This is a genomic window from Methanobrevibacter sp. AbM4, from assembly GCF_000404165.1.
Taxonomy (GTDB): Archaea; Methanobacteriota; Methanobacteria; order Methanobacteriales; family Methanobacteriaceae; genus Methanarmilla; species Methanarmilla boviskoreani.
Genome location: NC_021355.1, coordinates 1,579,900 through 1,637,570 on the forward strand (window position 1 = coordinate 1,579,900; position 57,671 = coordinate 1,637,570).

The following is a 57,671-nucleotide window of genomic DNA, read 5'->3' on the forward strand; positions in this document are numbered from 1 at the left end:
GATTCTGAGGACAAATCTAGTGAGGAATCAAAGACAAAAAGTACTGGAGTATCTACAAAAAGAGGGATGGTTTTAAATAAAAACCATTTCTCAGATGCTGCTTTAGTTATAAGAGATAATTTTTATGTTGTTTTTGTAGAATGTGAGACCTCCGGAAATGTGGGATTTTTAGCAAGGACCATGGCAAATTTTGGACTTAAAAATCTTGTATTGATCAATCCCTGTAAACTTAAAGATGATGCATATTACCAGTCCATGCATGCAAGAAACATTGTGGAAAGTGCCGAGATTTATGATACCCTAGACCATTTTCTTGAATCCAAGGGCATTGACTTTATAATAGGCACTACAGGTTCACCTGGGGGCAGTTACAATCTTTCAAGAATACCTATAATGCCGGAGGAACTTGCTGAAAAGATCAATCCCAATAATAAAATCGCAATTCTATTCGGAAGGGAAGGTGACGGCCTAACAAACAATGAGATTGATAAATGTGATATTGTTGTATCCATCCCAACAGATCCGTCATATCCTGTAATGAATATCACCCATGCAGCTGCAATAATCTTCTATGAAATTTTTAAACATAAGAATACCTTTAATAAGGAAGGTTTAGATGAAAGTACCCATGTTGAAAAGGAGCACCTTCTTGAAAACATGAGGGAATTAGTTGATTGTTTAAGTATTCCGGAACACAAGAAAAAAACAGGTTACAAAACATTTAAAAATATTGTAAATCGTGCATTTATAACAGGTAGAGAAGCCCATACTTTAATGGGCATATTGAGACATACAAAACTAGATATATTATATAAAAAAGAATGAGAATTCTTATTCATTTTTACTATTTTTTAAAACAAATTTTATATTAAATTTTCAAACCAATTTAAAAATCCCTGTATTAATCCTGCTATTTTTAAAATAAAAATTATTAGGTTTTCAAAACAAATCCCTACAGGATATTCAAAATTCCTTATATTAATATAATATAAAATAAATATTATTAATGTATAAAAAATATACTAAATTTTATAAAATAAATTTTGTTTAGAGGACTATTTATGGCTATATTAAGTGATAAAGACCTTAAAAAGTGTATAGATGATGGAAAAATAGTTATTGACCCATTAACTGATGAAAAACAAATACAACCATCCTCAATTGATATGAGAATTGGTGATGAGTTTAAAGTTTTTAGAGTTATTCGCAAACCCTTTATTGATCCTAAAGATGATGATGACATTGCGTCATATATGGAATCATTAACTGTTGAAGATGGAGAGGCATTTATAATACACCCCAATGAATTTGCACTTGCGACTACATACGAATATGTAAAGGTTCCAGACGACTTAGTTGCACGTGTTGAGGGACGTTCCTCAATGGGAAGACTCGGGGTTACCATGCATGTAACTGCCGGATATATCGACCCTGGATTTGAGGGAAAGATCACTTTAGAAATATCAAACATTGGTGCTATGCCAGTTGCGTTATATCCTGGTCAAAGGGTATGTCAACTTGTTTTTGAAACTATGACCACACCTGCCGATAAACCATATGGCCACCCAGATAGAAATAGTAAGTATATGTGTCAAAAAAGTCCTGAAAGTAGTCGTATTAAAGATGACTATGAATTAAATAAATAAAATTTATTATTTTTTATTAAAAATATTTTCCAATTAAACCGGAAGAATATTTTAAACCAACAACTATTTTATAAAGCTTAATTTTTAAAAATATTAAATTATTATTGGAGATAATCTATGAATCATGATAAGATGTCAAATATTAGTGCAAAAAGAGGTTTCTTATGGCCTTCTTTTGAAATTTACTCAGGAGTTTCCGGATTTACTGATTACGGACCTCTTGGTGCAACACTTAAAAACAACATTATGCAGAAATGGAGAAGACAATATGTTGTAGGTGAGGGATTCACAGAAATCGAGGGACCTACCGTAATGCCGAAAGAAGTTTTAAAAGCTTCAGGACATGTTGATAACTTTACAGATCCGATGTGTAAATGTGAAGACTGCGGAGAGGTTTACAGAGCAGACCATATTATTGAAGAAAACATTGGCATAGATGTGGAAAGCCTACCTAATGAGGAACTAGATAAAATCGTAGAGGAAAACAATATTCGCTGCAGTGAATGTGGTGGTAAGCTTTCAAAAATCTGGGATTACAACCTAATGTTTAAAACCCAGATTGGTGCAAAAGGAAATAAAGTTGGATATATGAGACCTGAAACTGCACAAGGCATTTTCATTTTATTCAAAAGATTATCCAGATATTTTGGAGGAAAATTACCGTTTGGAGTAGTTCAACTTGGTAAATCATACAGAAATGAGATTTCCCCAAGACAGGGAGTAATAAGACTTAGGGAATTCACCCAGGCAGAGGCAGAGATCTTCCTAAATCCAGAGGATAAAACACATCCCAAATTTAATCAGATTAAGGACATTGAATTTAGATTATCCTCTCAGGATGTGCAATTGAATAATAAGGACGAAATTATCGTAACAGCACAGGAAGCATTAGATGAAGGCATAATTTCAAGCGAAATGCTTATCTATCAGTTATATCTTGCAAGAAAATTCCTAGAAGAAATCGGCATACCTGAGGATGCGTTGAGATTTAGACAACATTTACCTGGAGAAATGGCTCACTATGCACTTGATTGTTGGGATGTGGAATGTAAAACCGATAAATATGGATGGGTTGAAATCATTGGAATAGCGGATAGGGGGGATTATGATTTATCCTCACATACCAAAGAAAGTAATGAGGAATTGAATGTCTATATCCCATATGATAAACCTAAACATGTTAAAAAAACCATTATTAAACCAAATATGGCTAAATTTGGACCTTCATTTAAACAAGACAGTCCTAAAGTAAAAACCTATCTTGAAAACCTTAATGATGATGAGATTAATGAGGTTAAAAAAGCTTTAGAGGATGACGGTAAATATATAGTTAAATTGGATAAAGATCTAGAACTTCTTCCGGAACATGTTGAATTTAAAGAAGTTGAGGAGGAGGTCAAAGGTGAGAAGATTACACCCCATGTAATTGAGCCTTCCTTTGGAATTGACCGTATATTATACTGTACATTATTACATTCATTTACCGAAAGTGAAAACAAAGACTACTTCAAATTCCAAAAAGAAATAGCTCCAATTCAAATAAGCGTATTCCCACTTTTAAACAAAAACGAATTACCTAAAATTGGAACAGAAATCACTGAAACCTTAAGAAATGAAGGATTTAATGTGGACTACAGCACAGCAGGATCCATTGGAAAAAGGTATGCAAAGGCAGATGAAATAGGAGTACCTATTGCAATAACTATTGATTTCGATTCAATAGAAGATAAAGCCGTAACCGTAAGATATAGAGATAGTGAAAAACAAGATAGAATTCCTATTTCCAATTTAAATGAATTTATTCAAAACTATTTCAATGAATAAATCATTTACCTTTTATTTTTTTTAAAAAGCAGCTATTTTTAATATATTTTTAAAATAAAAATATAAATCTAATTTTAACCATTAAATACCTACCCAATAATTAATCTCTATTTTTAACATATTCTTAAAATTAAAACCTCAACCATATATCTAAAAAACCAATTAATCTGATTTAAAACAAGATTAAAAATTTAATATTAGGTATACATTAAATAAAAAAAGCAATAGAAATTTAAAAATGAAAAAAAGAAGGAATATTTGATTTTAAAATATTTAATAAATATTTGTTTTAATTAGATATCTAAAAACTCTAATGCAAATATCCCATAATCAATTAGAACATGTACAATATATGCAACAAATAAATTTTTAGTTCTTAAGTAGGAATAAGCTAAGAATATTGAACCGAAACCTACACCAATTAAAGCATAGAATACATTACCATATGTAGTAATATGCACAAAACCGAAGACCAATAAACTAATGATAGTTGCAATAATTACACTTAAATTACGTTTATCTGAACCTTTGTAACATAGATATAAAGATGCAATAAATGGAATAAATCTTAGTACCTCTTCCCAGACTAATTGGGGAAATACCCATAGAAAATCCCAGATAGTATAATTTAGCCAAGAATTATCTGCTCCAACAAGACCCAGATAACTAAGCAAGAAGGACAATAATATTCCAAGGAGGAGATCTCCCGCTACACAAAATATAATTACCCAAATATCATTAATTTCAGGTTTTTTAAATATTTCCCTCCAATGACCTTTAAATGCATATAGGGGAACTATAATACTACTGAAAAATAGAATTAGTGTAGATAATTCTTCCCCACCAAACAATGAAAAGGAACATAATACTATTATTACAGATTCAATTACAAGTAGTGCCCATTTAGTATTAGATAATCTTGGATTATCCTTAAAGAAAGGAAATTCAGTATTTTTCCTTTCCCATCCAATATCTTTTATCTTCAATAAAAACATAAATCACCATTAAAAATCATGAATTAAATATTAACAACTAACTTTAAGAAAATAACAGATTTCAAAATAGATTAGAAAATCATGATAAACTTATAAAAAAAATATCCCAAAAATAGATCTTGATTATTTGAAACTTAAATTAAGAATTAATAATTAATATTTAATTTATGAATTATTTTACACTGTAATTTATTTTTTACATTATATAAAAATATATGTATAGACAAAATAGTATTGTGATACTATGGGGGCAAATGTATTTGTTACAGGCTTAATATTAATTTTACTTATTTCATGGATAATAACCTCAATTGTTGATGATAGAAGTGGCTTGACATGTTGTTGTGGAATATTTTTAATACTGATTTTAGGAGCCATTTCAACATCACCTTAAGGATTATTTTAAATACAGAAATCTTATTTTTAATTTTATATACTAATTTAAAATGATAAAGATATAAAAATAAAATTAAATAAAAGTATAAATGGTGAATTAAATGACTGAAGGGGTAGTATTTAATAACACGACCTATGAAATATCTAGCTTAATTAGTGAGGTAGATACTGGAATTATAGCACTTCCAGATTTACAAAGACCATTTGTATGGAAAAACCAGCAAATTAGAGATTTAATTGATTCCTTATACAAGGGATTACCTACTGGATTAATAATATTATGGAAGATTGGGGGACCTAATGAAAAGGTTAAACCAATTGGAGCAGATAAATCCACTACACCAAATCGACTCGTTATTGATGGACAACAAAGATTAACCTCATTATATACAATATTTACCGGAAAACCAGTAATTGATAAAAAATATCAAAAAAGAACACCGAAAATAGCATTTAATCCCATAACTGGAGAGCTTGAAGTTTTAAACAAAGCAAAACAAGGGGACCCCGAATGGATAAATAATATTACCGATATTTTTAATGGAAGTTTACTTAATATTATAAGAGAATATGAAAATAATCTTCATGAAAATAAACCAGAAATAGAATTTAATGAGGAAGAAATAGAAAAAAATATTGAAAAAATAAAAAATATTAACCATTATCCATTCTCAGTACTTGAACTATCTCAAAATTTAGATCCTGAAGAAGTTTCTGAGATATTTGTTAGAATCAATAGTAAAGGAAAACCATTAAACCAATCTGACTTTATTTTAACATTAATGTCTATTTATTGGGATGAAGGGCGTAAATCCTTAGAAAAATTTACAAAAGAATGTAAAAAACCAAATATTGAAGAAAAATCACCTTTTAATACCATAAAAGCTACTCCAGAATTAGAACAGTTATTAAGACCAATAATTGCATTTTCATTCTTAAGAGGTCGTTTAAAATATGCTTATTCCATTTTAAAAGGTAGAGATTTAGAAAATAAAATTACCACTGAAGAGGAACGTGAAAAAAACTTCAACATATTTAAACAATCACAAGAAAAGGTTTTAAACCTTACAAATTGGCATGATTATTGCAATTTAATAGAATCATTAGGTTTCATTAATTATGATAAACTTATTAGTTCAAAATTTGGATTCTATGCAATATATGGTATTTATTTAATTGGTAAATATAAATTCAATATAGAAAATAAAAAATTAAATAGAATTATAGGTAAATGGTTTGTATTCTCACAGTTAACACAAAGATACTCATTTTCACCGGAAACAAGATATGAACAGGATTTATCAAGATTTAGAAATAAATATAATGATTTTACAAAGATATTAAATGACATAATGAATAATGAATTAACCGAAGATTTTTGGAATATAACATTACCAGAAAAATTAGAGTCATCAACTAACAATTATGCCGGAAATGTTTATACTGCTTCTAAAATATATGATAAGGATAATATTCTATTCTCAAAATTTATTCTAAAAGATCATTTAAATCCATTAACAAAATCTACTAAAAAATCTATTGACGTACACCATATTTTCCCTAAGAATTATCTTAAAAAAAATGGAATTGATGATAAAAAAGATTATAATCAACAAGCAAATATGATTTATATAGAATATAAAGACAATATAAAAATTAGTGACAATGCTCCTAAAGAATATTGGCCAATGATGGTTAATAGTTTAAATGATTATGAGAGAAATGATTTAATTTCAAATTATAATGAAAAATATGATTTACCTAAAGAGTTTTGGAATATGGATTACTTTGAATTTTTAAAAGAACGTAGAAAACTTATGGCTAAATCTATAAAAAATTATTTCAATAAATTATAAAATTTAAAATAATAAATATTATAAATTTTAATTTATAATTAAATTAATGATTACATTTTTTAAATTTTATTTTTAAGAACTTTTATAAAGGATATACTTGATATTTACCATTATAATCTTTTAATCATGATTTTAATATAAAATTCAATAGTATATTCATTATTAACTATTTCTATAAGAATTAAATTCTATAATTTTTAAGGGGTTTACTTAATGAACAAGTTATATCCTTTAATTTTTCTGCTAGATTTTTTCTTTTTAATGTTTTTTCAATTAATAAGGAACACATTATGACCTTCTACTTTCCATATAAATTCCATCCTTAAAACTTATAATTCCAGTTAAGACATAAGCAACATTAACTATTTTTAAATTGAATTTATAAAAAAGAATACAAAAATAAATGAATTGATTATCAAAGAAGTAAAAAGGATTAAAATCAAAATTAACAAGAATAATTTTAGAATATAAAAAATAGTAAGATAAAAAATAAATAAAAAATTAAAATCTAAAATTAAAAGAAATATAAAAAAATTATTTAAAATAAATAATTTTCTTTAACTAACCTAACAATTTCTTTTGCTTCCCCTGCTTGATCAGATGGTACTTTAAATGATAAAGGAGCACTATATGCTGCACCTTCAGCGGTAACAGTAGTGTTACCATCCACACCTATTTTAATATCCACATCAAAATCAAGGGTACCTGCAGTTTCAAAAGATATTGTCTTAATTGTTTTTTTAGGGAAGAATTTAACTTCAACCTTTTTACCACTTAATCCTTGAACATCAACATCATATATCCCATAATTTGTAAGAACGATTTGATCCCTTAAAAACTGAAATGACTGAATAATTTCCTCATCATCAAAGAAAAACTCGGACACATAATCTGCATCCATATCAACACTAGCATGTCCTGCTAACTTATCAAATAAAGCCATAATTACACCTATAAATTAATTTTAAAAAAAAATGAAGTTGTTTTAAAATAAATAGTCCTATAACTATCTAAAAAAAAGATTTATAAATCACCAATAAATCCAGCATATGCATCCGCTGCAAAGACTAGTCCAATAAGTCCAGCAACATAAGTACCGATAGAACCTAATGCATAAGCAAGAATAATATCAACGATAACTACTGCAATAAATACAAACAACCAATTTTTTCCTCTGCCTAATAAATATTGTCCTATCCCAGGTAAAAATAGGGATATAATAGCTGCAACAATCTTGTTTTCCATAATAATACCTCTAACTGTTAATAATTGAATCCATAATTTTTTAAAAATTTTGAAACTTTCAATTTTTTTTTCAAATCAATACACAACATATGGAAAAACTATTTTAATCAAAATGAATTAAAGGAATAATTTAAAATCAAATCATCATAACCAACAAATCACTTTAATTAAAAAAATGTTTAAACACATATTGTAATTTATTTATACATTTTTATTAACGTATACAATATAATTAAATTTTATAATATAAATAAGTTATCGTTTTAACTATACAAAAATCAGAAACAAATTATATTAGCAAATATACATATTTCATAAAAACAATTAAAAAATTATATAAATTACATTTATTTTTATTTAAATAAAATGTACAAAGTAAAAAAAGAAGAAATATTAAAATTTTTTTAATTAAGTAAAAATATACAGTTTTTAATGTTTTAAATATTAATTAAAAATTTTTTAATAAAATATAATTTAGGGGTCTGAAATTTTTACATTTGGGAAAGTTTTTGTAGGGCTGTTTTTGACATATCGCATTGTTGTATGAGGAGTGTTCCTAACAATACATAAAGAAAATAGTGTTTTTTCTACAGATTTCGGTGTGAATTTGTGTATTTTTCTCATTTCTAATGAATTTTACAATACTTTAAACTAATCTTCTATTTTTCCACGTATTGGTTTATATTTCCTCCAATTGACAAGTTTATTTAATAATTCTTTTTTTAATCTTTTGAATATAGTTTTAGAGTTTTGTTTCTTCTTATTATTACTAAAAACGTCTAATGGATAGCTTAATTTGTCGTCGAATTTTTGTTTTGTGAAAAATTTTTTTGGAAAAATGAAAGGAACTATTTTGTATTTGTTAATTCCTATTTGGTAGTTTTTAAAGCTGTAATAGCCTTTATCGAATATTAACACATCTCTTTTTCTTATTAATCTTCTTCTATGCAATTCTTCTAAAATTTCTTCAAAAAGTTTTGAATCATTCGGGGCACCAGAATGTAATAAAATTGCAACAGGAGTTAATGAATCGTAATCAAGTACAAATGTAGCTTTAAATCCAATATAATGGCCTTTTGAAGAAGAATAACTCCATTTTAAATTCATTTTTGCAAGTTTTTCTTTACTCTGTCTTCTACGATTGAAATTGAAATCTAAGTCTATTGGTGTGGCATCTACAATAAAAGTCTTTTTTCCCCTTCTTTTGTAGTTTCCAAAGTGTTTTAAAATGCTATTTACTGAATTGGCGTATTCCTTGATTGAAATTTTTTTGCAAGTAATCATAGATTTCTTGAGCTTCTAAAACTTGATCCATTTTGAAAAATTTTATGAGTTTATTTCTGCTTTTAAGATTTTTCACAACAAATTCTGTCGGTAAATCAAAAAACATACATATAAATTATGTTTTAATGACTGTTCTTAGTTTTTTAGTATTTTTAAATCCATTTGAGATGAATATTTGCTGTGATCTTCTAGAATCGATAATTTTAAACATTTTGTTTAACATAACATAATTCGGGTCGTTTTTATCTAAATTTAAATTGTGCATCATACATATCGTCAAATATATATTTATTGCACCTATTATTTAAATTTATTGATTTAAACGGCCTTTTTTTTATTTAAAACTAATTTTAAAAATGTATTATTAAAAATAAAAAATAAATCACACTTAAAATATAAAAAACAAGCAAAAATAAACCATAAAAAAAATAAAAAAAAATTCAGGCCCCTAAATATAATTTTATTGAAAAATATATAAACATCATCTTTGTTTAAAAAATTCTAAAATTTCTAACTATAATCCATTAAAAATAAGATTTAATTATCAATTCATATAGGCACCATTATGGCATTATACTAAAAGTAAATACAAGAATCCAAATTATAATTTAATTAAAAAAAAAAATAAAAAAAGAACAAATAGCCCAATATTACTTAAAGAAGCTATAAACTTGAAAGTGCAAACAGTCTTTTAGAGAATATCACAAAGAATGGAATAATTAAAAAATTTACAATAAATGAGACTATTCCATTACTAGAAATATCAACAAAGATAAATCTATATATTAAAAATTCTGATAGAACAATGAAAGAATAAACCATTACCAAGTTATATATTCCAATTTTATCAAGCAAATCCAATATCTCCCTAAAAGCAAATCCACTTTTAAAATTGCCATGGTGATGTGCCAAATTAAGAAGACCGCCCAACATTGTTAAATAGATAAGGCCTACAAAAAACAAACCCATTGCCCTAACAAAGAAATCATATTTATAAAATTCTAATTCAAAACAAAAGAACAATATAACTCCAATTATTATCATGTAAAAAAGAACAACAAGTTCATCTTTTAATCCATGCCGAATTAGCTCCAAATAATTAGCGAAAATGGGTGGCTTTTCAGATCCGTCTACTGTCTCCTCAAGAATCTTACAAGAGTAACCGGATTCAATCAAGGAAAAAGCAAATAAAATGACAATAAAAATTAACCCACTTAAGTTTTGAATGTCACTACTTTTAAAAACAGTATCTTCCAAATATGAAATAATATAAAGAAAAACACCCAAAATAAAAATAGCTTTCCAATCAGAAACAGCATATCTAAGACTATTCTTAAATAAATCTATAAACCTATCCATAAATCATCATTTTTTAAAAATAAATTTCACAATACAATAAATTAAAAATTCAAACAATAAAAAGATTCTATAATAATATATCCCATCATCAATATACAGATATTACTCCCCATTAATCAGCGAAGGAATTATAGTATATATAATAATCATCTAATAAATTGAATAGCTCTTCCTTAGTATTAACCTTAAATAATTTTAATAATGTTTCACGGCTTTTAGGAAAACGTTTGATATAATGTGACACAGGATTTCTAATCTTTCTGATAGCCAAATTCTCATCCTTATTTTCAAGGAAAAGATTAACATGTTCTTTTATAACATTGATTTTCTCTTTAACACTTACGTCCTTAGGTTCCATTCCACTATCCAAGTAATCAACACATTCCCTAATTAACCAGGGGTTTCCAAGTGCTCCCCTACCAATCATTATAGCATCGCAATCTGTTTCATCAATCATTCTCTTAGCATCATAGCATGACTTAATATCACCATTACCAATAACAGGTATGGACAATTCATCTTTTACATCTTTAATTATAGACCAGTCTGCTTTGCCAGCATATCCTTGAGCCCTTGTACGTGGATGGACAGTAACTGCAGATGCACCTGCATCCTCAACAATTTTAGCTATTTCAACTGCATTAATATTATTTTCATCCCAACCACTTCTTATCTTTACAGTAACCGGAATATCAACCATTTCCACAACTGTTTTAACTATGTCATATGCCCTTTCAGGATCTCTAAGTAATGAACTTCCTGAATTAGAGGTAATTGCAACCTTTTTAACAGGACATCCCATATTAATATCAATGATTTCGGGATTTACATTTTCACATACATATTCTGATGCTATCCTAAATGATTCTGGATCTGGTCCAAAGAGTTGTACAGAGATAGGCCTTTCATAGTCAGTCATATATAACATTTCATGGGTCCTATGATTTGCATATTTAATTGCAATTGTGGAAATCATTTCAGTTCCTATAAGTCCACAGCCCATTGATTTAACAATAGATCTAAATGCAAAATCACATTCGCCAGACATGGGAGCTAGTACAACCTGATTATCCAATTCAAGATTAGAGATTTTCCACTTCATAAAACCACATAAGTTTTTTCTAAACCAATATTAGTTAAATTAAAATCACTTTTAAAATTTAAAGGATTTTATTAAATTAATATAACTATAAATTTTAATAAATTTATCTAAAACATCCATTATTAATTCAATTCTTTTTATGAGATTTTTTAAATTATTTTTTCCTTAACTTAATTTTAATCTCATAAGATTACTTTAAAAACAGTATTCCCACCAAAGTTATCTATTATATCTGTCTTTTTCCCTTTTTAAAATATATAGGATACTTTATTGATTTTAGTATTTAATTTTTATTTAAACAAAAAATAATATAAAACATGATTTTATTAGATGATAACCTACCTAAAATAAATATAATTATAAATAGTATTGAATTATTTAAAAAAATTTAAAATTTAAATAGATATAAAACAAAAATTAAATTAACAGAACAAAAGGGGGGAATAATATGAATAAGAAACGTATAATAGGAATTTTAATAATTCTTATTGTTATAGTTGCAGCTGTAGGGTTATACCTATTCTACAATAACGATGTGGAATACAATAATGTCCAGTTAAGTGACACATGTAGCATAGAGATGCCTGTATCAAACAATATAACCAATAAAACCATTGAAAATATGACTGCATTAAACGATACAGAACATAAAGTTTCCATTCTTTACTACAATAGTTATGATTCCGGACTTGCAGAATCTGTTGCTAAGGCCGTGGTTTATGACACATATTTTGAATCCTACAAAACCGGAGCAATCGACATTACACAGAACGAATCACAATATGTAAATAAAGCAAATAATGATTCTATCTGGTATAATAAAGAGGATAATTATTATATGGCTTCTGTAGGAAATTCAACTACACATGATAACTTATTAGTAATTTCTGAAAATAAGGATATCATTGAACATATCCTAGGCAGCATTAGATATGTTAAAAATAATAATATGGAAAATACGAATTAATTGGTTTCTGATTTTAGAAACCTTTTAATTTTTATGAAAAATAATAATTTATCTAGCAAATATGTAATTTAATAGATAAGAATCAAATAAGAAGGTATTCGATGAAAAATATAAATGTTTTAGATCATCCATTAATAACCCATAAACTTAGTATATTAAGAAGTGTTAATACAGGAACAAAAGAATTCCGGGAACTGATTACAGAGATTTCCACACTCCTAGTATATGAAGCAACCCGTGATGCAGAATTAGAGAAAATCACAATAGAAACACCTTTATATAAAATGGAAACTGCCATGCTAAATGAGGATAATTATGCAATTGTGCCAATACTTAGAGCAGGAATGGGCATGTTGGAGGGAGTGATAAATGTTATTCCCAATGCAAAAGTAGGTCATATAGGTCTTTATCGTGACGGGGAAACACTAAAACCAGTGAAATATTATTATAAGATGCCGAAAGGAATATCAGAAAGGGAAGTTATAATTATAGATCCAATGCTTGCAACTGGGGGAAGTTCATCAGCAGCCATTAGTATGCTTAAAGAAGATGGAGTAAGTAAGATTAAACTTTTATGTATTGTTGCAGCACCTAAAGGAATTGAAACAATCAATTCAAATCATCCGGATGTTGAAATATTTTGTGCTGCAATAGATAAGGATTTAAATGATAAGGGATACATTCTTCCAGGTCTTGGAGACGCCGGTGATAGAATCTATGGTACAAAATAAAAAAAAAATTCTTTTTAAAATCATTTTATATATAAATTATTTATCAATTACCTATTTTTTCTAATTTTAAAACAAAACGATTACCTTAAGGTAACTAAACTATTTTTATATCTAAAACTATTAATTAAAATTTATAAAATTTTAAGAGGCCATTATGAATAAAGAAGAGAAAGTAGATTTTCTACTAAATGAATTAATATCACAGTTAGATGAAAAGATAGATATTCCCAAAGATTATCAAAGTAAAAGATTACTTTTAAGATCTTTAATGAATATTCGTCTACCAGGACCAATATCCAAGGAATTTCTAGAAGTTCAAGACGAGTTATTAAGTTATGAAACAAATTCTAAAAACTTAATTAGCTCAGATGAAATTAAAGAAACCAAAAGAAATCCCAAAATAGGAATATTTCATGGAGACATTACAGTTTTAAAAGTCGATGCAATTGTAAACGCATGTAATTCAAAACTTCTCGGATGTTTTATTCCACTTCACAGCTGTATTGACAATATAATACACTCTGCAGCAGGAATACAATTAAGATATGACTGTAACAAGATCATGGTAAAACAGGGCCATGATGAAAAGAATGGACAAGCAAAAATAACCAAAGGATACAACTTACCTGCAAAATATGTCATTCATACCGTTGGACCTGCTTTAGCACCAGGTGCAAAACCAAACAACAAACAGAAGGAAGAGTTGAAATCATGTTACACCAATTCTTTAAAGGTTGCAGATGAATATAATCTAAAAACAATTGCATTTCCAAACATTTCAACAGGAGTGTTTAATTTTCCAAAAGAAGATGCGGCAAAACTTGCATATGAAGCTGTATCTACCTATCTGAAAAATAATCCAAAAACTGGCATTGAAAAGGTAATCTTTGATGTTTTTGAGGACGAACAACTAAGAATCTATACAGAACTACTTGAAGATTGAATTCAAGAAATTCGATAGATTAAATGAGGAAAAGAAATTCGATTTATTAAAAAATACCAAACTAATATAAAAATATTAAAAGGAGCTAAAATGTTTAACAACTACAATAAAAATATTAAAAAAGCATATGACGCAATTTCCGATGCAGAAAATATAGTCATAGGTGTAGGATCCGGATTATCTGCAGCAGGAGGATTAAACTATGGAAGTCAGGAATTTTTTAAAGAACATTATCCACAATATGCCAGATTAGGCTATAAAACTATTGGGGACATTATGGGAAAATTCTGGATGAATATAGATAAAGAGAATGCGTGTAAATACTGGGGATTCTGGTCTCACCACATTAACGAAATAAGGTACAAAACACCAGCAACGGAACCATATCTCAATTTATATAAATTAGTTAAAGATAAGAACTATTACATTATATCAACAAATGTGGATTATCAACTTGAAAAAGCAGGATTTTCACAGGACAAAATATTTGAACCTCAGGGACAATATTCCCAGTTCCAATGTATCATCCCTTGCTCTAACGAGGTTTACTACAATGAGAAATACATCAAATCAATGGTAAAAAATAAAGTAGATGACTATACCATTAGTAGTGATGATATCCCCTATTGTCCTAATTGTGGAGAATTTTTAATCCAAAACCTTAGATGTGATAATAGGTTTGTTGAAGAACCTAATTATAAAAACTATAACAATTACGTGGAATTTATTAAGGATTCATTAGATAAAAACACGGTATTATTAGAATTAGGTGTGGGATATAATACACCGACTATAATTAGATTCCCATTCGAACAATACTCCTACAGATATTTAAATATGACATTAATTAGAATGAATCTGGGGGATGCACGCATTCCAAGTGAAATAAATAAAAGAATATCAATTGACAATGATTTAAATAAATCGTTAAAGGACATTGTTGATTTAATATAATTCTTATTTTTCAATTTTTAAAAATACTATTTTTTCATACCTTAACAGATTGAAGAATACAGAATCCAAACTAAAACATTTTAAAGTTAAGTTTAAATTCTTTAATTTAAAAATAAGTTAGATAAAACTCATTTCTACACTTAAAACAATACTCAAATATTAATTATACCGTCTTTTTTTAAAGATTCTCATAAATTCAGATCATCAAAAAGGAAAAAACAATTGTTTTTTTAAGGTAACCTTACAGTTACATTACCTGATGGTTACAAAAACCATTTATAAGTAATTATACAAATAAGAAATTGTAAATCATGTATAAAAGAGATAATAATTAACCTATAACTCTATGATTAATGTTTTAAACAACATAAGTTACCAAAAAGTAACAAAAACTCTTTATATATGGCATTACAAATAACAAACTGTAAAACATATGTAAAAGACAAAACAGGTAACACACAAATACTAAATAATGTAAAAAAAACATTACAAGTTACCAAAAAGTTACAAAAATTCTTTATATATGTTTAATTATACAATTAAATGCAAATAAAAGAAATTAAGATTAAACAAAAAATATTTTATTTAATATTAAATGTTTAAGATCAAAGATTTAAGATAAAAGGATGTGAATCATTATGTTAAAATTTTTAGAAGAAAACCCACTTGTATACATAGCAACTAAAGGATTAGACGGAGAAGCAAAAGTAAGACCAATACTCTACTACTTCCAAGAAAACAACAAACCATACTTCTGCACAGCAAACACAAAACCAGTATACAAAGAATTACAAGCAGATCCAAAATTCGAAATTACAACAGCAACCCCAGAATATGAATGGTTAAGAGTAAGCGGAGAAGTAGAATTCATAGACGACCTTGAATTAAAACAGAAAGTAATCGACTCAAACGAACTTGTGAAAACATTATACCAAACAGCAGACAACCCAACATTCGAAGTATTCACCTTCTCAGGAAAAGCAACAATAGCAGACTTCTCAGGAAACCCACCAAGACACTACGAAATATAAAATAGAAAAAATTTAAAATTTAAAGAAGAAATTAATAGCAAACTACTAATTTCTTAAAATAAAACTTTTTTTAATATATTTTAACCAATAATAAAATAATCTACTAGTTTTAATATTTTTTAACTGATTTAATTTAATAGAAAACCATTCATTATTATACCTATTAAACAATAGAATCATTTAACTGGTTTAGCCAATAATAAAACCACTTTACCATTTTAAATTATTGATAAACACTCCATTCAAACTAATAAAACTATTTTACTATTTTAAATTATTGATAAACACCTCATCCAATGGTTTTGAATTATCCAAACAATGCTTGAATAGTTTACGGGCCCACCTAATATTTTCTACAGATTTACCATACATCATGTTCCCAATATCACAGTTTAAATTAAAATCAAAAAGATTTAATGACATGAAATTATTTCCGATATTTAAAAAGAAGTTGAAGTCACTTTCCGGAATATAAATATTCACATCATCTGATTCCATTAATAGTTTCAGAAAATCCCTGTAATTTAATAATAACTCTTCTAAGATTTCGTTGTTAATAATTAGATTAAGTTTAAAATCAGAAGAGGATTTTACAAAATCACACAGTATTTTAATATGTTCTGGCGAACAGATAGAAAGTATTGAATCAAGTTTATCAGAATTCAAGACAAGTTCCTCATATATTCTAAAGGATTTATCAGGATATAAATTATCATATTTTTGTAGTTTAGAATCTTTTAAAAGATATAGATCATTAAAAAGATTTAAGGGAATTTGTTCTATCCTATGATTATCCCAAAAAAGATCCATATCCCTATTAGGCCAACAATCTAAAAAATTTATAAAGTTTACAGCCACAATTTTACCCTCAGATGATAGAACATAGAGCCCATCCTTGTTTATCCTTATCATCTGATTATCCTCTAAAAACTTTAAAGCATTAGAAACAGATGAGCCAAAACCGTGTTTTTTCAAATCATTCATTGTTTTAGATCCTTCAATAATATCCAGAAATATTAATGATTTAATATGAGATCTTAATATTTTATTTAATTTAATGTTTAAATCAAAGTTAAAATTAGTCATATTATCACTTTAAAACATCTAATGTAAAACCAATATCATTCAGCCAATGAGCCGTATTTTATTCCACCCTTTTCAAAACAATTATTAAAAACAGATTTAGCCCATTTTAAAGACAAATCATTGTTAGATATGATTACATTATTCTTATCAACTATTCCTGTTTCATGGAATAAATTGAAAGCCATCATAAAATCATTTACAAAAAGGTTTAAATGAATCTTATCGGAGGTCGCAAGAAAGTAAAATCTTTTATCCATGAAGGCTTTGTTAATAAGATCCCTATCAAAACTATCTATAAATTTAACCCTAATCTCTTGGGGGATAATCAGTTTTACGGGAATATGTTCACTCAATAATTCGGAAATTATCTCAACATATCTTAGATTAAGTTCTGAGAATATAAAATAGAGAAACTTACTGTTTTTCATATTATCAATTAATAGTTTATCTATTGCAAAAACATCTTTTCTGGATATTTGCATTAATTTAGAATCTTTTAGATAGTTAAAACTTAAGATATTGTCTATTGAAAAATCATCCACAATATGATTCGCTAAAATATACTGATAATTATCTGCAATATTAAAAATATCCGTTAGTTTAAAGAGTAGCTGCAACTTAATCTTTCCACTTGCGCCAACATAATAATAGGATTTATGTTTAAAAACATACTCCTCTTTAAGTAAAACTTTAAAGTTATTGCTTATTGTCGGATAGCTTAGATTAACTTTCTCATGTATCTCTTTTACATTAGCCTGTTCTTGATTAAAAAGGAAATATAAAATTCTAATCCTATTAGGATTGGAAATTGTTGAAATCTCATCCCAGATAGCATTTAGTTTATCAATATATTCATCTTTCAATAATCCACCACATGTTTTTTTAAATGTTTTCATTTCGTTTTACCTCTTAATTTTTTAGATTAAAAAATGAAAATTACATATAAAATAAAACAAACCCTTGATATCAAAAATGAAAAAATTCTTAAACCTGAGAAATTTTATTAAAACAAATCATGTTTAAGCAATTATATTAAAAGTGTTTTAAAAATAATTATTAAAGATATTAATAATAATCAAATAAAAGTTGTAGAAATTAATATATAAAGCTTTTTCTAAAAGTTATAAAAACTTTCATGGTTCGATGTATATCAAACAGTATTAAATAAGCAATTTTCTTAGAAGTTTTCAATGAAAAATTAAAAAATAAGAAATAAACCATTATAAAACGTCAATAGATAAAATATAATTGAAGATTTTTTATAAAAAATAAATCTAAATTTAAAATATTAAAAAATAAGCCAATTAGACAGAATAAAAAAATTAGCATTATTTTAAAAAAATCACATGATTTAAAAAGGATATTCAAATAAAGTCCAATAAAATATAGAGATAATTAAATTTAAAGAGGAGATTTAAATTATATTAAATAATTAAAAACTAAAAAAAGATTAAAAACTATAAAAAAATTTAAACAAAACATATAAAAAATAAGATAGTCTATTATAGGATTATTCAAGTAATTCTATACAAAATACGCCAATTAAAATTAAAAGGAATATTTTCTAACAAGTAAATTTAAAGGAATTATATAAAAAAATAAAGCTTTAAGTTTATAAAATACATATCATTATCTGAAGTGGTAAATATGATTGATACTCACACACATTGTGATTCAAGAAGTAGTGAAGATTTTGAAAAGATGTATGTAAGCGGAATTGATACAGCAATTACCTGTGCATTCTATCCATATAAATTAATGAATGAAACAGTATACTTAAACCATCTTGAAAGAATCTTAAAATATGATACTAAACGTGCGGCAGAATATGGTCTTGATCTTAAGGTAGCATTAGGTATTCATCCTGCAAATGCAAATATTAAACCTGATTTAATTTATGAAAATTTATACAAGTATATTGAGAAAAAACAGATAGTCGCAATTGGAGAAATTGGTCTTGAGGATTTGACAGATCAAGAAATCAAGGTTTTTATAGATCAATTAAAAATAGCTGATGAGACAAATACTAAAGTTATCATACATACACCTAGAAAACATAAAAAAGAGGTATTAAAAGAAATCAAAAGTATTGTTCTAGATACAATAGACCCTAAACTTGTTGTAATAGATCATGTTAATAAAGATGTGGTTAATGATGTGATTGATGAGGATTTTACATTAGGCCTTACAGTACAGCCTCAGAAAATGGAAGTATCTGAAGCTGTTGATATTCTGGACGAACATGGCTTTAAAAAATTCTTGTTAAATAGTGACATTAGTAATAAACCTTCCAATCCATTATCTGTTCCACTTACCGTCAGAACACTTAAAAAACTAGGATATCCTAAAAAGGATATCAAGAAGGTTTCACATAAGAATGCTGAGAAATTCTTTAAAATTTAATCTTTCTTTTTTCTTTTTAGATAAAACTCTCTTTTTTAAAAACTTGCACAAGTAGAATAAATAATTCCATAAAAAAAACTTATTTTTATATTTTAGTATAGTCAGTAAAATCATATTGCCAATCTTTAAAAAAAAGCACCATAAAATAATTTTAAAAATACAATATCTAAAAAAATTAAACATTAAAACAAACACAGAGAATTAACTCTACAAAATAATAGTTTTTATAAAGAATATAAAAAAAGTAAAACAGAAAAAAATAGAATGGTAATTAATTAAAAATCCTTAAAATAATTTAAAATATTAAAAAAAAGTTTTAAAAACTATTTTTTAACAACATTAACTTTTTCCGGAGTTATAAGGATTAAAGTTTTATCTGAACTTTTATTAAGTAAAATAGCTTGAGCATTATAATCTTTTCTAAGTGATTTAAGCATTTCACCAGCTATTCTAAAGTCTCCACGATTATTTTTAATTAATCTGGACAGATCAATAATTACAGGATTATTTTCTTCACATACCTGATCGAAAACATAATCCATATCATCGGTATCCTCAGGTTTAATTAAAATAATTTCATATAAACTTTGTTCCGGTGTAATTGAGAAGTCATCATCATATGAATTATAGTTAGTATAATTATAGAATTGATTAACCCCATTGCTACCGGAATTATATTGTGGTGAGGATCTAGCACCATAAGAAAGATCATTAGGATTGGTTCTTACATTGTTTTGCTGATTTTGAGAACCTTCAAATCCCAAACTCCTTTTCAAATCATCTACAAAACTCATTTTCTATTCCTCAAAATAATCTAAAATTGCATCTAATAATTTAGGAGCGCCACCATTACGCATATCTACAGCAGGTAAATTATACTTCTCTTCAAAATCTTCCAGTTTTAAATCGTCTGCATTTCTAAGGTTGATTGAAAGACCAACAACTTTTGTAGGTTCAACAGCTTCAATAGCTCTTATTTCATTTTCAATGCCTCTAGGCTCACGGTATGGATGGTTTGGTCTGTGACCGACAATGACTGCATCCGGATGAGCACCAACCAAGATTGAAGCAGATAGACCTCTTGGGTGTGGGTTTCCGTCTTCAGTTAAACTAGATTGACTTTCCACAAAAATAATCTCAGGATCATCTCTCTCATCAATATATTTAATTGCACCTAATACAGCAGCAGGAACATCCATAACGGATAGACTACCTGCCCTAAAATTAAAATCTGTAGGTGGTTCTAATCCCATTTCATCTGTTGAAATAATTCCTACCTTCATACCCCTATTTCTAGCTTCCTGACCTAAAAGTCTGGTAGTGGTTCTTTTACCACATTCTTGGGAAGTTCCTCCAACCAATACGACTTTAGCCTTAGGAGCATAAGAGATTTTAGGTAAAACTTCAGTAGCTCTCTCAGGAGCTACCCCCATTATTTTTTTAACAACATCCAATCTGGAATTAATTTCTTTAATTACTACCCCTTTAGAATTTGCAAATTTAACTAATGAAATATTATCTTGAACAGATAATGATCTAAATGAACAGATAACATTCAAGCCTGCATCAATAGCCTGTACTGCATATTTAAGTGCAGAACCTTCAGCACCAATAGGTAACATGATAGCTATACTTTTAGCTGAATTATCTTGTTTCAATGCAGCATCTAAAGAGTCTGCCACTGTAAAGCCCATAAATTCTGTACCTTGTTTATTTACATCATCATCAATAAATCCTACTGTTTCAACACCTTCAAGATTGGAGAATTTTTCACCTCCTCCCCCACATCCAACAACTATAAATGGATTTAAGTTTTGAATTTCTTTAACTGAAGCTATAGAAAACAATGTACCACTCCTAAAATATTTTATAAAATCTAAGATAATTACAATAAAAATAAATTTATATACAAAATATGTATAAAATTAGATTATAATTCTTACTGAGTAAATTTATTTATTTTATTATTATTAAATATTATTATATAATCATATGTTTATATATTAGCAAATACATTATCTAAAAAATAAACAAAAATTAATTTTAAAAAAAATTAAATTCAAATTTTAATGAGGTGATTACATGGCTGAAATGAGAATTGATTGTCCAGTTTGTGGTGTGAAAAATGGAGCCATATCCAAGATTGATACTACAAACATCCCCTACTTTGGAGAAGTTGTAGAAAGCTCAATTCAATGCGAACACTGTGGATTTAAACATAGTGATGTAATGTCTGTTGAGAAAAATGATCCTGCAAAACACATACTAAAGATAAGTAAAGACAACCTGGATTCCAGGGTAGTAAGATCACAAACTTCCACTGTTTCAATACCTGAGGCAGGAATAAAAGTAGAACCCGGCCCAAAATCACAAGGATATGTATCCAATGTTGAAGGAGTTATTACACGATTTATAAGTGCAACACAAAGAGCAAAAGCACTTTACGATGATGAGGAATCAATTAAAAATATTGAAACAACCAGAAATTTCTTAGACAATATTTTAGAAGGTGAGGTTGAGGCTACTTTGATTATACAAGACCCATATGGTCAAAGTAAAATAGCTGATCTTAAAGCCGAAACAGTTCCTTTAACTGAAGAGGAGCTTGAAAACCTTACAACAGGTTTTACAATATTAGATAAAGATGACATAGATAAGGAGGATTAATCTTCCTTATCGTTCCTACCAATTCCAATTATAATTTTTTTCAATATAATAGTAAATAGTTAAATTCCCTTTGACTATTTAAATTACTTTTTTTAATACCAATATTAAACAGCAAATTAAATTCCTTTTAACTGATTTTCAAAGTATTTTTTTATATATACCGAAAAACCAATACTATTAATTGACTTTTAAATACAATACTTCTTTTAAAATTAATAATCAGCTAGATTCAATAGGATTAAAAAAAAACAACGGTAAAAATAGATTCCAATTGATTTATCAATTCAAAAACAAGAATTAAAATATAAAAATAAGATTAATATCGAATGATAGTTGGTTTAAAATAAAAAAAATTATTTAAATAATAATAAATTAATAAAAAATAGAATTAATCGTTTAAAAATTAATAGTTGGTTTAAAATAAAAAAAGATAAAATGAATTTAATTATTCTTCATTAAATTCACTGTCATCTTCCCCAAAGACACTTAAGTTTTCCTCTTCCTCAGGAGTATCTTTTATTTTAAAGGTTCTTTTTACATCCATGGATAATGCATCACAATCTGCTTTGATTGCATCGAGATGTAATAGAATTCTTTGTTTTTCTTGATTAATTCTTTTGACATTAGTGTATGGGTAAATACATTCTTTTAACATTTCATATTGAATAGTGGTATATGGATATTCATTTAATTGTACACATACATTTTTAAGAATGTCGCCTAAAAATTTGTTCATTTCTACTTTAACCCTTTCCTTAATCATTTTGTCATCATCAAGGTTTTCTTTCATTAAACGAACAACTTCAGCTTTAGCAAATGGTAAAGATTCATCCTCTTCTTCTTCAGAATCAACTCCTGCATCCACAACTGTTTCATTAACTTCCTCAGTTTCAATGTTTTCTTCACCATTAAATTCATTTTCATCAAAATCTTCAGCCATATTTAGACTCCTAAAAATTTTTTAAAATAAAAAATACTATATTGAAAATAAGAAAACTTCACTAAAAAATTCAAGTAAAAAGTTAATCTTACCAATATCTACTATTAATTATGTTTAAAATAATATATAAATATAATGTTTATTTAAAAGAAAATATCATTATTTTTATAGATATATTATCACATATTAAAATTATTATAGCCAAAATTAATATAATGAAAAGTATAGAATTTTGATATTTAACTTTTATAAAATCATTGAAAAATGAGAAACAATTACAGTTTTAATAAAAAAAATAGTGATTAAAAAATATGTATAGAAATAGCAGAAAATGTTTTAAGAGGGAGTAGTAAGTTTTAAACCTACAATTCCAACTATTACAAGAGATAAAAAGAATATTCTAATCAGATCCATAGGTTCATTAAAGAAAATCATTCCAACAATACATATACTTACAGCACCAATTGCGGTCCAACATGCATATGCTGTACCCATTGGAATAGACCTGTAAGAAAATGATAAAAACAGCATGCTTAGAATCAATGAAATGATAAATCCGATTGTGGGAACAATCTTAGTAAAACTATCTGAAAGCTTTAATGAAACAGCCCACAACATTTCAAAAATTCCCGCTATACATAAGTAGATCCATGGATTCATAATATACCTCAATTAAAATTAATCTAAAGATTTTACAACCTTTAAACTATAATCCAAGCTTCGTGTAGAGTGGGTTAATGCACCTAATGATATAATATCTATATTGAGCTTTGCATAATCCATAATATTATCTGATGTAATTCCACCGGAGATTTCAATTAAAACATTGTCCCTTAAATCGAGTTCTTCTAATTTTTCGATACACTCCTGAGCCTTATCTGGATAGAAGTTATCGAGCATTATAATATCCGCACCCAAACCAGCAACATTTATTGCATCCTCAATAGTTTCGACTTCAATCTCTATTTTTTTAGAGAAACTGACATTATCTAATGCTCTTTTTAAAGCCTCCTCAACAGATCCAACAGCTGCAATATGATTATCCTTAATTAAAACCATATCATCCAGACCATAACGATGGGAATCTCCCCCACCAATAGTTATAGCCTCTTTATCAAATATTGAAAAACCCGGAGATGTCTTACGTGTTCCTGCAATACGGAGATTAGGATTCACATCATGTACCTTTCTACAAATGTCATTGGTAGCTGTTGCAACGCCAGACATCCTCATTGTAATATTCAATGCTGTTCTCTCAAGAAGCAGTATTTTACGGGCATTACCTTTTAATTTAAATAATATATCTCCCTTTTCAATTAAATTTCCGTCTTCAACTAATTTAACTGTTTTGATTCCTTCCTCAAGAAACATCTCCTCAACAATATCCATTCCTGCAGCTACACCTACATCTTTAGATACAATAATTGCATAAATTTCTTGATCTTTTGGTATTAATGCTTCAGAGGTAATATCTCCAAAACCTTTATCCTCTTTTAACATATCTTCAATAAATCCATCCATATAATCACGATTTTAATTTATAAAAATCCATCAATATTAGAAAAAAATATTATTTTATACAAATATATATTATACTAACATATACTAATAATTTTATAAACAAGAGTATAGATTTTAGAATTTAAAGGTTTACTAATAAAATAAACTATTTTAAGATGTATAGAACCTTCTAAAATTTAAGAACACAATATCTTTATAAAATTTCAGATTTTTTAAAAGGGATAAAATGGAAATAACGTTTTTAGGAACAGCTTCTGCAATTCCTTCAAAAAATAGAAACCATACATCAATAGCTGTTAAAGGATTCGGTGAAACATTCCTATTCGATTGTGGTGAAGGAACTCAAAGACAATTAAACTTTACAAACATCTCACCTATGAAAATAGATAAGATTTTTATAAGCCATCTCCATGGAGATCATATTTTAGGTCTTCCGGGACTTATACAATCCATGGGATTCAGGGGAAGGGAAAAACCATTATATATCTATGGACCTAAGGGACTTCTAAAAATTAAAAATTGTCTGTTTAACAATGGCATTAATCCTGTAAATTATGAGGTTAATATTATTGAGGTTGAGGAAGGAACATTAATCGAAACAGAGGAGTACATAATCAAAACAATAAAAACAAAGCATAACCAAGTGAATTATTCCTATTCCATTGAAGAGAAGAAAAAACCTAGATTTTTAAGGGAAAAGGCCATTGAACTTGGAGTTGAGGTCGGACCTGATTTCGGACGCCTACACAATGGAGAAACCATAGAGGTTAATGGAAAGATCATAAAGCCCGAACAAGTTTTAGGTCCGCCACGTAAAGGTAAGAAATTAACTTACTCCGGTGATACAAGACCCTGTAAAAACATGGTTAAGCTAGCCAAAGACAGCTCACTTCTTATTCATGAAGGAACGTTTATTGAAACAGATAAAGATAAAGCTATTGAAAATGGTCATTCAACAGCACTTGAAGCTGCAAAGATTGCAAAAGAGGCAAATGTGGAAAAATTGATTATAACCCACTTTAGTAATCGCTATACGAATTTAAAGCCACATCTAAAAGAGGCCCAGGAAGTTTTTAAAAATACTGAAATAGCCCATGACTTTATGACCATTGAAATTTAAATTAGAAACTAGAAACTGATACTGAAATAGCCCAGGACCTGAAATCTAAATTAGAGATTAAATATTGAAATTAGATAATAGGAAAATAAGTTAAATATTAAGAGTTTCAATAAACTTAATAGTATATTATTTTTATAAAAATCGATAAAGGTGCTACAATGTTGAATATAATTACAATGATAACAAATCCCCAAAATGCATATGAAAAAGTGTTTTTTGTTATCATAATAATCATATTCTCCACAGTTCTTTTAAGATTAATTACTTATACATTAAAACATCTTAAAAGAAAAACCGAAATCGACATGACTTTACCTTATCTCATAAGGGATTTATTACAGTACATTATTTACTTTGTGGCGATAATACTTATCTTAGATATTTATGGGATTAACGTTCAAGGAATATTAGTAAGTATTGGAATTGTAGGTATTATAATAGGTTTTGCGGCAAAGGATATCATTTCTAACTTTATGAGCGGTATGTTCCTTGTAACGGATAAAACCATTAAGGTTGGAGATGAGATTGTGGTTGAAAATGTTAAAGGTGTTGTAACAGACATTACCTTTAGAAAACTTACGCTTCTAACTGCCGATAATGTGGTGGTAACTGTTCCAAACTCCCTGTTAAGTTCAAAGGTATATAAAAACAATACTAATGAACATACTGTAAAGCTCACATTACCAATTCTAATAAATCATTCCATTGATACTGAGGACTTTGAGAGGAAAGTTATCAGGGAATGTGAGAAGTTTGATTTTGTATTGAATAAAAAAAATAATAAGCTGGTCGTTTTAGATATTAATGAATTTGGGGTTAATGGAAAATTATCAATTGAAATTACCGATAAGGAAAATATGGAAAAATATCGATTGATTATTGCAAACACTGCAAGAAAAGTGTTAAATGAAATGGCCAACAAAGATAATCCGAAACCAGACAAAATACAATAAAATTAAAATTTTTTTATAATCTGAATTTTCAAAATTTTTGAAAATTCCTATTTTTACTTTAAATCTAAAATAAAAGATTTTTAGCTGTTTTTAAAAATTTTCAAAATTTTATATTATACTATAAATCAATTAAGTATATAAACCACTAAATACAATAAAAATTAATAGTTTAAAAAAATATTATTTTTTAATAAAGAGATGTAAAAATCAAAAAAATTCAAGTGATGAAGAATGTTAAATGACTTACAAAAAGAGATAATAGAATTAAAAGAAGAGAAAAATGCAATAATACTTGCACACAACTATCAAAAAAAGAAAGTTCAGGAAATTGCAGATTTTATTGGAGACTCCTTAGAGTTGTGTCAAAAAGCAAGCCAGATTGAAGACAAGGATATTGTCGTTTTCTGTGGTGTGGACTTTATGGCAGAAACAGCCTATATATTAAATCCCAATAAAAAGATTTTAATTCCAAATGCCGAGGCAGACTGTCCAATGGCAAATATGTTATCTGCAGATCAGATAAGGGAAGCTAAAAAACAATATCCCGATGCTGCTGTAGCATTATATGTAAACAGTACAGCAGATGCAAAAGCTGAAAGTGATATTCTTGTAACATCCGGAAATGCTAAGAAGGTTATAAACACAATTGATGAGGACACCGTACTATTTGGACCAGATACAAATCTTGCAAAATATACAGAACAGTTTACCGACAAAAAGATCATACCTATTCCAGGAGACGGACACTGTTTTGTCCATAAGATGTTTACAATAGAAGACATTGAAAAGGCAAGAGAAAAATACCCTGATGCACAGATTATTGTTCATCCGGAATGTAATAAAGAGGTTCAAGATGCCGCAGATTATGTATTAAGTACCGGTGGAATGATGAAACACGTTAAAGAAAATGACGGTGTATTTGTACTTGGTACAGAAGTAGACATGATATCAAGACTTGAACTTGAAGTTCCGGATAAGGAATATTATCCTTTACGTGAGGATGCCGTATGTGGAACTATGAAATTACACACACTTAAATTGATTAAAGAGTGTCTTGAAAATGAGGAACCTGAAATTAAGTTAAGTGACGAATTAGCCGAAAAATGTAGAAAATCTGTTGAAAGGATGTTAGAAGCTTCCAAATAATCCCATTTAAAGATTATTTTTACATCTTTTTATTTAGTTTCAAAATAAAATTTCAGATACTAGTTTTAAATAGTAAAAAAGATATATTAATAAAGGGCTTATATTAACTAGCCCAATATTTATTGAAAATAGTAGAGTGCATATTTAAACTTTTTTTAAATAATTAGATATTCACCCCCTTTTCTAATACTCTACTATTTCTAAATATTTATACAATATGATAGAAACAATAATTGATAATATTTCTTTAATCAAGATACTAATTTTAGCAATAAGAATTTTTAAAAAGATATAAGTTTCTTATGGAAAAATCAAAATAGCTATTTTTATAGGATATCCTCAAGAAATCCTGAAAGATATACAAGCATCTCTATTTCTTCACGGGCTTTAAAATCATCGAAACGATAGTGAGCCAAATCAGAAATAAAAGGATAGTACTTATCTGTAAAATACATGGTGATAACCAATTTACCATCTTCAACAGTATGTTCATCTTCCAGATTTTCAGACAAATATTTTAAAGACCTATCATCAAGATTGGATACCGTATAAACTATAAAGTTCCTATTTTTTTCTAAAGTACCATAGTTTGTAATATTTACATCCATCATAATAAACACTTAAAATCAAATATCATTAAATTTCCAATTAATAGAACTGAGACATGAATTCTTTAATGTCATCCTCAACTTTATCCAGTTCACGGGATCCGATATGGCCATTGATTGAATCAAAAATTACAAGTTTTGAATCCCTAATCATTTTATCCATAGGTATTGCATCTAATTCCGGTGGGAAATATTGATCCTGATTAATCGCAATAATTAAAACCCTAGCCGCAATATCCTTTAATCTATCTCCAATATCATAATCCAAGGTAGCCTCATTTCTATAAACAATGTCATTAATATCATCAAGACTCTCATCGGCAAGCATGTCCTCAATGTCCTGATCTATTTCCATGTTGGTTCTGTTTCTGTAGTGCTGTCTTGAAAAACCATAATTAAACATTATTTCATTTGCAAGTCTAAATGTCCTATTTAATTCCTCGGTTTCAATATAGTCTCCATTATTGTAATCAGGACATGTCTTTACAATGTCGTCCATTATACGTGAAAGGGCATAGTTATGGCCCCCTACCTTGTAACTGCTTACAAGGGAAATGACGAAGTCCACCGTATCAGGATAATATGATGCCCATGTCAAAGCCGTAAAACCGCCCATCGAATTTCCAATTATGCCTTTAACATGTTCAATATTGAATTTTTCCATTAAAAATTCCCTTTGAAAATCAACCATATCCAAAATCGTATAATGGGGAAAGTCACCTTTTAAATCTGTCATTGATGGTGAAAGAGATCTCGGAGAACCTAAAGCACTTAATGATATGAAAAATAGTTTATCAGTATCAAATACCTCCCCGGGGCCAGTGATATTTTCAATACGCCTTATTGAACCATAATCCCCATCGGAGCCATGGCAATAAATTACCGCATTAGTGATATTACCTTCCCCATCATATATTGGAGTGCCTATTGTGATATATTCCACATCAACATCTTCAAGTGTTTCACCATTTAAAAATTGAAACTTATCCAACGTGAAATATTCTGCCTTATCAAAATCAATATCCTTAAACAATCTTAAACCTCACAGCAATAAATCAATATTATCTTTCAAGATTTAATTATAAATATTTTAACTTTACAAATTCCAATAAAATAACTAAATTTATTAAATAAAATTAAGAAAGATATGATAGATGAATTATAAAACTATTGAAGAACCTAATACAGAAGAAACCTATGATTTAATTGAGGCAGGTCTTCGTAAAAAAGCCATGATAACTTTGTTTACCTACTGTAAAGTTGAATATGAGGGAAGGGCACTTAGTCAACTTGGATATGGTGAACGTATGATTCTAATAAAACCTGACGGATCATTTCTAGTACACCAGGATAGAAAGGTCGAACCTGTAAATTGGCAGCCACCTAAATCAAAAACAAGAGTATTTATTCGGGACGGCAAAGTCATAATAGAAAGCAATCGTAGAACCCCTAAGGAAAGATTAGAGGTTTTGATTGAAAAAACATTTATCGGAACCTATGCGGTTGTCGAGGATTATGAGGAACTTGAACAGGCAGGTTATGAGAAGGACATGGGGGATATGATCATGGAAAATCCCCATATCATTGAGGAAGGATTTAAACCAACAGACAGGGAATACAATGTCGAACATGGTTTTATTGATATTCTTGGAAAAGATTCCGATGGAAATCTAATGATTCTTGAATTAAAATCTCGTAAAATTGGAATAAGTGCCGTAAAACAGATAAAGAGATATATTGATGATTTAACCAATACAGAAAATAGATCCCTTAGACTTGGAGTTGAGAAGAAAAAAATAAGAGGCCTTCTTGTAGGACCTAAAATCGATGAGGATGCAAAGGAAATGATTGAAGAGGAAGGTATTGAATTTGTAGAATGTGAACCTCCAAAGGAATTAAAAAGGGATAAAAAAACAACATTAGATAGTTTCTTATAAAAATGATTAAGGGATAATATGAAAAGATGTAAGCATTGTGGTACAGTAAATGAGGACTGGGCAAGATATTGCAATTACTGTGGAAACCCATTAAATGAAGAAAATCCAGATGAATTTAACAAAGAAAATAGTTTCAATCAAGCAGATACCCTTTATCCGGAAGACCACCACAATCTTATTTTAATAAGTTATATTTTAGCTATCATATTTGGATGGGGCTGGATTCCACTACTCCTAATTAGTTCATTAAGTAATATTGGTGTCTTTGGTTTCTTCGGATTGTTTTTACCATTTTATTTAATTAATTCACCTAATAAAAACCTTAGAAAACATGGATATATACAACTTGTTATATGTGTTGTGGGATTTGTCATATCCGTCCTTTTAATGTTATCCATGTTTAGAATCAGATAGTTAATAAAATAAGGAATCTAATAGCTGTTTAAATAATATGGATAATATGATTTTAAAGATAGTCTCATCTTTAATAGATAAGATATATTTTAAACAGGCAAAAATAAAAATTATTAGTTTCAGATTAATGAAAATAAAAATTGGTTTCTAATTAAATAGGACAAGTTTATAATATATGAATTAAAAGCATGTCTGAAAAATGTATATAAATAAAATATGAAAAGAACCAGACACTGAAAAGCCCATAAACCAATAACTAAGAGTATGACTACTCTTGATTAGCTTGTTTTTGTAACTTTTTAATCTCTTCCATGTGATGGTTTACAGTAAACTGATTTGCAGGTTTTGAAGCTGTAATACTGTGTTGCTCCTTAACTAATTTATATATCAGATATTGGTCGGTTGCAAGATCTATCTCCACATCATCGTCTAAAAGTTCCAAATCATTGATTTCTTTAATAATGTTATCATATTCCTTGCTCTCAAGGGCTACCAGATCATCAACAGACATTGAAGATAGCTCAGGATTCAATTGACTTCCCAAAGCCACAATACCATTGACTTTCCTACCGCCCATATCAAACTCGGATTTTCTAATCTCTTCCATATTAAACAACACATGTTTTTTAGTAACATTAGTAACAGGAATTTCATCAGATGTTCCAACAAGATTTAATTTATACTCATTTTTCCAATTACCTACTTTATAAATTGCATAATCTATATTACTACATTTAATTGTATAAGTTTCATCGGCCATAATAACTATTCCTTTAAGAATTTTAATTATTAATATATTCTATCAAGCCATTAATAAAACTTTTATTAAATCAATCTACAAATATTAACTTATATTATAGTGTGGGGAGATATGATGGTAAACTTAAAAGTCGGACTTTGTCAAATCAATGTAGTGGATGATAAAGACAAGAATATTGAAAATGCAATATCCATGATTAAGGAGGCCTGTAAGAGGGATGTAGACCTTGCAATACTGCCAGAGATGTTTAACTGTCCATATGAAAACAGCAAATTTATTGAGTATGCTGAGGAAAAGGATGACAGTAAAACGCTTAGGGCCATTGGTAAAACAGCCAAAGAGGAAGATGTCTACATTTTAGCGGGGTCAATTCCTGAAAAGATCAATGATAGAATATACAATAGCAGTTATTTCTTTGACAACACAGGCAACATTATAGGGAACCACAAAAAGATGCATTTATTTGACATTGATGTCAAAGGTCAGATATCATTTAAGGAATCAGATACATTAAGTCCGGGAGATAGTTTTAATATAGTTAACACGACATTTGGAAAAATTGGACTTGGAATATGCTATGACATACGTTTTGTAGAACTTGCACGTATACTTACCCTTGAGGGGGCAGATATTCTTATTTATCCTGGAGCATTTAATCTAACAACAGGACCTGCACACTGGGAAACTCTTTTTAAATCAAGGGCATTAGATAATCAGGTCTATACAATTGGTGTTGCACCGGCATTAAACAAAGATGCCAATTATAATTCCTTTGGACATTCACTTGTAGCAAGTCCCTGGGGAGATATAATAAGTGAATGTGGATATGAAGAGGAGTTAAAAATAGTGGATATTGATTTAGATAAAATCGAAACCGTAAGAGAAGAGATTCCTGTTTTAAAAAATAGACGTAGGGACCTATATGAAATAAATAAAAGGAAGTAGCTTAATAAAATAGAATTATATCACTTCAAGCTGACAATCAATATAAGTCTCCAAGTAAAAAAAAATTATTTCCTCATACTTTTCCAAACGGGACCGTCCAAATAAGAACATTCCATATTATCAAGATATTTTAAGTATAATTTCCATGGAATGGCAAAAGTAAAGTATTGACTTTTTATAGGTTCCTTCATGGCACGTCGTCCAGCCAGATCAAGTAGACCTAAGACTCCATGAGAGTCTTCCTTTTCTGCCTCATCAAATACATAGATTCCAATTGATTGACATGCAGAACTTTGAGGAGTCATGACATGATTAACTTCATCCCTTAAAGAGGTATCAAATTGGAGCAGAACTGACAGTTCCATAGGATTTACAATAAATATAATCGAATCAGCTATTTCTCCATCTTTTAAATCTTCAAAGGGTTTAAATACAACATATTTTTCCGGGTTATTATATATTGGAACCTTTTTATCCATAAATTCATATGCCTGATTATAATTGGAATATATTCTCTCACCACATTCAAACATATCACGTACAGCAGGCGGTTTTTCGCTACAGAATTTTTGATAGTTCTTTTTATCTTTTGCATCCTTAAGACCTGTTGATAAGAATGATGCATAAATATCTATACCTGGTTCACCTTCCTTAAAACCATTACCAAAACCTAAACCAGTAAGTCCCCCATTACAGGAGGTAGTATTCTTTTCAAAAACAACCGTTTGCCTATCAAATATAACTTTATTTAAATAGCTCATTATACAGGATCTTCCCTTATTTGATTTAGGTCCTATAGCACCATCAGGTTTTTCATTGGTTTTAACAAGTACAATAGGTTTAAAACTACATCCCAATAAATTTGCAATCTTAGAATCCATATTATCATAACCCGAAAAAAATAGTAAAATCAAAAAAGTTGATTAATTATAGAAATAAAAAAAGATTATTTTGTAAGTTTGTCCAATCTTTTCTGGAACCATTCCTCTTTTCCAGGATTTAATCTAGATAAATTTTCGATAGCTGTATTTAAAACCCTTACCTCATCGTCATACCTGTTTGTCTTACGGTAGATAATAGCCGCTCTTTTATAAGGTTCCTGACTTTTAGCACCTTCCTTAATATGTATTTCATATTCCCTTGCAGCTTCCTCGGGATCTTCTTTCTCTAAAGCTTTAATATCTTTCATAGGTTTTGCTTTAGATACTGTAGGTTTAGCTCCTAATTTCATTAATTTATCTGCTTTTTTAAGTGCTTTCTTACAAGATTTCTTAAAATCTTCATCCTTCTCAGCACGTCTTGCCTTTTTAATAAGTGCAACTGATTCCGGTGTTGCAAGATCTCCCAGTGCATAAATAGCTGAAAGTCTTACACCCCAGTCATCATCTTCAAGACCCTTTGCAATATCATCCATCTTATCTCTTGCTTGAAGTGAACCTAAACCCCTAATAGCTGTTTTTCTAACACCAAAATCCTCATCATCAACAGCACTTACAAGGGCATCAATCGTTTTATCACTATATGTTTCCTTAAGTGCAAAGGTTAAAAATCTTTTATCCTGACCAGATGCATTATTAAATTTAGCAATTAATTTATCAACTGCCAAATCACCCATGTTTCCCAAGGTTTGGGCAGCTTTAAATCTTACTTGTGCATTATCATCAGTAGTTGCTTCAATTAAAGGATCAATAGCTGCCTCATCAGTTACTCCATCTAAACTTTTAACAGCATCCTTTCTTATCTCCACATCATCATCTTTAAGTTTTAAAATCGCTTCTTCAACAGTGTATTTTCCCATAACAATACCTCATAACAGTGGTTATATAGATTAAAAATCAAAAATAATAGAAATATAATTTTAATCAATAATATACATCTCATATTAACTCATATACTATTAAATTCTATCTAAATAATATATAACTTCAATAAATGCTAATTAGATTTAATTTATTAATTAATTTATTAATATTTTTCGAAAAAATATTTTAAAGCATTTGAATAAATAAAATTTATATAAACAATATTTTTAAAATATTACATAGAATTTCATCTATTTTTTAGAAAAAAATTAATATTTGATAAAAATGATTAAGAAACAGAACAAGGAATACTCCAAGGAAGAGATTTATGAAATTCTTCACCCATGGGTTCGTGAGTGGTTTGATAAAAACTTTGACGACTTTACTCCCGCTCAAAAACGTGCCATTCCTGAAATCCATAAGAAGAATAATGTTCTTATATCCTCACCAACTGGTTCTGGAAAAACTTTAACAGCATTCTTATCAATTATATCCGAACTAACTACCTTAGCAGATAAAGGGGAACTTGAGGATAAAGTGTACTGTATCTATATTTCCCCCCTTAAGGCATTAGACAACGATATTGAAAAGAACCTAGATGAGCCATTAAGGGAGATTGAAAGGATATCCAAAAAGGAATTAGGAATTAGAAAAGCAATAAGAACAGGAGATACCACCCAATATCAAAGACAAAAAATGCTTAAAAAACCGCCACACATTCTTATTACAACACCGGAAACCTTGGCCATTTTACTTGTAGCACCTAAATTCAGAGAGAAATTATCCCATGTTAGATATGTGATAATTGACGAGATACATTCCCTTGCAAATAACAAAAGAGGAACACATTTAAGTTTATCTCTTGAAAGATTAAATGCCCTTGTTGGAGGATTTGTAAGAATAGGTTTATCTGCAACAGTCGCCCCCCTTAAAGAAATAGGAAGGTTTCTTGTTGGATGTGAATATGGTGTTGAAAGAAACTGTAAACTAATAGACATAAACTACCTTAAAGAATTAGACCTTGAGGTTATGAGTCCTGTAAGTGATATTGTCATTGCGGACAATGAGGATACCCGTGTCGGGATGTATGTAATAGTGGATGATTTAATTCAGGAACATGAAACAACACTCATCTTTACAAACACAAGAAGCGGTACCGAGAGTTTTGTATATAACCTTAAGAAAATGTTTCCAGATCATTATAATAACAATAACATAATGGCCCACCACTCCTCACTTTCAAAAGAAATCAGACTTAAAACAGAGGAAAAACTAAAGGATGGTAAATTAAAAGCCGTGGTATCTTCAACATCCCTAGAACTTGGTATTGATATTGGATACATCGATCTTGTAATACTTATAAACTCACCGAAATCTGTATCCCGTGCACTTCAAAGAATTGGAAGAAGCGGTCATAGACTACATGAAAAATCCAAAGGAAGAATAATTGTAACAGATAGGGATGATCTTGTAGAGTGCAGCGTACTTTTAAAAGATGCAAAAGAAGGTAGAATTGATAGAATCAATATCCCCACTAACTGTTTAGATGTCCTGGCACAACACATTTATGGAATGGCCATTGAAAATCCATGGGATATAGATTATGCATACGACATTATAAGAAAAAGTTATTGCTATAAGGATTTATCACGTGATGACTATGAAGATGTATTAAGCTATCTTGCAGGAGAGTATACGCCACTTGAGGAAAGATATGTCTATCCAAAGATATGGATTGACTATAAGGAAAACACATTTGGAAAACGTGGAAAACTAGCACGTGTCTTATATTCCACAAATATTGGAACCATACCTGACAGGTCAGGCGTACTTGTAAAATGTGATGGTGAAGTTGTTGGAAGGATTGAGGACTATTTCCTTGATAGACTAAAACCTGGAGATACATTTGTTTTAGGAGGTACAACCCTCAAATTCAAATATTCGAAAGGAACAGTTGCATATGCTTCACCTGCAGGAGGACCTCCAACCATACCACGATGGTTTTCCCAACAATTACCCCTATCCTATGATCTGGCATTAGATATTCAGAAATTTAGAGCCAATATGGAAACTAAACTCCAGTATAACAAGGGAAAAGAAGATGTTTTAAATTATATACATGAATATCTATATGTTGATGATTTTGCAGCAAATTCTATCTACGAATATTTTAATGAACAATTCCTATATGGGGAGATTTCCTCCTATAAAAAATTAGTAATTGAATATTATAAAGGATTTGGAGGAAAACGCTTTGTGGTTTTCCACTCCCTCTTTGGTAGAAAAGTAAATGATGCACTTTCACGTGCAACAGCTTATATTGCAGCAAGAGACTATAATACAAATGTAACAATATCAATTTCAGATAATGGATTTTATTTAAGTGCCGATAAAGGCACTATTGGTGGTCTTGAATCATTTGAGAAATTGAATACTGAAAATTTTGAAAAAATTTTAATAAAGTCCCTTGACAAAACCGAAACACTGGCACATAGATTTAGAGACTGTGCTGGAAGATCACTTATGACACTAAGACATTATAAGGGAAATAATAAATCAGTTGGTCGCCAGCAAGTAAGGGGGAAGATATTACTTAAATATGTTCAGGAAATGGACAATAACTTCCCAATATTAAATGAGGCGAGAAGAGAAGTTACAGAGGATTATATGGATATGGAAAATGCTTTAGAAGTAATAAAGGCAGTTGAAAACAAAGACATGGAAATTAAAACAATCAACACAGTAATTCCTAGCCCATTTGCATTTAATCTAGTTTCACAAGGTTATTTGGATGTATTAAATCAAAATGACAAAGTAGAATTTACAAAAAGAATGCATAAAGCTATTTTAAAGGAAATTAAAGAGAAATTAAAAAATGAATATGATTAAATACAGGACAAATTCTTAAACTAAAGGTGAGATAATGAGATTGGTAATTCAAAGAGTCAAGTCAGCAAGTGTTAAAGTTGATGATGAGGTAGTTGGTAAGATCGGCAAAGGTTATATGGTTCTTATAGGTATTGAGGAAAATGACACAGAAAAGGAAGCGGATTATCTTGTAAGAAAATTATTGAGATTAAGAGTCTTTGAAGATGGCAATGGTAGAATGAACTTATCCATACAAGATATTGAAGGTGAAGTACTTTTAATTCCAAATTTCACATTATATGGAGATACAAGCCACAACAACAGACCGTCATTTGCAAGAGCCATGAATGGTGAAAAGGCAGAGGAATTATTCAATTATTTTACTAGAAAATGTGGTGAACATATTCCCGTTGAAACTGGTGAGTTTGGAGGGTTTATGGACATCAATCTTAGAAATTATGGGCCGGTTACCATCATTATGGAAAAGGAGTTCGATGATTAAGGTTTAACTAAACCAGAATACCATAATTTAGAAAATAAATTAAAGATAAATTAAATTTAGGTTTAACTAAATTAAAACATCATAATTTATCAAATAAAATAAAATAAAATAAAATAAAATAAAATAAAATAAAATAAAATAAAATAAAATAAAAAATAATTAAAAATTCAATTAAAATAAAAATTATAATCCGATAGAAAGTTAAAGATAGATACCTAAAATTAATTAAGAATATTTATAGGTTATCTTTATAGAATTTTTCAATCTTATCAAATGGGATGACATCAAGATTATCATATAAATCCACATGCACAGCACCTGGAATAATATATAATTCTTTATTATCCCCAGATAATTTTTCAAAACAATCCCTACTAAAGTAACAGGAATGTGCATCTTCACCATGTATCATTAAAATTGGACTTTTAATTTCATCCCCAAATCTCAATATTGGAGTGTTGATTAATGATAATGAAGATGTAACATTCCAACCACCATTGGAATTTAAGGAACGTTTATGATAACCACGTTCAGTTTTATAATAATCATGGTATTGTTTTACAAAAAGAGGAGCATCTTCAGGTACAGGATCTACAACCCCTCCTGCCCTTTTATAGGTACCATTCTTAAAATCATCGGTTCTTTGGTTGTTTAACTCTTTTTTCATTTCATACCTTCCATTTTCATCAACAGAATCAAAATAACCATAAGCCGTTACTCTAGGCATATCATACATTGTTGAGGTAACCGTGGCTTTAATTCTAGTATCAATAGCTGCTGCGTTAAGGGCCATTCCACCCCAGCCACAAATTCCTAAAATTCCAATTCTTTCAGAATCCACATTATCCCGAACGGATAAGAAATCTACAGCTGCTTGGAAATCCTCAGTATTAATATCAATAGATGCCACATTACGTGGATTACCTCCACTTTCTCCAGTAAATGATGGATCAAAGGCAATGGTTAAAAATCCCCTTTCAGCTAGTATCTGAGCATATAAACCAGAAGATTGTTCTTTAACAGCACCGAATGGTCCAGATATTGCAATGGCTGCCAATTTACCTTCATAATCTTTAGGTTCATATAAATCTGCAGCTAAGGTTATGCCGAATCTATTTGTAAATGTAACCTTTTTATGATTTACCTTATCATTTTCTGGAAATACTTTATCCCACTTACTTGTTAACTCTAATTTTTCACTCATACTATCACCATTAACAATTTTAAAATAATAAAAAAATTTTTAAAAAAAATTCACAAATCTAATTAATCCTATATATACATATAAAAATTTTATTCTATATATATTTATTCATTTTTTAAAAATCATGAATATATAAAGATTTAAGATTATAAAAAATCGACGAAAACAAGTAAAGTTTTGAAATATTAAAATAAATAGTTAAAAATTAAAAAAAATTAAGAGTTATCATTTGGTTTAATAAGCATGGGATTATAACCTTTAAAATGTTTAAATATAGAAATGATTAATTTTAAAGTACTACCAACAAGGAATGCTGAGATAATAGTACCAATCCCAACACTACCTAAAGACCTAATCATTGCTAAACAAATGATTAAAGATATTACAACCATTGAAGTATCAAAACAAATCTTAACCTTTTCAAATGGCATTCCACTTACAATACTTATAGCAGCCATAGCTCCTTCCCCTGCAAGAGGAATTAATTTTGGTGGCAAATATAAGAATATTCCAAAAGCAATAGCCACAATACTGATTGCAATATAAATTAATGAAATAATGATATTTGATGAACTTGGAATAAAAGATAATAAATATACTGAAAATGAAGTAAAATAACCAAATACAATACCTACAGGCACTTGTAATAATTGTTTATATTGAAAAGACTTTCTTAAAAGTAAAATTTGTAATACAACAAGACTACAATGGAATATGATAGTGGCCATTCCAATTTCAATACCCCAAACAACAGTCATTGTATAAGGTATCGTACTGACTGGAGATACACCTAAATTGGATTTGATGGAAAAAGCGATACCTACAGTCATTATAAACAAACCAACAAAATAATTAATTAATCTTGTTCTTGCTTTCAAATTTAATCACATTATATAATAACTTAAACAGCATTAAAAAGATTAATGGTATTGTATAAATTAATATCTTTATATTGTAATTAAAAATAAAAAGATGTAAAAATTAAAATCATTTATAATAAAAAAATTATAAATTGGAAACCTTTGCTTAAAGAAATTATGGAAAATTAGTATTCTAATTGCTCCGCAATACAAAATTGACAAATAGCTTTAGGATTATCTACATTATTCTCTTTTACAGGACAATAATAAACACCATCATCGTATTCAACTTCTAACTCACCAGGGAATTTAGTGCCAACAGGATGAATTGGCTCTTCTAATACAAAAGTAGTATAAAGGGAGATTATTGCATAAATAGATCTGAATGCCTCACTTCTCATAACATCCTTATCACCAATCTCATAATAATTGTTTTCAAGCATTACAACAAACTTTACAAACTCATCAAAGTCAAAAGTTTCACTATCATAATCATTCTTATCGTCTTTAATGTCATTTATTCTTAAAATAAAATATTTACAATAAGTTTCAAAGAAATCTTTCTTATGTTTTCCTTGAACAAACTTCAATCCTTCCCATAACTCGTTAGTACAATTCATTTGATCAAAGACAGAAATAGTTTTTGATTTATCCTTTAATATTTCAACTAAATCTTGTTTAAAATCGTCCTGACCTTTTATCATATCATCTAGTTCTGCAAACATATATATTACCAGAAAAAACATTGTTAAAAAATATTATTATTTAACTATAATAATAAAATATTATTAAAAGTTATATTGATTATACAATATAATTAACATTTATTAATTATAACATATTAATTACTACTAAAATATATTTAAAAACCCGAAAAGGTGATAATGTGAAAATATTAGTTGCATATTATTCAAGAAGCGGTAACACCAAAAGATTTGCAGAAATGTTAAGAAGAGATTTAGATGCAGACATAGAAGAAATTAGGGATAATCAAAGTCATACTGGTACAGGAGGATATTTAAAAGGAGCAATAGAGTCCGTAATAGGTAAAGGCTCATCTATAATTGTGACAACTAAAGATCCAATAAATTATGATTTGGTACTTATTGGAACCCCAGTATGGGCATCATCACCTGCAAGCCCTGTAATAACATATATTGAAAATAATAAAAACCGTTTCAAAAAGGTTGGTGCATTCTGTACCATGAAAGCTAATGGTGATGATAAAACATTCCAGAAAATTAGTGAACTTACTGGTAAAGACCTTGTAAAAAGCCTTTCCATTACTGAAAAGGAAATGAAAAGTCCAAACAAGAAAATTAAAGATTTTGCAGATGAGATTAAATTATTATAAATTTTAAATTCAAAAAAAATCTATTTTTAATTATTTTTCATTCCCCTTAATTATTTTTAAGATTAAATAAATAAAAAAAATTTAAAACTAGTTAAAATCACCACATTAAAATCAATTATAAAATTTTATTAATATTAAAATACAAAATTTAATTATTAAGTAATTAGAACTGAAGAATTAAATTTTTAAAAAAGATATTATCTTAAATAGATTAGAATTAAGTAATTAATATTAGAATTGAAAAAATTTTATTCTTAAAAATAGCTAATTATTGAAGGATCAATAGTTAAATATTAACTATTAGAAAAGGTGATTTAATGAGTGTGACTGATGAGGTACATGATTTTGATTTTGCTGCCTTTATTGCTGGAACCGGAATATTTGTTGGTTTAGCAGTAATAGGATATCAATACGCTTATGATTGGGCCATACCTTTCTCAGCAATAGGGCCATTATATATAGGATATAAATCTAAAAGCTATTTACAATCTTTTATTGTAGGTGGTCTATCAGGTATATTCCTAGCAATCGCTTCCATATATGGATTATTAGGACCTATGGTAAATCCAATATTTTCACCAATTATAATGAACATTATGATTGTCATAGCTTGTTTTATTATTGGTGGATTTATATCAATTGTTGGTAATCTCTTTAAGGTTAACAGAGATCAAGCTTTAGAAATGGCTGAAGCCGAGAAAAAAGGTAGTAAAAATGTCAAGGTAGGTAAATATCCTGCAGAACCTGGAATTAATAGAATTAAAAACAGATTCAAAAAGGATAAAAATACAGACAACAGAAAAACCAGCAAAAACATTAAAAAGTAAAAAGGATAATTAGAATTCTTTTTTACTTTCCTTATTAAAATATAAAAAACTTATTTTCAACATTAATAATTATTATTTTAAAATTAGATTCTAACTAATTTTCGATAAATTTAAATTTTTACATTAGCTAATATCCGAATTAGATATCAAATGTCCTTTTTAAAATAAATAATTTATAAAACAACCTAATAATAGAAATAGATAATTAAAATAATTAAAAAAAAATTATCTAACAGATTAACTTAATAATAAAAATAGATAATTAAAATAGTTAAAAAATTATTTAACTAACTATTTTAAAGAAAAAACATATTTTAGTCATCAAGACCATTTTAAAAAACTTTAAGAAGATTTAAATTAATTATGTGATAACTTTATCCAATTGGTCAGTTTCAATTGCCTTTTTAATTTCAACAGCAATTCTTCTTCCCATACTCATACCTTCACCATATTTAAGGTGAGTGTATGCGGAACCATCCATAAATGTGTTAGTTCCACCATCAGTTCTTGCACTAGTTTCAAATACAACCAGTTCAAGATTATCATTTACAAGAGTTTGTAAACAAAATGGACCGTTTAATCCAGGAGCCACTAATTCCTTAGCACTTTCTACCAATTTATCTCCTAAATCAAATGCCTGAGTAAGTAATGATTCCCTCATTACAACAGGATGATTACCAGTTACAACATATGAAGGAGAAAGATTTGAAGCCATTTGATCTTTTGCAGGTATTCTTACCAAACCGTCAATATTAGATTCATATCTACTATCCATACCCATCAATTCAACTTCATCATCTAAAGCAGAATAGAAATAGTGTATACAGTAATTACATCCGGATACATATTCCTCAATATGTGCATTAGGAACATCTTCGTCGGTTAGCCATCCACGTTTCTTCATGGATTCAATCTTTTCATTGAATTCTTCTTGAGAAGAACAAATAAAGTAACCTCTTCCACCTCTAGCACCTGGGAATTTAACCATTACTTCACGGTCAATACATTCAGGACCATCAAATTTCTGAGGAATTCTTAAATTACCATTAACTAACATTTTTCTTTCTTTATCCCTTTCAGCTTCCCATCTTAAAATATCCCTATTACCAAACATAGGAACATTAAATTTATCCTCAATATTATCTAATCCAGCATATGCCACAAAAGAACCATGAGGAATAACAATTGCATTCATATCCCGAAGTCTTTGCTGAACATCTTCATTTACAATATCGCTGAATTTGTCCACCATGATAAACTCATCAGCAACACCGAAACGTTGATATGGAACTTCACGGCCTTTTTCACAGACAACAGCTGTATGAAAACCTTCTAATTGAGCTCCATGAAGTATATGTAAAGAAGTATGGCTTCCTAATGTAGCTATAGTTATATTATCTTTATCATATCCCTCTAAAATATCTAAAATATGCTTTTTATCTACTTTTCCCATTTTTAAAATCTCCTTTCTAAAATTAGAAATACAATTTACCTTATGTTTTTTAGAAGTAATAAAATTTTTTATTTAATATTTCCAACATGAAAGAAATAATTATTTGAATTCTAATTTGAAAAAAAGTCCTTTAAAATCGATTAAATGACAATATTATCCAAATTAATAAAAATAATATTAAATTTAAAATTTTTATATAAATATTTAAATATTTAGGATTTTATTAAAAATAGTTCAATGAAAACTTAAATAAAATTCAATCCAATATATTTTATATACTAATTAGATAAACTATATTATAATAAATAAAAAAGTGATAAAAATGTTAATTGGATTAATATCTGATACTCATCTACCTAACAGAGCTACAGAAATACCTGAAAAAGTTTTTGAAACATTTGAAAATGTGGATTTAATATTACACTCAGGAGACATATGTTCATTTGATGTAATAGACCAACTAAACAAGGTAGCGCCTACCCTGGCTGTTCGTGGAAATATGGATCCATTTACAGAGGAGGAATTGCCTTCCTCAAGGATTATTGAAAAGGAGGGTTTAAAAATAGGTTTAGTACATGGTATTGTACATCCTAAAGGAGATTTAGACCAATTATACTATATTGCACGGGAATTAGATGCTGACATACTTGTTAGTGGACATACCCATGTTCCATCAATTAACACAATAAGGGATGTCCTATTAGTAAATCCTGGAAGCCCTACCAATCCCAGATTATCAGACCCATCAGTTATGGTGATGGAAATTAATAATAAAAATGTGGACATTAATGTTATAAAAGTTGGAAAACCAGTATGTGCCGCATTAAACTTTAAACCACCAAAACATGAATAAATAATTTTAAAACCTATTTAATTATTTTATTGATGAAATAAAATTCTTAAACTAAGAAAACCAATTTATTTAATAATAAATCAAATTAAATTAGAAATTAAATGTAATTTATCTAGTTAAAAAATCAAACCAAAAAAAATCAACAATAGAAATTACTTAATTGTTAAAATGTAATTTATCTAGTTAAAAAATCAAACCAAAAAAAATCAACAATATAGTTTATTTAATTGAAATAATAAAATTCTTAAATTAATAAATTATAAAATTACTATTTTTTTATTAAAATATTTATAATCTTTAAATCACTTTTTAAAGTAAAAATATTTTAAACAGCCATTATAAAGTAAATAATAATTAACTAGTTTTTATATTAAAAAAAGGAATTGTGATAAAATGGGTAGTAGATGGGAAATGGAAAGGAAGAATGACCCTTACTATAAAAGAGCCAAAGCTAACGACTATCGCTCAAGAGCATCATATAAACTTAAACAATTAGACAAAAAATATAGGATAATAAGAAAAGGAGATACTGTTGTAGATTTAGGTGCAGCTCCAGGAGGATGGTCCCAAGTGGCACTTGAAAAAGTTGGAGAGGAAGGAATTGTAGTGGGAGTTGACTTAAATAGGATTAAACCTCTACCTGAAGACAATTTCTATAGAATTAGAGGAGACTTCACAACAGATGAGGTTCAAAATAAAATTACCCAGATCATAGGTGGAAAAGCAAAGGTAATTGTCTCAGATGCCGCACCCTCCCTAACAGGCATTAAAGATTTGGACCATCTAAGATCAATTGATTTGATTCAGGTAGTAATAGACATTGCAGACAATATTTTAGAACCCCATGGAAACATTGTGATTAAAGTATTCCAAGGCGGGGAATATAAACATCTAATTGATGGTATTAAAAAGAAGTTTAAAATTTTAAAAACAACCAAGCCTCCATCCTCCCGTAAAAAAAGTTCAGAAATGTACATAGTGGGTATTGGATTTAAAAAATAATTAAAATCTTTTAAATCTACTTTTTTTTTAAATTGGAACCATTATAATTTTCAAAAATTACTTAAAAACATCTATTTTTATAAAACAATAAAAAATTAAATAAAACAATAAAATATCTCATTTTAAACAATTAAATAAAAAAACACTATCTCTATAGAACAAACAAAAGTTAATGTGATAATATAATAAGAAGATATCTGCAAAAAATAACAAGAGATGCTTATTTTTATATAACAAAATGAATTCTTAAATAAAATAAAAAAAATCATTTTAAGACCTAAATAAAAGGGATAGCCCTATAAAACAATGAATCAAATAGTCAATTTAAAAAAATAGTTAACAAAAATAGAATACAATTAATAAACATTTTAAAAACAAATAAATTAAAACTAAAAAAATAGTTAACAAAAATAGATAAAAAAAGAAAAAGGAAAAATATTAATATGTAGAACCTGTAGCATTATCTACCATTTCACGGGTAAGATTAAGTTCCTGTTTTGCAATAGTAATCCTATTATTTACTTCATCAGCAGACTTACCTGCGGCTAAAGCACTTTCTACATCATCAATATCCCCACTTGATCGTGTTAATTCTAATCTCAAATCATCATATTGTTCTGAATCCATTGAACTAGAACTTTCATTAAATTTAGCTTCTATATTGGAGTAATTTGATTTTAATTCGGATAACTCATCATACTGATTTCCAGATGATATTCCAGTAGTAATGCCTGATGAGACCATGTTAAAACCAATATAAGCTACAACAACAATTGTTGCAATTATCATTATGACACCTAATATAGATACTAACATAGATGTAGATTTAAACAAATTTAATCTTGATTTCTTCATAAAAAATCCTCTAAAAAATTGTTAAAAAATTTAAAAAATCGTATTTTTATAAAGTAATAAATTATATACTAAGTTTACAACTTAAACATATATGTTTATTGAAAAAATAATTAATAAATTTAACTTTTTTTAAAATTATAAAAATAATTATACAAAAAATAGATGTTTTTCAAAATCGAATCACCATATTGGAGTATACAAACAATATAAAAGAACCACATTAATCTTTTATATAAAAAGTAAAATCAATTAATAAAAGATAGATTTATTAAGATTTTCCAACTTTTAAAATAAAATCAGACTAATAAAAAAATAGATTTATTAAGATTTTCCAACTTTAAATAAAAATTTTTTTTATAAAAAATTTTTTAAATAATATAGTTTAATAATAAAAATTTACAAACATTAATTACACTAAAAATTTAGGGTATATTATGAGTCCAAGTGAAAAAGTTAATACAACAATTACAAAATTTGAGGAATTTTTCTCAACACAATACAAAGATGAAGTATTTGATGTTTTAGAGAAATATCCTGAGGAAAAATCCATAACTATCCAATATAATGACTTGGAAATGTTTGATCCAGATTTAGCTGACCATCTAATCGATGCACCAAATGATGTTTTAAGTGCAGCGCAATCTGCAATTAGAAATATTGATCCCCTTGTTCAAAATGCAGATATTAATGTTAGAATAGCTAATTTATCAAATGTTATCCCTCTTAATATATTATTAAGTAAATATATTGGAAGTTTTGTAGCAGCAGACGGAATCGTGAGAAAAACAGATGAAATCAGACCTAGAATTGAAACTGCTACTTTTGAATGTAGAGGATGTACTAAAAAATACGAAGTAGAACAAACATCACAGAATCACATAGTAGAACCATCAATGTGTCCAAACTGTGGAGGAAGATCATTTAGGTTACTTCAAGAGGAATCACATTATATTGATACTCAGACTGCACGTATGCAAGAACCTTTAGAAAACTTATCTGGAGGTACTGAACCTAAACAAATGTTGATGGTTCTTGAAGATGATCTTGTAGATGAGCTTAACCCTGGAGACAAGGTTAGGATAACCGGAGTTTTAAAAACATTCAGGGAAGATAGAAGTGGTAAATTTAAAAATTACATATATGTTAACCATATTGAACCATTAGAACAAGAATTTGAAGAATTAAAAATTAGTGAAGAAGATGAGGAAAAGATCATTGAATTATCACAGGACCCCCACATTTATGATAAAATCATAAAATCTACAGCACCTTCCATTAGAGGATACCGTAATGTCAAGGAAGCAATTGCACTACAATTATTTGGAGGAGCTGCTAAAGTCTTAGAGGATGATACTAGATTAAGGGGAGATATTCATATTCTTATTGTAGGAGACCCAGGTATCGGTAAATCCCAGATTCTTAAATATGTTTCCAAATTAGCTCCTAGAAGTATTTACACCAGTGGTAAAGGTACAACTGGAGCAGGTTTAACTGCAGCTGCAGTAAGAGATGAACTAGGAGGATGGTCTCTTGAAGCAGGTGCACTTGTACTTGGAGATCAGGGAAATGTATGTGTTGATGAATTGGATAAAATGAGAGAGGAAGACAGATCAGCACTTCACGAAGCTTTAGAACAACAAACCGTAAGTATTGCAAAAGCAGGAATCATGGCAACTTTAAACTCAAGATGTTCAGTACTTGCAGCAGCAAACCCTAAATTTGGAAGATTTGATAGATATAAAGCATTAGCAGAGCAAATTGATTTACCATCCCCGATTTTATCTCGTTTTGATTTGATATTTGTAATTGAAGATAAACCGGATGTTAAAAACGATTCAGAATTAGCACAACATATTCTTGATATCCACCAGAAAAACTCTGTTGAGTATGCAATTGAACCGGATTTACTTAGGAAATATATTGCTTATGCACGTAAAAATTCAAATCCAAAATTAACCAATGAAGCAATGGATGTTTTAAAAGAATTTTATGTATCAACCAGGAATAGTTCATCTGAAGAACAAGGACCAGTTCCAATTACAGCAAGACAATTAGAGGCTACTATTCGTTTAGCAGAGGCTAGTGCAAAAATAAGATTAAAGGATGAAGTTGAAGCTGAGGATGCTAAGGAGGCAGTTAAACTTCAAATGGCTTGTCTTAAAGAGGTTGGTGTTGATCCTGAAACTGGAGAAATCGATATTGATAAAGTTGAAGGAAGAACCCCAAGTTCAGACAGGGATAAAATGCAGAAGGTAATTGAAGAGATAAGTAGCCTACAAGAGGAATATGGTGATCAAGCACCATTAAATGTTTTAATATCCAATCTCGAAGATAATTATAATATTAGTGAAGACAAAGCAGAACGTATTATACGTACTCTTAAACAAAAAGGAGTTATCTATGAACCAAGTCATGGATATTTAAAACGAGTATAATATTTAAATAAAATTGAATCTTTTAAATTAGATTTTTCTAGATACTATAAGAATCATTTAATTTAATTTAAATAAATAAAATCCAATTTCCTCCATTACATTCTTAAATAGAAATATAAGAAATGTTGAATTTTAAAAATTTTTCATAAATTAAATAAAAAACTATTAGAATTATAATAATATTTTAAAAAAAATAATAATCATTATATAATTATAAAAATATATATAAAGATATAGATTATGAGATGGATATAGGTAATTATTATGGAAATGATGAAGAAATCAATTAATGCGATTTTAGCTAACATTAATACTGCAACAAAATATTTAGATGAAGATACAATTGAAGAGTTTTTAAATGGAATTTTAAATGCCAATAACGTCTTTTTAATGGGTGCTGGAAGAAGTGGTCTTGTTGCAAGGGCATTTGCAATGAGGTTGATGCACCTTGGAATCAGTACATATGTTATAGGTGAGACAATTACCCCTGCAATTAATGAAGGGGATTGTTTAATTGCAGTTTCAGGTTCAGGTGAAACAGAATCAATTGTTGCTGCAGTAAAGAAGACAATTGAAAGAAAAGCATTTGTAATGTCTTTGACCTCAAATGAAGATTCCAGTATAGCAAAATGTTCTAAAACCCATATTTATATTAAAGGAAGAAATAAAGAAGATATTGATAAAGAATCAGAAAGTGAAGATTATACCAATAGACAGATAGAAGGAAATTATACTTTCTTTACACCATTAGGTACTGCTTTTGAAATAACATCCCTTGTTTTCTTAGACGGACTTATAACAGAACTTATGGGTAAAATGGGTAAAACCGAAGCAGATCTTAAAGCAAGACATGCAAAACTAGAATAAATTCATTTACTATTCAATTTATTTAAAACTATTTTTAAATTTAAAAACTTTATTTTATTTTATTGCATAAAATTGAAGATTCAAAAAAATATTCTGTTAGAACAATATAAAATAAACTTAACATGTTTAATAAAAATCTATTTTTAAAAGAACTTTAAAAATTTATTAAAAAATAACAAAATATAAGTTATATTAATAAGTGATTAAAATTATAATTATATTTAATATATTTTATAAATAACTTTAATCAAATAATATTTTTATTAATATTTTTAATTTAATTATCATTATTATTTAATCATTAAGAACCTAAAGGAGTGATATTCATGGAAGATAAAGAATATGAAAAATTATTAAATAGAGCAATTGACGAATTACCTCCAGAAGTATTCGAAACAAAAAGGTTTAAAATACCAAGAGCTTACTCTGATATTCAAGGAAACAGAACTTTTATTAAAAACTTTAAAGATGTTGCAGAAAAATTAAATAGAGATCCACAACATCTATTAAAATATTTATTAAGAGAATTAGGTACTGCGGGAAACCTTGAAGGAGGAAGAGCAATCCTACAAGGTAAATTCACTCATTATTTAATTAATGAAAGAATTGAAGATTATGTTGACAAATATGTTATCTGCCATGAATGTAATAGGCCAGATACTATTATTGTAAGGGAAGACAGAATTTTCTTACTTAAATGTTTAGCTTGTGGTGCTAGAGCTCCAGTTAAACCATTATAAATTCTTTATTTTTTATTTTTAATATCTTATTTATTTTTAAACTTCTTAATTAAATTTTTTGATGTGTAGTTATGTTTTGTCCAGAATGTGGTAGTTCTGATAAAGAGATGATTGGTAATATTTGTATTGACTGTTTTTTAAAAGATTATCAATTCTTAAAAATACCTGAAAACATTAAGATTACAGTATGTAAACATTGTAATGCTAAATATTATCAAGGAAAATGGATTGATGAGGATATTCCTGAAGAGGAAATAATTTACCGTACACTTGAAGATAACATCGAAATCGATGACATGATTGAAGATGAAATCATCGATCTTGAAATCGTTCAGATGAGAGGAACAATAGCCGAGTGTACCATTGATGCAATAGGTGAATTTAAAGGAAGGGAATTAAGAGAACATTATAATACTAATGTGCAAATCAAAAATTCAACATGTCCCACCTGTTCTAAAAGAAATTCAGGATATTATGAAATAGTAATACAACTAAGAGCCGATGAAAGAGAACTTAAACCGGAAGAAATTCAGAAAGCCGATGAAATAATATATAACGTTTTAAATAAACAATTTAAAAAAGATAAATTAGCATATCTTCATGAAAGGGCCGTTTTAAAAGAGGGCATTGATTATTATATTGGATCCTATAAATCTGGTAAGAAAGTGTTAAATGGTCTTAAAAATCACTTTGGTGGAACAAGTAAGGAATCTCCACGGCTTATCTCAGAGGACAAATCTACTGGAAAGAGATTATATAGAATTTGGGTATCTTTAAGACTTCCTAAATTTCAAATAGGTGACATTATTGAATTTGAAGATAAAATAGGCCAAATTATTGATATTAATGCAGATAAAACCCTTGCATCCAATATTAAAACCTGTGAAAAATTCTCATTTTCATGGGCAAAATATGATAATGTTAGAATTATTGAAAAGAAAGAGGATATTCAAAAAACCTCAGTAATATCAAAATCCCCAAGTAATCTTGAGATATTAAATCCCGATGACTATTCCGCATATGATATCGATATGCTTGAAGAGTATAGGGACTTTAATATTGGAGATGAAATAGAAGTCGTCAAGGTAGATGAAATATTTTACCCATTACTTACAATTAAAAAAAATTAAACTAATCATAATTACAAAAAATAAAAATCATAATGTGATGATATGAATAACGAAGAAAAGATCGAATTAATAAAAAAAGGAACTGTAGAAGTAATTGAAGAAGAAGAATTAAAAGAGATACTATCTAAAGAAAACCCAATAGCTTATACAGGATATGAACCTTCCGGTAAGATTCATTTAGGACATGCAATTACCATAATGAAATTAAAACAATTACAATCAATTGGATTTAAAATTAAGATTTTACTTGCAGATTATCATGCATTCTTAAATGGTAAGGGAACCGTTGAGGAAATAGCTAAAACTGCAGAATATAATAAAAAATGTTTCCAAGCTTTAGGTCTTAATGAGGATACAGAATATATATTAGGATCCAGTTTTGAAACAGAATCTGAATATACCAATATTGTTTACCAATTAGCTACTTTAACTACCTTAAAAAGAGCAAGAAGAAGTATGGATATGGTAAGCAGGGATGATGATAACCCTAAAGTAGCGAGTACAATTTATCCATTAATGCAGACTGCAGATATGGTTTCCCTTAAAACAGATATTGCCTTAGGTGGACTTGAACAAAGAAAGATTCAAATGTTAGCAAGGGAAGAATTACCAAAATTAGGTTTGAAACCACCAGTCTGTATCCACACCCCATTACTACATGGTCTTGATGGAGCAGATAAGATGTCTTCAAGTAAAGGTAATTTTATTGCAGTGGATGATTCCGAGGAAACAATTAAAGATAAAATCAATAAAAGTTACTGTCCAAAAGGTGAAGTCGAAGGCAATCCAATGATTGAAATAGCTGAGCATTTCGTATATCCTTACCAGGAAACATTGCTTATTGAAAGACCTGAGAAATTTGGTGGAAACCTTGAATTAACTAAAGAAGAGTTAATTAAAATATATGGTGAAGGTAACTTACATCCAATGGACTTAAAAAATGGAATCAGTAATTATATGATTGAATTTTTAAGACCAGCAAGAGAATTTATGGAAAAAAATTAAATTTCCTGAATTTTTTAATTTTAGTTAATAGCTAAACAAGGTGGTAAAATGAATGAAGACGATTATGAAATGAGAGTTCCCAATGGTGTTGGAGAAAGAATGCTTGCGGAAGCATTTGAAAAATTCGATGTTGAATTAAAACAATCAGAATATGGCCCAAAACTCATTGGTTCCAAAGAAGAGTTAGAAAAAGCTCAAAAATTCTTATATGATGAAATTGAAAAAAGACTTAAAGAGATTGAAGAAGGTTCTAAACCTAAATAATCTTTCTATTTTTATCTTTTAATATACAACTGATTTTCATGGATGATAAATACATAACAGTCTCCCAACTAAACAGATATGTAAAAAGTTTACTTGATAAAGATCAAGACTTAAAAAAGGTATATTTAAGAGGAGAAATCTCTAATTTTAAACAATACTCAAGTGGACATTGTTACTTCACTTTAAAGGATAAAAAAAGTTCCATTAATGCGGTTATGTTTAAGTCCTATGCTAATTTTCTTAAATTTAAAGTTGAAGATGGTATGCAGGTATTAATCAGAGGAACAGTTAGCCTATATCCTGAACGTGGTAAATACCAGATATATGTTAAAAGAATGCAAGTTGATGGAAAGGGAGATTTACTTGTAGCATATGAACAATTAAAGAGGAAATTATCCTCCGAAGGTTTATTTGATGAGGACAATAAAAAACCGATACCAAGGTTTCCGAGGAGAATTGGAGTTATAACCTCACCTACTGGTGCTGCAATTAAAGATATTATTACCACCATTAAAAGAAGATGGCCATATACAGAAATCATATTATTTCCGTCATTGGTCCAGGGAGAACTTGCAGGTAGAAACATAGTAAAACAAATAAGGAAAAGCCAGAAATATAACCTTGATACTTTAATTATCGGAAGAGGTGGAGGAAGTATTGAAGATTTATGGCCATTTAATGAGGAGATTGTTGCAAGGGCGATTTCCTATTGTAACATCCCCACAGTAAGTGCAGTAGGTCATGAAAGGGATTATACCATAGCCGATTTCGTTTCTGATTTAAGAGCCCCTACACCAACTGCTGCAGGAGAATTAGTTGTACCGGATAAAGAAAGCGTTAAGTCAAAAATTGATTACCTGCATTCTAGGGCTTTTAAAAATATTGAAAATAAAATAGATAACTATCAAAAGGAATTAGGGAATATTAAATCCAAAAGTCTGTTTACAAATCCCGAGGAAATATACGAACTTAAGGAATTGGATCTAGATAACTTTAAAAGCAGATTAGAATATAGTGCCAACAATTTAATAAAATATAAAGAACAGGACATAAACAGGATTAAAGATTCTTATCTTTTAAAAAACCCCTATTCCCTGGTGAATAAAAAATATGACGAATACTCAAATATAAGCTATAAATTGAAGGTTGAATCAGAATCAATTATTAACAAAAAAGAGAACCAGTTAAATAGATTAAAGAATTCTTATCATATTAAGAATCCAAACTATATTTTAGATAAGAATTTTAATAAATATATTGAGTTATTTGAGAAATTAGAATTATTAAACCCACTAAATACCTTAAAAAGAGGTTATACATTAGCAAAACACAATGGAAAATATATCAAATCATCAAAGAATCTTAAAAGTGGGGACACGATAGAAGTAGAATTCAACGATGGAAATATTAATACCAAAGTAATATAAGAGGATAAAATGGAAAACAACAACTTAGAAGATTATTATAAACAAAAAAACATTGAAGACAATAGCTTTGAAGAGAATATTAAAGAATTAGAGGATATTGTAAATAGGTTAGAAAGTGGAGACATACCACTTGATGATGCCATAAAAGAGTTCAACAAAGCAATGACATTGGTTAAATCCTGTGATGAAAAATTAAAAGAGGCCAAAGATTCCATATCCAAAATTGTAAAAGAAAATGGAGAGATTATTGATTTTAATTTAGAGGAAAATAGCGAATAAATTAATCAGTTATACAATCTTTACATATTCCAAGTAATGGTGCAACTTTAATTTTAATATTATGTGCAACCATCCTAGGACCACTATTTCCATCAATTACTGTAAAATTATCATGTTTATCTGCAAGTTCCAGATATTTATCTTTAACAGAAGATAAAAACTCTTCATTTTCAAATTCATCCCTACCCTCTGTTCTAGATACAGAGGTTTTCAAATCCAAATCAAGTAATATCACCATATCTGGAATCTTAACAAATTTATTTATCTCTTCAATCCAATCTGCAGGTTCCTGATATACTAAACTAGAATAAAAAGATCTATCACTAATGACCACCTTATTTTCTTTTTGAAAACTTTCAATATCATTCATAAGCAATGTCCTATCTGCTGCAAAAAGTAGACCCAATGTTTTTTGCATATATTCTGAAGTGGCATTCTCATCTTGTAATAATTTTCTTATAAGTTTACCAATATCACTATCTGTAGGTTCCACTACAGTTTCTACCTGAAAACCATTATTAACTAACCAATCTTTTAATAGTTCTATTTGTGTAGTTTTACCTGCACCATCAATTCCCTCAAATACAATATACATAGAATCACTATTATAAATTAAATAATTTTAAAATATTCTAATAAATTTAAAATAAATAAAGATTAAATAATTAATTATTATATAATGTTTTTTAATTTCAAATTATAAAAATTTACCATTATCGTTTTATTAATTTTAAGGAGATATGAAATGAATCTTAAAGAATTACTTGCACCTGCAGGATCATATGACATATTCGTAATTGCCATAAATGCAGGAGCTGATGCGGTTTATTTATCTGGACATCGTTATGGGGCAAGAGCATTTGCCGAAAACTTTACCTCTGAGGAATTAGAGCAAGCTGTTAGATATGCTCACTTAAATGGTGCCACAGTACATGTTACTGTAAATACATTAATGAATAACTCAGAGGTTATATCTGTTTTAAAATATCTTCACTATCTTTATAGAATTGGTGTTGATGCTGTTATTATACAGGATTTGGGAATTGTAAATCTAGCCCATGGATTCATTCCAAATCTTGAAATTCACGCATCCACCCAGATGACCATTAGAGATTATGAAAGTATTAAATGGGCCTATAAACAGGGTATGTCACGTGTAATATTACCTCGTGAGATGAGTGTTAATGAAATATCCAGAATTTCAAAAAGATTAAAAGAAGATAAGATACCTATGGAACTTGAAGTCTTTGGTCATGGTTCTTTATGTTACTGTTTAAGTGGAAAATGTTACATATCTTCATTTAACAATGGCAGAAGTGCCAATCGAGGTGCATGTACCCAACCTTGCCGTAATCAATATAGGCTCAGATATCATAACCATACAATAAGTAATGGCTGTTTAATCTCAACACATGATCTTGCAACTTACAGCAATCTTAAGGAAATTTCCGATGCAGGTGTTTGTTCTGTAAAAATTGAAGGTAGACTTAAGTCTGCAGATTATGTAGGTACAATCGTCCATTCATATCGTAATATGCTAGATATCCTTAAAAAACATGAAGAAAATGAGAAATTAGGAATCAATAAAGAAATTACAATAGATGGTAAAACCGAAGAGGAAATCGTAAAGGAATTAAAATATGATTTAGATTTAGCCTTTAACAGATATTACACAAATGGATATATTTCAAATGATTCCCCAGGAGATGTGATGGGAAGGGAAAGTTCATATCACCAGGGAATCTATATAGGAGTGATTACCAATATTGACGGAGAACTTATCACCATTGATACAAGCAAGAAACAACATCCAGTTACACTTCAGAATGGTGACGGAATAGGATTTAAATATAGGGGAAAGATCAAAGGTATTTACATCGACAACATAATAAAACAGACAGACAACGAAATTCAATTGAATACTACAAGGGATGTTCGCATTGGAACTGAAGTTTACCTAAGTTATTCCAAGGAGGCCCATGATAAACTTAAGAAATATACAAAAGAACAAATCAAACCAAGCTATCCAATGACTTTAGATTTAAAAATTGATGAAAACAGACATATAAGCGGAAGGATTACATTTGAAGTTAAAGATGACTCTGTCCAATACGATTATACCTCAGAGTATTCCCTTGAAGATGCTATTAAAAAACCAATTGATGAGGAACAGATTATAAAACAAATGTCAAAAACTGGAGGTACTCCTTTTTATATTAAGGACATAACTGTTGAAGAAATTAAAGATAGTTTATTCATTCCAACCAGTAAACTAAATCAAATCAGAAGAGAAATCCTAGATAAAGGTTCCGAGCTTCTTCTTGATTATTATATACCTGATAAGGATGAGGTTAAGGATATTAAAAAATCAATTAAAAAGTATGGAAAAGAATATAAAAACAGAGGTAAATTCCTAGAAGCCACAGAATCCAATTATGAGAAAAACTATAACAAATACATTGGTTTAAATGTTTATGTGGATAATTTAAATCTTCTAAGGGAGGTTTGTAAACACCCAATCATTAGAGTCTATTATGACGCTAACTTCAACTATAAAGATCCGAAAGACTTCTTCAATAATGTTTCAAAAGAACTGGAAAAGGCATATGAAATAGCCAATGGAGTGGAACTTGTTTGGGTTTTATCCTCATTCATCTCAGAAAAGGACATTGAAAAATCCAATAAGATCATCAATAGTCTTAAAAGAAAAGGGGTTTCTATTAATGTAATGTGTGATGCTCCAGGACTTGCAGATGTATTCGACTGTAAGGTTTATGGTCACCACAATCTCAATATTTGGAATAGTTATACTGTTGATACATTGATTGATAGTGGATTTGACGGTCTTACAATCTCTAATGAATTATCAAAAGATGAAATTAAAGAATTAACATTAAGAGAGGAAAATAAAGAATTCCCACTTGAATTACTTGTACATGGAAACCTTGAACTTATGACAAGTAAAGATGATTTTTCCAAATTAAATGAAGGAAAAAACCTCGAATTAAATGACAACAAAGATTATGTGACATTAGAAGATAAAAGACGTAAGCTTAAAATCAAAATTAGATTTGACTACAATCGATTTAGTCATTTCTTCAATAATAACTG

At 28.6% G+C, this 57,671-nt stretch carries 56 protein-coding genes and 1 pseudogene (2 of these 57 only partly in view); 33 read left to right on the plus strand and 24 right to left on the minus strand.

The genetic code is table 11. From position 1 onward, the window contains the following. From ABM4_RS06675 to glyS, 3 genes are all read left to right on the plus strand, one after another. Positions 1–825, plus strand: partial view of a TrmJ/YjtD family RNA methyltransferase gene (locus tag ABM4_RS06675; RefSeq protein WP_016358918.1) — the 3' portion only. The gene continues 87 nt to the left of window position 1, outside the view; 825 of the gene's 912 nt are visible here — the last part of the coding sequence; its start codon lies beyond the left edge, outside the window; the stop codon is at positions 823–825. Positions 826–1,061: 236 nt separating this feature from the next. Then, positions 1,062–1,646, plus strand: a complete 585-nt coding sequence (gene dcd / locus ABM4_RS06680; RefSeq protein WP_016358919.1) for a dCTP deaminase — start codon at positions 1,062–1,064, stop codon at positions 1,644–1,646. 117 nt (positions 1,647–1,763) lie between these two features. Further along, a complete protein-coding gene (glyS, locus tag ABM4_RS06685) occupies positions 1,764–3,470 on the plus strand; it encodes a glycine--tRNA ligase (protein WP_016358920.1) in 1,707 nt (568 codons plus the stop codon). A 293-nt stretch (positions 3,471–3,763) separates the two neighbouring features. Here the strand turns inward: glyS and ABM4_RS06690 are convergent, their stop codons facing one another. Next, positions 3,764–4,465 carry a CPBP family intramembrane glutamic endopeptidase gene (locus tag ABM4_RS06690; protein ID WP_016358921.1) on the minus strand — a complete coding sequence of 234 codons (702 nt, stop codon included), beginning with the start codon at positions 4,463–4,465 and terminating at the stop codon, positions 3,764–3,766. Positions 4,466–4,709: 244 nt separating this feature from the next. Between ABM4_RS06690 and ABM4_RS09015 the strand changes: the two genes are divergently transcribed. After that, positions 4,710–4,859 carry a hypothetical protein gene (locus ABM4_RS09015; protein ID WP_156815335.1) on the plus strand — a complete coding sequence of 50 codons (150 nt, stop codon included), beginning with the start codon at positions 4,710–4,712 and terminating at the stop codon, positions 4,857–4,859. A 103-nt stretch (positions 4,860–4,962) separates the two neighbouring features. Continuing rightward, on the plus strand, positions 4,963–6,717 hold the full coding sequence (locus ABM4_RS06695) for a DUF262 domain-containing protein (RefSeq protein ID WP_016358922.1): 1,755 nt from the start codon (positions 4,963–4,965) through the stop codon (positions 6,715–6,717). A 538-nt stretch (positions 6,718–7,255) separates the two neighbouring features. Here the strand turns inward: ABM4_RS06695 and ABM4_RS06700 are convergent. The 5 genes and pseudogenes from ABM4_RS06700 to dusB all read right to left on the minus strand — a co-directional run bounded on the left by ABM4_RS06700 (position 7,256) and on the right by dusB (position 11,707). Further along, positions 7,256–7,660: a PH domain-containing protein gene (locus tag ABM4_RS06700; RefSeq protein ID WP_016358924.1), complete on the minus strand. Its 405-nt coding sequence runs from the start codon at positions 7,658–7,660 to the stop codon at positions 7,256–7,258. Positions 7,661–7,740: 80 nt separating this feature from the next. Continuing rightward, positions 7,741–7,962 carry a hypothetical protein gene (locus ABM4_RS06705; RefSeq protein ID WP_016358925.1) on the minus strand — a complete coding sequence of 74 codons (222 nt, stop codon included), beginning with the start codon at positions 7,960–7,962 and terminating at the stop codon, positions 7,741–7,743. A 491-nt stretch (positions 7,963–8,453) separates the two neighbouring features. Next, positions 8,454–9,514: pseudogene (locus tag ABM4_RS06710) on the minus strand (transposase). Positions 9,515–9,909: 395 nt separating this feature from the next. Continuing rightward, on the minus strand, positions 9,910–10,605 hold the full coding sequence (locus tag ABM4_RS06715) for a DUF4013 domain-containing protein (RefSeq protein WP_016358926.1): 696 nt from the start codon (positions 10,603–10,605) through the stop codon (positions 9,910–9,912). Positions 10,606–10,717: 112 nt separating this feature from the next. Further along, positions 10,718–11,707, minus strand: a complete 990-nt coding sequence (dusB, locus tag ABM4_RS06720; RefSeq protein WP_016358927.1) for a tRNA dihydrouridine synthase DusB — start codon at positions 11,705–11,707, stop codon at positions 10,718–10,720. A 448-nt stretch (positions 11,708–12,155) separates the two neighbouring features. Between dusB and ABM4_RS06725 the strand changes: the two genes are divergently transcribed. From ABM4_RS06725 to ABM4_RS06745, 5 genes are all read left to right on the plus strand, one after another. Continuing rightward, a complete protein-coding gene (locus ABM4_RS06725; protein ID WP_016358928.1) occupies positions 12,156–12,674 on the plus strand; it encodes a hypothetical protein in 519 nt (172 codons plus the stop codon). A 101-nt stretch (positions 12,675–12,775) separates the two neighbouring features. After that, on the plus strand, positions 12,776–13,405 hold the full coding sequence (upp, locus tag ABM4_RS06730) for a uracil phosphoribosyltransferase (protein WP_016358929.1): 630 nt from the start codon (positions 12,776–12,778) through the stop codon (positions 13,403–13,405). A 154-nt stretch (positions 13,406–13,559) separates the two neighbouring features. Next, the gene (locus ABM4_RS06735; protein WP_016358930.1) at positions 13,560–14,348 is read left to right on the plus strand and encodes a protein-ADP-ribose hydrolase; all 789 of its coding nucleotides are present in this window, start codon (positions 13,560–13,562) and stop codon (positions 14,346–14,348) included. Positions 14,349–14,438: 90 nt separating this feature from the next. After that, positions 14,439–15,302: an SIR2 family protein gene (locus ABM4_RS06740; RefSeq protein WP_016358931.1), complete on the plus strand. Its 864-nt coding sequence runs from the start codon at positions 14,439–14,441 to the stop codon at positions 15,300–15,302. Positions 15,303–15,940: 638 nt separating this feature from the next. Further along, the gene (locus tag ABM4_RS06745; protein WP_016358932.1) at positions 15,941–16,333 is read left to right on the plus strand and encodes a pyridoxamine 5'-phosphate oxidase family protein; all 393 of its coding nucleotides are present in this window, start codon (positions 15,941–15,943) and stop codon (positions 16,331–16,333) included. A 264-nt stretch (positions 16,334–16,597) separates the two neighbouring features. Here ABM4_RS06745 and ABM4_RS06750 read toward each other — a convergent pair whose 3' ends face one another. Together ABM4_RS06750 and ABM4_RS06755 are read right to left on the minus strand one after the other, a co-directional pair. Next, a complete protein-coding gene (locus ABM4_RS06750; RefSeq protein WP_016358933.1) occupies positions 16,598–17,419 on the minus strand; it encodes a winged helix-turn-helix domain-containing protein in 822 nt (273 codons plus the stop codon). A 35-nt stretch (positions 17,420–17,454) separates the two neighbouring features. Further along, a complete protein-coding gene (locus ABM4_RS06755) occupies positions 17,455–18,315 on the minus strand; it encodes an ArsR family transcriptional regulator (protein ID WP_016358934.1) in 861 nt (286 codons plus the stop codon). Positions 18,316–19,066: 751 nt separating this feature from the next. Between ABM4_RS06755 and ABM4_RS06760 the strand changes: the two genes are divergently transcribed. Then, positions 19,067–19,822: a TatD family hydrolase gene (locus tag ABM4_RS06760; protein WP_016358935.1), complete on the plus strand. Its 756-nt coding sequence runs from the start codon at positions 19,067–19,069 to the stop codon at positions 19,820–19,822. A gap of 323 nt (positions 19,823–20,145) precedes the next feature. On the opposite strand, the gene ABM4_RS08925 is transcribed toward ABM4_RS06760, so the two are convergent. Next, on the minus strand, positions 20,146–20,616 hold the full coding sequence (locus tag ABM4_RS08925; RefSeq protein WP_016358936.1) for a cell division protein SepF: 471 nt from the start codon (positions 20,614–20,616) through the stop codon (positions 20,146–20,148). 3 nt (positions 20,617–20,619) lie between these two features. Then, positions 20,620–21,669, minus strand: a complete 1,050-nt coding sequence (locus tag ABM4_RS06770) for a DUF1611 domain-containing protein (protein ID WP_016358937.1) — start codon at positions 21,667–21,669, stop codon at positions 20,620–20,622. 235 nt (positions 21,670–21,904) lie between these two features. Here ABM4_RS06770 and ABM4_RS06775 point away from each other — a divergent pair, with 235 nt between their 5' ends. Continuing rightward, complete coding sequence (locus ABM4_RS06775; protein WP_016358938.1) at positions 21,905–22,489, plus strand: ZPR1 zinc finger domain-containing protein; 585 nt, start codon at positions 21,905–21,907, stop codon at positions 22,487–22,489. 445 nt (positions 22,490–22,934) lie between these two features. Here ABM4_RS06775 and ABM4_RS06780 read toward each other — a convergent pair whose 3' ends face one another. From ABM4_RS06780 to nadC, 3 genes are all read right to left on the minus strand, one after another. Next, positions 22,935–23,429, minus strand: a complete 495-nt coding sequence (locus tag ABM4_RS06780) for a hypothetical protein (RefSeq protein ID WP_016358939.1) — start codon at positions 23,427–23,429, stop codon at positions 22,935–22,937. Positions 23,430–23,765: 336 nt separating this feature from the next. Then, positions 23,766–24,089, minus strand: a complete 324-nt coding sequence (locus ABM4_RS06785; protein WP_016358940.1) for a multidrug efflux SMR transporter — start codon at positions 24,087–24,089, stop codon at positions 23,766–23,768. An 18-nt stretch (positions 24,090–24,107) separates the two neighbouring features. Next, positions 24,108–24,950: a carboxylating nicotinate-nucleotide diphosphorylase gene (nadC, locus tag ABM4_RS06790; protein WP_016358941.1), complete on the minus strand. Its 843-nt coding sequence runs from the start codon at positions 24,948–24,950 to the stop codon at positions 24,108–24,110. Positions 24,951–25,176: 226 nt separating this feature from the next. Here nadC and rnz point away from each other — a divergent pair, with 226 nt between their 5' ends. From rnz to nadA, 3 genes are all read left to right on the plus strand, one after another. Then, entirely contained in the window at positions 25,177–26,070 is an 894-nt protein-coding gene (rnz, locus tag ABM4_RS06795) for a ribonuclease Z (RefSeq protein WP_016358942.1), read from the plus strand. Between the two features lie 158 nt (positions 26,071–26,228). Continuing rightward, entirely contained in the window at positions 26,229–27,023 is a 795-nt protein-coding gene (locus ABM4_RS06800; protein ID WP_016358943.1) for a mechanosensitive ion channel family protein, read from the plus strand. Between the two features lie 231 nt (positions 27,024–27,254). Continuing rightward, on the plus strand, positions 27,255–28,169 hold the full coding sequence (gene nadA / locus ABM4_RS06805) for a quinolinate synthase NadA (RefSeq protein WP_016358944.1): 915 nt from the start codon (positions 27,255–27,257) through the stop codon (positions 28,167–28,169). Positions 28,170–28,495: 326 nt separating this feature from the next. Here nadA and ABM4_RS06810 read toward each other — a convergent pair whose 3' ends face one another. Both ABM4_RS06810 and ABM4_RS06815 read right to left on the minus strand, forming a co-directional pair. After that, positions 28,496–28,780, minus strand: a complete 285-nt coding sequence (locus ABM4_RS06810) for a DUF5750 family protein (RefSeq protein WP_016358945.1) — start codon at positions 28,778–28,780, stop codon at positions 28,496–28,498. A 37-nt stretch (positions 28,781–28,817) separates the two neighbouring features. After that, the gene (locus ABM4_RS06815) at positions 28,818–29,810 is read right to left on the minus strand and encodes an alpha/beta fold hydrolase (protein WP_016358946.1); all 993 of its coding nucleotides are present in this window, start codon (positions 29,808–29,810) and stop codon (positions 28,818–28,820) included. A 121-nt stretch (positions 29,811–29,931) separates the two neighbouring features. On the opposite strand from ABM4_RS06815, the gene nucS reads away from it, so the two are divergent. Further along, a complete protein-coding gene (gene nucS / locus ABM4_RS06820; protein ID WP_016358947.1) occupies positions 29,932–30,714 on the plus strand; it encodes an endonuclease NucS in 783 nt (260 codons plus the stop codon). 18 nt (positions 30,715–30,732) lie between these two features. Beyond that, positions 30,733–31,128, plus strand: coding sequence for a zinc-ribbon domain-containing protein (locus ABM4_RS06825; protein ID WP_016358948.1), 396 nt, complete (start codon positions 30,733–30,735; stop codon positions 31,126–31,128). Positions 31,129–31,396: 268 nt separating this feature from the next. Here ABM4_RS06825 and ABM4_RS06830 read toward each other — a convergent pair whose 3' ends face one another. Then, the gene (locus tag ABM4_RS06830; protein WP_016358949.1) at positions 31,397–31,888 is read right to left on the minus strand and encodes a hypothetical protein; all 492 of its coding nucleotides are present in this window, start codon (positions 31,886–31,888) and stop codon (positions 31,397–31,399) included. Between the two features lie 114 nt (positions 31,889–32,002). Between ABM4_RS06830 and ABM4_RS06835 the strand changes: the two genes are divergently transcribed. After that, a complete protein-coding gene (locus ABM4_RS06835) occupies positions 32,003–32,833 on the plus strand; it encodes a carbon-nitrogen hydrolase family protein (RefSeq protein WP_016358950.1) in 831 nt (276 codons plus the stop codon). A gap of 65 nt (positions 32,834–32,898) precedes the next feature. Here ABM4_RS06835 and ABM4_RS06840 read toward each other — a convergent pair whose 3' ends face one another. Next, complete coding sequence (locus ABM4_RS06840; protein ID WP_016358951.1) at positions 32,899–33,714, minus strand: DUF169 domain-containing protein; 816 nt, start codon at positions 33,712–33,714, stop codon at positions 32,899–32,901. A gap of 65 nt (positions 33,715–33,779) precedes the next feature. After that, on the minus strand, positions 33,780–34,631 hold the full coding sequence (locus tag ABM4_RS06845) for a HEAT repeat domain-containing protein (protein WP_016358952.1): 852 nt from the start codon (positions 34,629–34,631) through the stop codon (positions 33,780–33,782). Positions 34,632–34,920: 289 nt separating this feature from the next. Here ABM4_RS06845 and ABM4_RS06850 point away from each other — a divergent pair, with 289 nt between their 5' ends. Then, positions 34,921–37,524 (plus strand): ATP-dependent helicase, encoded by a 2,604-nt coding sequence (locus tag ABM4_RS06850; protein WP_016358953.1) that lies wholly within the window; start codon positions 34,921–34,923, stop codon positions 37,522–37,524. A gap of 34 nt (positions 37,525–37,558) precedes the next feature. After that, positions 37,559–38,005, plus strand: a complete 447-nt coding sequence (gene dtd, locus ABM4_RS06855) for a D-aminoacyl-tRNA deacylase (RefSeq protein ID WP_016358954.1) — start codon at positions 37,559–37,561, stop codon at positions 38,003–38,005. A 235-nt stretch (positions 38,006–38,240) separates the two neighbouring features. Here dtd and ABM4_RS06860 read toward each other — a convergent pair whose 3' ends face one another. The 3 genes from ABM4_RS06860 to ABM4_RS06870 all read right to left on the minus strand — a co-directional run bounded on the left by ABM4_RS06860 (position 38,241) and on the right by ABM4_RS06870 (position 40,794). After that, positions 38,241–39,209: an alpha/beta hydrolase gene (locus ABM4_RS06860; RefSeq protein WP_016358955.1), complete on the minus strand. Its 969-nt coding sequence runs from the start codon at positions 39,207–39,209 to the stop codon at positions 38,241–38,243. Between the two features lie 215 nt (positions 39,210–39,424). Next, a complete protein-coding gene (locus tag ABM4_RS06865) occupies positions 39,425–40,087 on the minus strand; it encodes a YitT family protein (RefSeq protein ID WP_016358956.1) in 663 nt (220 codons plus the stop codon). Between the two features lie 167 nt (positions 40,088–40,254). Then, positions 40,255–40,794, minus strand: a complete 540-nt coding sequence (locus tag ABM4_RS06870; protein WP_016358957.1) for a DUF2115 domain-containing protein — start codon at positions 40,792–40,794, stop codon at positions 40,255–40,257. Positions 40,795–40,955: 161 nt separating this feature from the next. Between ABM4_RS06870 and ABM4_RS06875 the strand changes: the two genes are divergently transcribed. After that, positions 40,956–41,423 (plus strand): flavodoxin, encoded by a 468-nt coding sequence (locus ABM4_RS06875; RefSeq protein ID WP_016358958.1) that lies wholly within the window; start codon positions 40,956–40,958, stop codon positions 41,421–41,423. A 317-nt stretch (positions 41,424–41,740) separates the two neighbouring features. After that, entirely contained in the window at positions 41,741–42,250 is a 510-nt protein-coding gene (locus ABM4_RS06880) for a hypothetical protein (protein ID WP_016358959.1), read from the plus strand. Positions 42,251–42,611: 361 nt separating this feature from the next. On the opposite strand, the gene ABM4_RS06885 is transcribed toward ABM4_RS06880, so the two are convergent. Then, the gene (locus ABM4_RS06885) at positions 42,612–43,703 is read right to left on the minus strand and encodes a formate--phosphoribosylaminoimidazolecarboxamide ligase (RefSeq protein WP_016358960.1); all 1,092 of its coding nucleotides are present in this window, start codon (positions 43,701–43,703) and stop codon (positions 42,612–42,614) included. 322 nt (positions 43,704–44,025) lie between these two features. On the opposite strand from ABM4_RS06885, the gene ABM4_RS06890 reads away from it, so the two are divergent. Both ABM4_RS06890 and ABM4_RS06895 read left to right on the plus strand, forming a co-directional pair. Next, on the plus strand, positions 44,026–44,556 hold the full coding sequence (locus tag ABM4_RS06890) for a metallophosphoesterase (RefSeq protein ID WP_016358961.1): 531 nt from the start codon (positions 44,026–44,028) through the stop codon (positions 44,554–44,556). A 393-nt stretch (positions 44,557–44,949) separates the two neighbouring features. Beyond that, positions 44,950–45,558 (plus strand): RlmE family RNA methyltransferase, encoded by a 609-nt coding sequence (locus ABM4_RS06895; RefSeq protein WP_016358962.1) that lies wholly within the window; start codon positions 44,950–44,952, stop codon positions 45,556–45,558. 438 nt (positions 45,559–45,996) lie between these two features. Here the strand turns inward: ABM4_RS06895 and ABM4_RS06900 are convergent, their stop codons facing one another. Further along, positions 45,997–46,347: a hypothetical protein gene (locus ABM4_RS06900; protein ID WP_232216516.1), complete on the minus strand. Its 351-nt coding sequence runs from the start codon at positions 46,345–46,347 to the stop codon at positions 45,997–45,999. A gap of 500 nt (positions 46,348–46,847) precedes the next feature. Between ABM4_RS06900 and mcm the strand changes: the two genes are divergently transcribed. The 8 genes from mcm (at position 46,848) to xseB (ending at position 54,560) form a co-directional block, all read left to right on the plus strand. Then, on the plus strand, positions 46,848–48,848 hold the full coding sequence (gene mcm / locus ABM4_RS06905; RefSeq protein ID WP_016358964.1) for a minichromosome maintenance protein MCM: 2,001 nt from the start codon (positions 46,848–46,850) through the stop codon (positions 48,846–48,848). A gap of 264 nt (positions 48,849–49,112) precedes the next feature. Next, positions 49,113–49,715 carry a 6-phospho-3-hexuloisomerase gene (gene hxlB / locus ABM4_RS06910; RefSeq protein ID WP_016358965.1) on the plus strand — a complete coding sequence of 201 codons (603 nt, stop codon included), beginning with the start codon at positions 49,113–49,115 and terminating at the stop codon, positions 49,713–49,715. Between the two features lie 326 nt (positions 49,716–50,041). Then, the gene (locus ABM4_RS06915) at positions 50,042–50,455 is read left to right on the plus strand and encodes a translation initiation factor IF-2 subunit beta (RefSeq protein WP_016358966.1); all 414 of its coding nucleotides are present in this window, start codon (positions 50,042–50,044) and stop codon (positions 50,453–50,455) included. A 71-nt stretch (positions 50,456–50,526) separates the two neighbouring features. Continuing rightward, on the plus strand, positions 50,527–51,585 hold the full coding sequence (locus ABM4_RS06920; RefSeq protein WP_016358967.1) for a 60S ribosomal export protein NMD3: 1,059 nt from the start codon (positions 50,527–50,529) through the stop codon (positions 51,583–51,585). 42 nt (positions 51,586–51,627) lie between these two features. Beyond that, positions 51,628–52,590, plus strand: coding sequence for a tyrosine--tRNA ligase (locus ABM4_RS06925; RefSeq protein ID WP_016358968.1), 963 nt, complete (start codon positions 51,628–51,630; stop codon positions 52,588–52,590). A 48-nt stretch (positions 52,591–52,638) separates the two neighbouring features. Beyond that, positions 52,639–52,854: a hypothetical protein gene (locus ABM4_RS06930; RefSeq protein ID WP_016358969.1), complete on the plus strand. Its 216-nt coding sequence runs from the start codon at positions 52,639–52,641 to the stop codon at positions 52,852–52,854. A gap of 38 nt (positions 52,855–52,892) precedes the next feature. After that, entirely contained in the window at positions 52,893–54,281 is a 1,389-nt protein-coding gene (xseA, locus tag ABM4_RS06935; protein ID WP_016358970.1) for an exodeoxyribonuclease VII large subunit, read from the plus strand. 9 nt (positions 54,282–54,290) lie between these two features. Next, positions 54,291–54,560 carry an exodeoxyribonuclease VII small subunit gene (gene xseB, locus ABM4_RS06940; RefSeq protein ID WP_016358971.1) on the plus strand — a complete coding sequence of 90 codons (270 nt, stop codon included), beginning with the start codon at positions 54,291–54,293 and terminating at the stop codon, positions 54,558–54,560. Position 54,561: 1 nt separating this feature from the next. On the opposite strand, the gene tmk is transcribed toward xseB, so the two are convergent. Further along, a complete protein-coding gene (gene tmk, locus ABM4_RS06945) occupies positions 54,562–55,155 on the minus strand; it encodes a dTMP kinase (protein WP_016358972.1) in 594 nt (197 codons plus the stop codon). 150 nt (positions 55,156–55,305) lie between these two features. Here tmk and ABM4_RS06950 point away from each other — a divergent pair, with 150 nt between their 5' ends. Further along, on the plus strand, positions 55,306–57,671 hold the 5' portion of the coding sequence (locus tag ABM4_RS06950; protein ID WP_016358973.1) for a U32 family peptidase. The gene runs 238 nt beyond the window's last position; the window shows 2,366 of its 2,604 coding nt (coding positions 1–2,366); the start codon lies at positions 55,306–55,308; its stop codon lies beyond the right edge, outside the window.

What these genes read in the sequence shown, in the direction of transcription:
- dcd (WP_016358919.1), top strand. Translation starts at nt 1,062, where the DNA reads ATGGCTATATTAAGTGATAAAGACCTTAAAAAGTGTATAGATGATGGA.
- glyS (WP_016358920.1), top strand. Translation starts at nt 1,764, where the DNA reads ATGAATCATGATAAGATGTCAAATATTAGTGCAAAAAGAGGTTTCTTA.
- ABM4_RS06690 (WP_016358921.1), bottom strand. Translation starts at nt 4,465, where the DNA reads ATGTTTTTATTGAAGATAAAAGATATTGGATGGGAAAGGAAAAATACT.
- ABM4_RS09015 (WP_156815335.1), top strand. Translation starts at nt 4,710, where the DNA reads ATGGGGGCAAATGTATTTGTTACAGGCTTAATATTAATTTTACTTATT.
- ABM4_RS06695 (WP_016358922.1), top strand. Translation starts at nt 4,963, where the DNA reads ATGACTGAAGGGGTAGTATTTAATAACACGACCTATGAAATATCTAGC.
- ABM4_RS06700 (WP_016358924.1), bottom strand. Translation starts at nt 7,660, where the DNA reads ATGGCTTTATTTGATAAGTTAGCAGGACATGCTAGTGTTGATATGGAT.
- ABM4_RS06705 (WP_016358925.1), bottom strand. Translation starts at nt 7,962, where the DNA reads ATGGAAAACAAGATTGTTGCAGCTATTATATCCCTATTTTTACCTGGG.
- ABM4_RS06715 (WP_016358926.1), bottom strand. Translation starts at nt 10,605, where the DNA reads ATGGATAGGTTTATAGATTTATTTAAGAATAGTCTTAGATATGCTGTT.
- dusB (WP_016358927.1), bottom strand. Translation starts at nt 11,707, where the DNA reads ATGAAGTGGAAAATCTCTAATCTTGAATTGGATAATCAGGTTGTACTA.
- ABM4_RS06725 (WP_016358928.1), top strand. Translation starts at nt 12,156, where the DNA reads ATGAATAAGAAACGTATAATAGGAATTTTAATAATTCTTATTGTTATA.
- upp (WP_016358929.1), top strand. Translation starts at nt 12,776, where the DNA reads ATGAAAAATATAAATGTTTTAGATCATCCATTAATAACCCATAAACTT.
- ABM4_RS06735 (WP_016358930.1), top strand. Translation starts at nt 13,560, where the DNA reads ATGAATAAAGAAGAGAAAGTAGATTTTCTACTAAATGAATTAATATCA.
- ABM4_RS06740 (WP_016358931.1), top strand. Translation starts at nt 14,439, where the DNA reads ATGTTTAACAACTACAATAAAAATATTAAAAAAGCATATGACGCAATT.
- ABM4_RS06745 (WP_016358932.1), top strand. Translation starts at nt 15,941, where the DNA reads ATGTTAAAATTTTTAGAAGAAAACCCACTTGTATACATAGCAACTAAA.
- ABM4_RS06750 (WP_016358933.1), bottom strand. Translation starts at nt 17,419, where the DNA reads ATGACTAATTTTAACTTTGATTTAAACATTAAATTAAATAAAATATTA.
- ABM4_RS06755 (WP_016358934.1), bottom strand. Translation starts at nt 18,315, where the DNA reads ATGAAAACATTTAAAAAAACATGTGGTGGATTATTGAAAGATGAATAT.
- ABM4_RS06760 (WP_016358935.1), top strand. Translation starts at nt 19,067, where the DNA reads ATGATTGATACTCACACACATTGTGATTCAAGAAGTAGTGAAGATTTT.
- ABM4_RS08925 (WP_016358936.1), bottom strand. Translation starts at nt 20,616, where the DNA reads ATGAGTTTTGTAGATGATTTGAAAAGGAGTTTGGGATTTGAAGGTTCT.
- ABM4_RS06775 (WP_016358938.1), top strand. Translation starts at nt 21,905, where the DNA reads ATGGCTGAAATGAGAATTGATTGTCCAGTTTGTGGTGTGAAAAATGGA.
- ABM4_RS06780 (WP_016358939.1), bottom strand. Translation starts at nt 23,429, where the DNA reads ATGGCTGAAGATTTTGATGAAAATGAATTTAATGGTGAAGAAAACATT.
- ABM4_RS06785 (WP_016358940.1), bottom strand. Translation starts at nt 24,089, where the DNA reads ATGAATCCATGGATCTACTTATGTATAGCGGGAATTTTTGAAATGTTG.
- nadC (WP_016358941.1), bottom strand. Translation starts at nt 24,950, where the DNA reads ATGGATGGATTTATTGAAGATATGTTAAAAGAGGATAAAGGTTTTGGA.
- rnz (WP_016358942.1), top strand. Translation starts at nt 25,177, where the DNA reads ATGGAAATAACGTTTTTAGGAACAGCTTCTGCAATTCCTTCAAAAAAT.
- ABM4_RS06800 (WP_016358943.1), top strand. Translation starts at nt 26,229, where the DNA reads ATGTTGAATATAATTACAATGATAACAAATCCCCAAAATGCATATGAA.
- nadA (WP_016358944.1), top strand. Translation starts at nt 27,255, where the DNA reads ATGTTAAATGACTTACAAAAAGAGATAATAGAATTAAAAGAAGAGAAA.
- ABM4_RS06810 (WP_016358945.1), bottom strand. Translation starts at nt 28,780, where the DNA reads ATGATGGATGTAAATATTACAAACTATGGTACTTTAGAAAAAAATAGG.
- nucS (WP_016358947.1), top strand. Translation starts at nt 29,932, where the DNA reads ATGAATTATAAAACTATTGAAGAACCTAATACAGAAGAAACCTATGAT.
- ABM4_RS06825 (WP_016358948.1), top strand. Translation starts at nt 30,733, where the DNA reads ATGAAAAGATGTAAGCATTGTGGTACAGTAAATGAGGACTGGGCAAGA.
- ABM4_RS06830 (WP_016358949.1), bottom strand. Translation starts at nt 31,888, where the DNA reads ATGGCCGATGAAACTTATACAATTAAATGTAGTAATATAGATTATGCA.
- ABM4_RS06835 (WP_016358950.1), top strand. Translation starts at nt 32,003, where the DNA reads ATGGTAAACTTAAAAGTCGGACTTTGTCAAATCAATGTAGTGGATGAT.
- ABM4_RS06840 (WP_016358951.1), bottom strand. Translation starts at nt 33,714, where the DNA reads ATGGATTCTAAGATTGCAAATTTATTGGGATGTAGTTTTAAACCTATT.
- ABM4_RS06845 (WP_016358952.1), bottom strand. Translation starts at nt 34,631, where the DNA reads ATGGGAAAATACACTGTTGAAGAAGCGATTTTAAAACTTAAAGATGAT.
- ABM4_RS06850 (WP_016358953.1), top strand. Translation starts at nt 34,921, where the DNA reads ATGATTAAGAAACAGAACAAGGAATACTCCAAGGAAGAGATTTATGAA.
- dtd (WP_016358954.1), top strand. Translation starts at nt 37,559, where the DNA reads ATGAGATTGGTAATTCAAAGAGTCAAGTCAGCAAGTGTTAAAGTTGAT.
- ABM4_RS06860 (WP_016358955.1), bottom strand. Translation starts at nt 39,209, where the DNA reads ATGAGTGAAAAATTAGAGTTAACAAGTAAGTGGGATAAAGTATTTCCA.
- ABM4_RS06870 (WP_016358957.1), bottom strand. Translation starts at nt 40,794, where the DNA reads ATGTTTGCAGAACTAGATGATATGATAAAAGGTCAGGACGATTTTAAA.
- ABM4_RS06880 (WP_016358959.1), top strand. Translation starts at nt 41,741, where the DNA reads ATGAGTGTGACTGATGAGGTACATGATTTTGATTTTGCTGCCTTTATT.
- ABM4_RS06885 (WP_016358960.1), bottom strand. Translation starts at nt 43,703, where the DNA reads ATGGGAAAAGTAGATAAAAAGCATATTTTAGATATTTTAGAGGGATAT.
- ABM4_RS06890 (WP_016358961.1), top strand. Translation starts at nt 44,026, where the DNA reads ATGTTAATTGGATTAATATCTGATACTCATCTACCTAACAGAGCTACA.
- ABM4_RS06895 (WP_016358962.1), top strand. Translation starts at nt 44,950, where the DNA reads ATGGGTAGTAGATGGGAAATGGAAAGGAAGAATGACCCTTACTATAAA.
- ABM4_RS06900 (WP_232216516.1), bottom strand. Translation starts at nt 46,347, where the DNA reads ATGATAATTGCAACAATTGTTGTTGTAGCTTATATTGGTTTTAACATG.
- mcm (WP_016358964.1), top strand. Translation starts at nt 46,848, where the DNA reads ATGAGTCCAAGTGAAAAAGTTAATACAACAATTACAAAATTTGAGGAA.
- hxlB (WP_016358965.1), top strand. Translation starts at nt 49,113, where the DNA reads ATGGAAATGATGAAGAAATCAATTAATGCGATTTTAGCTAACATTAAT.
- ABM4_RS06915 (WP_016358966.1), top strand. Translation starts at nt 50,042, where the DNA reads ATGGAAGATAAAGAATATGAAAAATTATTAAATAGAGCAATTGACGAA.
- ABM4_RS06920 (WP_016358967.1), top strand. Translation starts at nt 50,527, where the DNA reads ATGTTTTGTCCAGAATGTGGTAGTTCTGATAAAGAGATGATTGGTAAT.
- ABM4_RS06925 (WP_016358968.1), top strand. Translation starts at nt 51,628, where the DNA reads ATGAATAACGAAGAAAAGATCGAATTAATAAAAAAAGGAACTGTAGAA.
- ABM4_RS06930 (WP_016358969.1), top strand. Translation starts at nt 52,639, where the DNA reads ATGAATGAAGACGATTATGAAATGAGAGTTCCCAATGGTGTTGGAGAA.
- xseA (WP_016358970.1), top strand. Translation starts at nt 52,893, where the DNA reads ATGGATGATAAATACATAACAGTCTCCCAACTAAACAGATATGTAAAA.
- xseB (WP_016358971.1), top strand. Translation starts at nt 54,291, where the DNA reads ATGGAAAACAACAACTTAGAAGATTATTATAAACAAAAAAACATTGAA.
- tmk (WP_016358972.1), bottom strand. Translation starts at nt 55,155, where the DNA reads ATGTATATTGTATTTGAGGGAATTGATGGTGCAGGTAAAACTACACAA.